We start from the raw sequence: 56297 nt of genomic DNA, 5'->3' as shown, positions 1-56297 counted from the left end.
CTCGCGCGAATAAACGGTGATCTGGCCGCGACCGCGGCGCTTGGAACGGTACAGGGCGGTTTCGGCGCTCTTCAGCAGTTCCTCGCAATCCTCTCCGGCGAACGGATATATGGAGAAGCCGAGGGAAGCGGAGAGACGGACGTTGCGGTCACCGAGGTCATAGGGGGCCGATAGCACCTCGCGGATCATCTGGCCGAATTTCTCGGCACTCGCCCGCTCGAAAATCAATGGCAGCACGAAGGCGAATTCGTCACCATCGTGGCGGGTAACAAGCGCGCCATCAGGAATACAGGCCCTGAGACGATGAGCGACCTGGCAGAGGATTTCATCGCCGGCTGTCGAGCCGAACAGGTCGTTGATCGGCTTGAAGCTGTCGAGGTTGACGATGCCGATGGTGAAGGGAGCCGGATCGCTGGCGCGCTCGGAAGAGATCTGCAAGACCTTGTCCCGCATACGATTGCGGTTTCCCAATCCGGTCAGCGGATCGGTGTAGGCCATCGCCTGAAGCTCATTCTGACCCACGGTCAAGAAAGCTATCTCCGCCGATTTCATCATGCAAACCCGAGCTTTCCTCCGGAACCAAACAGAAGAATGACCGGCAGGTCTTAACAATTCGATAGGAAATCAGCGGCGTAACCGCTTGAACCTCCCCAAAATCTCTGGAGTTGACGGGTATTTTGGCGCCTGCACACTTTTGTGCGACATGCTTCAGTTTCGGGCTCGCATGGCCTCACTCATTAGATATTTCTGAAATACAGTTTCCAGCATGTCAGGGCTGACGGGTTTCATGATGACGTCGTCCATGCCTGATTTGACGCATTCGGCGCGGTCGCGCTCGAAGGCCTGGGTGAGCACGCCGATGATCGGGGTGCGGGTTCCGTCTCCGGTTTCTTCCATCTGCCGGATGAGGCGGGCGGCCTCGAAACCGTTGAAACCCGGCAGGGAAATATCCATCAGTACGATCTGCGGCCGGTGCTCGGCCCAGAGGCGCACGGCCTCGTCGCCGGTCGCCGCAAGCATATGGCGGTAGCCGAGGCCTTCGAGGATCTGCGAGAAGACGATCTGGTTGATATCGTTGTCTTCGGCGACAAGAATCTGCAGGCCGACCACGTCGTCGGACGTGCTGATTTCCCAATCTGCATCCGAACCGGCGGCGCCGCGGCTGTTGCGATTGAAATGGCGGGCGATCTGGAATGTGAGCTCGTTGGCGATCTGGAAGCCGTCCATGACGAGCGCCGGGATGCCGTATTGCTCGGCAAGCTCGAGGCAGCGCATACCCATCTGGTTGTCGATGATCAAAAGATCGAGCGAGATGCCGGAGGAGGTGGCGATTTCCAGGAACCGCTCCTCTTCGTCCTCGCCGCGGACCGAGCAGGATTCGAAGCCGTATTTCGTCAGTGTCCGCAGCGCGGCTGTCTCGGCCGCAAGGTCGGCGGTAACGACGAGGACCTTGCGGCCGGAGAAATTCTCCGGAACAATCGCTTCCATCGCCGCTGGTTCGCGCCGCTCGACGCCGGTTGGTACCGGCACATAGGCCCGGCGATAGCTTTGATTGCTGGAGGCGGTGATCGCGGACGCTTGGCCGAACTCGTCGAGATCGGCGCCGTCGCGCGGCAGGTCCTGCATGGTCGACACCAGGAAATAGCGGCCGGGCTTGCCGATGCGGTGCTTGCGGCTGACGATGTCGCGCTCGATGCCGTCGCGGGAGATCTGACGCTGGCGGGAGACGGACATCTCGCCGGTCTCCAGCACGTGGCGATCGCTCTCCTCGAAGCGCTTGGCGATCTCCTCTGAAAAAAGATCTCCGCTCTTGCGGCCGAGTACCTCGTCGGCGCTCGTCTGATATTTCTCGCAGAAGGCGAGATTTACCGCGACATAGGTAAGGTTGCGATCCTTGACGAAAAGCGGAAACGGCAGATTGTCGAGAATGTCCTCGGTGAGCTGCACGCGCTCCAGATCGGAGCGCCATTGCTCTTCGCGCTTCTTGTTCTCGGAAATGTCGGAGATGATGGTGACGCCGTAGCCGCCCGGCAGCCTGCGCTTGACGAAGCGGACCCAGCTGTCGGTGCCATGGCGCTCGACGGCGTCGAAGCGTTCGCGCCAATGCGAGGCGATTTTCTCCGACAGCCAGTCTTCGCGGCTGAGCGAGCCGCCCCGCCTGATATCATACTGCTGGCGAATGCCGGTGTCGTACATTGCGCCGAGGAAATCGCGAAGCCGCGTGCCCGGCTTCAGCATTTCGGCGGACAGCGGAAAGTATTCGAGGGTCTGGCGGCTTGCGAAGATGAGATGATCGTTCTTGTCGTAGATGATGAAAGCTGCGGAAAGGCTGTCGCACACCACATCGAAAAGCGCCGTCTGCAGATCGGCCTCGGCGGGAGCCCCATCGATTTCTGATGATGTGTCCGCCTTTTCGAAGCCGGCACTCATTCTATTCCGTCCCACATCTGTTCGATTTCGCAGCTTCCGGAGGTATGTGAATAGAAATGCCATTTTTATGTTAAAACCGGCTTAACGTTACCTACCCCCCACATTTGGGGAAGCCCCCGGATCACGGTTCTGGAAAGCGCATCGAAACCCCTTCCCTCCGGCCCGCGAATCCCCGAAAATAGCCCATGGCCATCAGACAGCTCTCCGAAACGCTCATCAACCAGATCGCCGCCGGTGAAGTCATCGAACGGCCGGCGAGCGCTGCCAAGGAACTGATCGAAAACGCGCTCGACGCGGGCGCGACGCGCATCGAGATCGCCACATCAGGCGGCGGCAAGGCGCTGCTGCGCGTCAGCGACAATGGCTCGGGCATGGACGCGGCCGATCTGGAACTGGCGGTCAGGCGCCACTGCACTTCGAAGATCTCCGAGACGCTCGAGGATATCCGCACGCTCGGCTTCCGCGGCGAGGCGCTGCCCTCGATCGGCTCTGTTGCAAGGCTCAGCATCGCAAGCCGCAGGCGCGACAGCGCCGGCGGCCACGAGATCGCCGTTGCCGGCGGCAAGATCGCGCATATCAGGCCGGCTGCCGCCAATCCCGGGACGATCGTCGAAGTGCGCGACCTGTTTTTTGCTACACCGGCCCGCCTCAAATTCCTGAAGACGGAGAAAGCCGAGGCTGGCGCCATCACCGAGATCGTCAAGCGCATGGCGATCGCCTTTCCGGCCGTGCGCTTCGTGCTGTCGGGCTCGGACCGCACGACACTCGAATTTCCGGCGACCGGCGACGACCATCTGGCGCGCATGGCGCAGGTGCTCGGCAAGGAATTCCGTGACAACGCCATTGCGCTCGACGCCGTGCGCGAAGAAATCTCGCTCACCGGCTTTGCCGGCGTTCCGACCTTCAACCGCGGCAACTCCGCCCATCAATACGCCTTCGTCAACGGCCGGCCGGTGCAGGACAAGCTGATCCTCTCGGCGATCCGCGGCGCCTATGCCGAGACGATCCCATCCGGACGCCATCCGGTGGCGGTGCTGTCGATCACGCTCGATCCCGCTCTCGTCGACGTCAACGTACATCCGGCAAAATCCGACGTGCGGTTTCGCGACCCGGGCCTGGTGCGCGGCCTGATCGTCGGCGCCATCCGCGAGGCCTTGGCGCGCGACGGCAGCCGGGCGGCGACGACCGGGGCGAGCGACATGCTGCGCTCCTTCCGCCCCGGCTTCCAGCCGAATAGCCAGCGGCAGCAAACGGCATGGTCGGCCGAAACGTCGCCCTCCCGGCCCTATCAGCCGACAACGGGTTTCGGCGAGCGGCACCAGGCGTCCTTCGACGGACTTTCAATGCCGACGGCGCGAGCCGAGCCGCAGTTTTCGCCGCAGCCGGCAGCGCCCGAACCAAATGCACGGTATCCGCTCGGCGCGGCGCGGGCGCAGATCCACGCAAACTACATCGTCGCCCAGACGGAAGACGGGCTCGTCATCGTCGACCAGCATGCCGCGCATGAGCGGCTGGTCTTCGAAGCGATGCGCAAGGCGCTGCATTCGAAGCGGCTGGCCTCGCAGGTGCTGCTCATCCCCGAGATCATCGATATTCCGGAAGAGGATTGCGACCGGCTGATGCAGCATGCCGCGGAGCTTTCCAACCTCGGTCTGGCGATCGAGCGTTTCGGCCCCGGCGCGATCGCCGTGCGCGAGACGCCTGCCATGCTCGGCGAGGTCGATGCGCATGGCCTGATCCGCCAGCTCGCCGACGAGATTGCCGAATGGGACACGGCGTCCGGCCTGTCGGCCAAGCTCGAATATGTGGCGGCAACCATGGCCTGCCACGGGTCGGTGCGCTCCGGACGGCGATTGCGGCCCGAGGAAATGAACGCGCTGCTCCGGGAGATGGAAGTGACGCCCGGCTTCGGCCAGTGCAATCACGGCCGGCCGACCTATATCGAATTGAAGCTCAGCGATATCGAGCGGCTTTTCGGCAGAAGCTAAAAAAGCTGGAAAAGCAATCCTTGCGGGAGTATGGCAGACTGAAGCGTGTCGCGATCTTTCAGATTCGCTTGCCACGCTTTAGGTTTTTGATGTTCCGCATGTCGTGATCGCAAAACCGCGGCACACTTTTGCGCGACATGCTCTAATGACAGACGGCAGGGAACGGAGCGCATGAATTTGTTCGAAGGGCACGGAAACCGCGAGGCGAAGATCCGATATCTCGATGGCGATTTCCAGATTCTCTCGCCCGGCTCCTATGTCGTCTGCGCGATGACGGGAAAACAGATCCCGCTCGACGAGTTGCGCTACTGGAGCGTCGCCCGGCAGGAACCCTATGCCGACGTGATCTCGGCAATCGAAGCCGACAAACGCGCCGGCGTGCTGCCGAACCAGCGGCGCTAGAACAGGATGATTCTAGGCCAGGCCGGCCGTCCTGATAGAAGACTGAAATCTGGGCACAACGAGCGGTCACACCTCCGACCCGCCCCACGAAGGACGGGCCGTTTGCGTGATCCGATGCCCACAGGGGCAACGGTTCACTCGAATTTCGCCATATTCTCTGGCGTCACGAGCGCAGCGCCGGAATCGATCAAAGACTCAACCTTCTCTCCGCGAATCGATTTTACCAGCGCATCCACACCAAGTTCAGCCATCTTGGTAGGGAACTGCGCCACCGATGCATCCTCGACTCCACTCTTCAGCGCTTCCTCTTCGCCGCAGCAGAAGTCGAAACCGACCAGCACAATCTTGTCATTGGCAGTGCCAGCGTTCTTGATTGCGCGCGCCGCGCCAGCAGCGGGCGGGCCGCAAGCGGCATAAATGGCCTTGAGATCCGGGTTTTTCGTGAGCAGATCCTCAGCGACACTGATCCCGAGCTCTTCGGTGCAGTTTGTTGCGCCTTTCCCGACGATCTTGACGTCAAGGCCGTTCAGCCCTTCAAGCATACCGTTCACGCGGTCATCAAGCGCCGGCACACCGGGCACGCCCTCGAGAATCCCGAGCGTGTCGCCGGCTTTAAGAACAGTTTTGAGATATTCGCCGGCGATTTTGCCCGCAGCGAAATTATTGGTCGTGGCAAGCGCCGTCCTGCCTTTCCAATCCGGAATGTTGTTGTCCATCAGCACGACCTTGACACCGGCCGCCACCGCCTTGTCCAGCGCAGTGGACACGGTAGGATCGACGGGCGTGAGGGCAATGCCCTGCACGCCTCGTGTCACCATGGATTCGATCTGTGCAATCTGGCCCTCGATGTCGGTTGCTGAGGTACCCTGCCCGTAGATGATCTCGACGCCGGGATTTCTCTTCGCATAATCTTTGGCGGCGTTCTCCATTGTTGCGAAGAACGGTACAGGGAATTTGGTTATAAAGCCGAGTTTGACCGGCTCCTGCGCCAAGACCGGCACAGCAGCGACGGCCAGGAGCGCAAGAGCTCCCAGCAGGGATTGCGGTTTCATGATAGACCTCCCATGTTTCGACCGCCCTCCTCTAGAGCGATCTCGTTGTCCGCTGCCCCAACGAAGCAGCGATCTCCCTTAAGCCTCGGCGCCGACAATCATCGCGACAACGTCCTGCTTGTTCGCTTCAGTCGGCTTCAGTTCACCCACCTTGCGACCCTGCCGCAGCACAACCGCCCGATCGGCGATTTCGACGACATGCTCCATATTGTGCGTGATGATGATCACGGCATTGCCGTCGGCCTTGAGCTGATGGATAAGGTCAAGAACCTGGCGAGACTCGCGAAGACCGAGGGCGGCCGTTGGTTCGTCAAGGACCACCAGCTTGCGCGCAAAAACAATGGCGCGCGCCACCGCGATAGCCTGTCGCTGCCCCCCGGACATCAGCGCGACCGGCGCGTCGAATCTCGGCAGTTTAACCTTCAGGCGATCGATGACACTTGCTGCCTCCCGCTTCATCGCGCCCGTGTTGAGGAAGCGGAGCGGACGCGGCAGCCAGGAGGGGAAAGAGATTTCTCGTCCGCAATAGAAATTCTGTACCGGGGTCAGGTTGTCGAAAAGCGCCAGATCCTGATAGACGGTTTCAATACCGGCGCGGCGGGCGGCCGCCGTTGAATGGAGCGATACGGGCGCACCATCCACGAGGATCTCTCCTTCGTCGAGACTATGAAGCCCACTGATGCATTTGACGAGCGTCGACTTGCCGGCGCCGTTGTCACCCAAGAGAGCGGTTACCTCACCTGCATAGGCATCGAAGCTTACATTATTCAGGGCATGGATGGCGCCGAAGCGCTTCTGGGCGTTTCGAACCGAAAGTGCCGGTGTGGTAGATGCAGGGTTCATTGCACTCTCGCCGATTGAAGCACACGCGCGCGCGCCTCGAGATGGTTACGAAGCACGTCGGCCTCTACGGCGATGACGATGACCAGCCCGATCGCGATCATTTGGAAGAACACGTCGACCCCGAGAAGGTTAAGGGCGTTGCGGATGACGCCGATCAGCACGGCGCCGATCAGCGCGTGGCCGAGATGGCCTCGTCCGCCAAGGAAGCTGGCGCCGCCGATAATCACCGCAGCAATCGTGTCGAGCTCCAAAAGATTGCCGTAGATTGGCGAGGCGGCGGCGGTCCGTCCTGCGAGCAGCACCGCGCCGACACCTGCACAAAAGCCGCAAATTATGTAGGTTGCGAGCAGAACGCCCTTTACCGGTATGCCCATGCTTCTGGCGGCATTCGGCGCGCCGCCGACGGCATAGATCCATCGGCCAAAGACCATCGACTTCGTCAGGATCAGAAAAAGAAGCCCGAACATCGCAACGGCAAAGAAGGAATTGGGCACACCAAGCGTCGTACCGCCGCCGATTGCAGTCACTGCATCGGGCATCCCGCGCATGGTGGTGTGACCGGGCGCCAATGCAAGTGCCAGGCCGCGGCAGATACTCAAGGTCGCAAGTGTAATGATAAAGGGGTGTGGCAGACGGCCATAGACAAAGACCAGGCCGTTGACCGCACCGACTGCAGCTCCGGCAAGCAGCATCGCCATAATGACGACGATCGAGGAATCAACCTGCTGGTAGACAAGTCCGCCGATGACTGTTGCTAGCGCAAGATTCGAGCCTACAGACAGGTCGATGCCGCGCGTCAGGATAACGAGCTGCTGCCCCATTGCCACAACAGCAATCACTGCTGTCTGCGCCAGGATGTTCCCGAGGTTAACGGGCTTTAGAAAAGCCGGCGTGATCAAACTGACGACGGCGATGAGCATAATCAGGATCAATAGAGGGCCCAGGCTCAATAGCCTCAGCCCCAACGTGATGCCGGATTGTCTCGGATGGAAGGCTGCATCCTGCGAACCACCAGGCCGCGACGAATTCTGAGGCAGAATCCCGGAGTCTTCCAAATTCCCCTAGCCTCCCCCGTTTTTTATACATAAGAAACATATGATACACGTGCGTCAACTTGTTTTTTATGGATAACTAACCATACTAGGAGTTGTGCCATGCGAACGGATACGACCTTCAAGCGGGCATTCAATGATATGATCGATATCATTCGGACGCTCGATCTTGGGGAGGAATTGCCGTCCGAAAATGCACTGCGCGCCCAGCTTGGCGTGAGCAGAACAACGGTGCGGAAGGTGCTGGCCGGGATGTCCGCACGTGGGATCATCATATCTGAAGCGCACAGGCGGATCATAGGTGAACAACCGCAGCAGATAGAGCGCTATCCGAAGGAAGAGACCTTAGCCATTTCGGAACAGGTCGAGACGAGCTTCATGGAATGGATGCTGCGCGGCGACGCCTGTCCGGGTACAGAAATCAATGAGACGGAATTAGCTCGGAAATTCGGCGTCGCGACAACGATTGTCCGTGAGTTTCTCAATCGATTTCAGAAATATGGGCTGATCGAGAAGCGTCAGAATGCTGGCTGGGTTTTTAAAGGGTTCACAGCCAGTTTCGCACTCGAACTGTTCGAGATCAGAGAGATGTTCGAAATGCGCTCCGCACGGCTTTTCGCTGCCCTGCCCGACGGGTCGCCCCTCTGGAAACAGATCCAATCCATGCGGGCGGCACATTTGGAACTGCTCGCGGATATCGACGCTCGGTTTCAGGATTTCTCGGAGCTGGACAGCCGCTTCCACCGGCTGATTACGGCAGTCGCGCCAAACCGCTTTATCGAAAGCTTCCAAGACGTGATAGCCATGGTGTTTCACTATCACTATCAGTGGAACAAGCGTGATGAACGCGCGCGGAATGAGGTCGCCATTGGCGAACATCTCGCGCTGATCGAAGCCATCGAAAGCCGCAATATCGCGTTGATCGATCGCGCATACCGGTTGCATCTGACTTCCGCCCGCGAGACTTTGCTTCACTCGATCGCGTGATCGCATTGCAGATACAGATGTGCGCAGGACGAGATGTTTCGCAGCAGCCTGTTAGAGCGCTTCAGTCTTTCCTGGAATCGCTTTAACCCCGGCCTTCATCTCCCGCAGCCGCCGCTCGCGGCAGGCGGCGATCGCCCGGTCGATGATGAGGCTGGGGGCGAGGTGGTCCTCGAATACCATGTCGACCTCGATCACCCGGCTCCTTTCGGCGAGTCGCGCCGCCTTGCCGTGGTGGCCGCAGAGGCGGACGAAATCCTTGGAGGTGGTGACGATCAGAAGGCCCTGCCGTTCGGCGGTCGTCAGGATGTCGTCGATCTCCTCCTCGGTCAGGTGCTCGTGATCTCCGAAGGACTTGGTGACGACAATTTCGGCGCCGCGGGATTCGACCGTGCGGAAGAATTTGGGGGGATCGGCGATGCCGGCGAAGGCAAGCACCTTCGTGCCGGCCAGCGTATTGTCGCCGCGCACTTTCAGCGATGCGGTGAAATACGGCTTTGCCGCGCGCGCAGCCATGCGGACGATCCTGTCGGCGGCATTGCCGCCGCCGACCTTCAGCAGCGCCGTCGCAGAGCGCAGCTGCTGGCGGACCGGAGCACGGACCGGACCACCCGGCACGGTATGGCCGTTGCCGAGGCCGCGGGTCGCGTCGATGACGAGCAGGGCATAGTCGATCGCCAGCCGGGCACTCTGGAACCCGTCATCCATGATGATGAGATCGGCGCCCTCCGCCACCAGGCGCTGAGCCCCTTCAACGCGCCGGCGGGAAATCACCGTCAGGGCCTCCTGGGCAAGCAGCAACGGCTCATCGCCGACGGCAATCGCCCGGTGATGATCGGGATCGACCACGGTAGTCACATCGAGCGAGCCGCCGTAGCCCCTGCTGAGAAAGCCGGGCTTCAGCCCCTTCGCCTTGGCGGCGCGAGCGATCGTCAGCGCCGTCGGCGTCTTGCCGGCGCCGCCGACGGTGAAATTGCCGACGCAGATGACCGGAATGGGAACGGAGGCGCGGCGCGCATGGGCCATACGGTGGCCGGCGATACGGCCATAGAGAAAAGAAAGCGGCAGCAGCAGCCAGGCCCGCCAATCGGCTTTCCTCCACCAGAACGGCGGCGCTTCGGATATCATCTTGCCGTCCCGCTCCCCTGGCCGCCTCTGTTTACGGCCAGCCCCCTGCTTCTCGACGCAGGGATTGAGAAGCCAAAACCTGAAAAAATGCAAGCCCTTACCTGTCAGGCCGGCTGCAGGTCCGGCAGCAGGGTCTCGATGGCAGTGATATCATCGAGCACATGATCGGCCGCGGCGGCCAGCGTCTCCCGCGAACCGGTGCCGGTCAGCACCGCGATCCGCAGCCCCGTCCCGGCATTCAGACCCATGTGCAGATCGTGATTGTTGTCGCCGACCATGGCGACCTCGGCCGGCGAAAGACCGGTCGCAGCGCAGAAGCCGAGCACCATGCCCGGCTCCGGCTTGACGCCGAAACCGCTGTCGTACCCGGCGATATAATCGACATAGCGGGCGAAGCCGAAGCGTTCGGCCGTCTGGCGGATCGACCGTTCATTGTCGCTGGAGGCGACACCGAGCTTGAAGCCGCGCCGATGCAGCCGGGCGAAGAAGCCGGCAAGGTCGGTCACCGGCACGGAAAATTCGGCGGCGCTGGAAAAGAGTGCGTCGAGGCGGACCGTCAACTCGTCGACATCGACCATCGAGCCCGCCGCAACGAGGCCCGAAGCGATCTGGCGGGTATTGCCGGCTGCAAGCAGGCTGTCGGGAATGATGTGGCCGGTCACCGGATCCATGCCGCAGGCGGAAAGCAGATGGTTGGCGAGAAGCTCATCCCCCTGAGCTGCGATGCGAGCAAGCTCGCGGTTGACCGGCAGCCAGCTCTCGTCATAGTCGAGCAGCGTGCCGTCCTTGTCGAAGAGAATGCCTTTGATAGGGGACGCTGCCGACATCATATCTCCTCAGACCTGGGCCACGGCCTTGGGCAGCAGCCGAGCCTTCACCGTCAGCGGATTGATATAGGGTTCCAGCCCCTTGACTGTCGCTGTCAGCGCACCGCGCATTTCGTGCACGGCGGTGATGCCAGCTTCGATCATAGTGCGGCGGGCGTCGTCATTGGTCAGCAGATAATGCACGCCCTTGGCCAGCATCTCGGTATCGCGCACCATGCGGGCGCTGCCGCTGCGGGCAAGCTTCTGATAGGCATCGCGGAAATTCTGCACATGGCCGCCGGAGAGAATGGCGCAGCCGAGCATGGCGGGCTCCAGCGGGTTCTGGCCACCTTCGGCAAAGAGCGAGCGGCCGACGAAGGCGATTTCCGTCAGTCTCAAATAGAGGCCCATTTCGCCGATCGTGTCGCCGAGGAAGATATCGACATCGGCGGACAAGACATCGTCGCGGGTGCGGCGGGCGACCTTCAGCCCCTGCTTTACCAGGGCCGCCTCGATCTCGTCGCTGCGTTCGGGATGGCGCGGCACGATGATCGTCAATTGACGGTCGCGCTCCCTCAACGCCCGGTGAACGATGGCGGCGGCGTTCTCCTCGCCGTCGAAGGTCGAGATCGCCGCCCAGGTCTTTCTCTCGCCGATCTGTTTCTTATAGCGGGCGAAGACAGCGCTGTCATAAGGTGGTGCGTCGGTATCGACCTTCAGATTGCCCGAGGTGATGACGGGGACAGCACCGAGATCGCGGAAACGTTCGGCATCGACATCCGACTGGGCGATGACCAGGGCGAGATTCTCGAACAAAGCTTCGGCAATCGACGGACGGCGGCGCCAGCGGGCGAAGGAGCGGTCCGACATACGGGCATTGATCAGGATCTGCGGAATGCGGCGGCGGCCAAGCTCCAGCACCGTTGCCGGCCAGATCTCGGATTCGGCGATGATGGCGCAATCGGGCTGCCAATAGTCGAGGAAACGGCTGACGGAGGGCTTCAGGTCGAGCGGCACATATTGATGGATCGCTTCCTCGCCGAGGCGCTCGGCGGCGAGCTTGGCGGATGTAATGGTGCCGGTCGTCAGGACGACATGGATGTCGCGGCGGCGGATTTCGCGGATCAGCGGGATGACGGCATTGGTTTCACCGACGCTTGCGGCGTGAAACCAGATGAGCGGGCCCTGTGGCCGGTTGGCGCTCGGATAGCCGAAGCGTTCCAGGCGGCGGGCCCGGTCTTCCTTGCCCTTGGCCGTGCGGTAGGTGATATAGAGACCGACGACAGGAGAGGCCACGGTTCCCGCCAGACGGTATGCGCTCAAACCGAAGCGCGCCATCCGGGAGCTCATTGCGCCAGCCTCCGATCAAAACCGATCGACATCAAACCCATTCCCTCATTATCGTTGCGGCCGCAATGACCGATTAATTTGTTCAGAATGCGTCAAACAATCCGGATCGACGGCGCGCCCGATGCCCAAGCCCCGGTCGCCGAGCGGTCGGCCGGCAGCACTTGTCGAGGGTCAGTTGCCCTTGGCCTTTTCCTGCGGATCAAGGAGACGATGCATGTGGACGATGAAGTAGCGCATATGCGCATTGTCGACCGTCTGCTGCGCCTTCGCCTTCCAGGCTGTCAGCGCCGTGGCATAATCCGGGAAAATGCCGACGATATCGAGACCCTGCAGATCACGGAACTGGACGTCATCGAGGCTCTCCAGTTCGCCGCCAAAAACGAGATGCAAAAGCTGCTTCTTGTCACCGGATTCAGTCATTTTTTGTTCTCTTTCTGCCTATTCTCCTCCGCCACCCCATCTGCGGGATTTTGACGGAAACGTCAACTGTCTCGTCGTCCCGCAAAGGCCGCGAGGAATTCGCCAAGGCGGGGCGTTGGGGCCGCGCAGAGGACTTTGTGGGTGACTTCGGCGCGGTTGTAGACGATCGGCCTGCCTTCGAGGTCGACGAGACTGCCGCCGGCGCAAACGAGGATCAGATCGGCGGCGGCAAGGTCCCAATCATGTGAATTGCCCTTGACGAAGGTGCCTTCCAGACGACCGTCCGCCACCATGGCGATGCGATAGGCGAGCGAGGGAATGTATTTCTCGCGCGTGACCCGGTCACGAAACTCCGACGGGAAGGCCTTCAGCAGGTCTTCGCCGATCGCAAGGCGGCTCATCTCTTCCGGTCCGGCGGCCGAGACGGTGAAGGGGGCACCGTTCTTCAGCGCCACGCCGCCCTCGACCGCCTCATAAAACTCCTCGAGCGCCGGGGCATAGAGCACGCCGGCGATCGGCCGGCCGCGATGAACCACCGCGACGCTGACGCACCAGACCTTCTGGCCGCCAAGGAAGGCGCGCGTGCCGTCGATCGGATCGATGATGAACAGCGTCTCGCGTGAGAGACGGTCGGCATCGTCCTCGGTTTCTTCCGACAGCCAGCCATAATCCGGCCGGGCTTTGCGCAGAATGGTCTCCAGCGTCTTGTTGGCGGCGAAATCGGCGGCGCTGACGGGAGAACGGTCCCCGTTCTTCCACCAGACCTCGGGCGACTGGTTGAAGAAGCCGAAAGCGACGGCGCCCGCCTCCTTTGCAGCATCGGCGATCAGCGTGAGATCGCTCTGCCACCGGGCTTTCTCCATGTCGCTCATCAGATCAATCCATTTCTCACTTCAATAGTCAGAGCATGATCTCGCCCGAAAACCGCTCACACTTTTCGGCATCATGCTCTAGCGCCCGGCGAGCGTCATGCCTTCGATGGCGAAGGTGGGGGCCGCGACGCCGAACTTGCGGTCGATGTCGTTTGCCGGCGTCAGGCGCATGAACATCTCCTTGAGGTTCGAGGCGATCGTCACCTCGGAGACAGGGAAGGTGAGTTCGCCGTTCTCGATCCAGAAGCCGGTGGCACCGCGGCTGTATTCGCCGGTGATCATGTTGACGCCGTGGCCGATCAATTCGGTGACATAGAAACCGTCACCGACGCTGCGGATCAGATCCTCCGCCGCGATGTCGCCGGGTTCCAGGGCAAGATTGGTGGAGGAGGGCGAGACGGCAGTGCCGCCGCGCACGCCGCGGCCGTTGGTCTCCAGACCCAATTCGCGCGCGGCCGAGGTCGAGAGGAACCAGTGCTTCAAGACGCCGTCCTCGATCATCACCAGCCGCTCGCCCGACACGCCCTCGCCGTCGAAGGGCCGCGAGGAAGGCCCCCGCACGATCAGCGGATCGTCGGTGATCGACAGGCCGGATTTCAGCACCTGCTGACCCATTTTGTCGCGCAGGAAGCTGGACTTGCGGGCAACGGCAGCGCCGTTGATCGCTCCGGCGATATGGCCGACGAAGCCGCGGGCGACACGCGGGTCGAATATCACCGTGACGTCCTTGCCAGTCGGCACCTGGCGCGGATTGATGCGCTTGATCACCCGTTCGCCGGCGCGACGGCCGATTTCAGCGGGATCGTCGAGCTCGGCATAATAGAGGCGGCTGTCGAAATCATAGTCGCGTTCCATGCCGGTGCCTTCGCCAGCGATGACGCTGACGGAATGGCCGAAACGCGAGGCCATGTAACTGCCCTCGAAACCGTGCGAGGTGACAAGAACGAGGCCGCCCATGCCGGCCGACGCACCGGCGCCGGAGGAATTGGTGACGCCCTTGACCGCAAGGGCGGCTGCTTCTGCGGCAAGGCTCGCCTCGCGCAGCATCTCGGAGGAGACCACGGTGGTGTCGAGCAATTGCAGATCGGGATAGGATTTCGAGAGGATCGCCTCATCCGCAAGGCAGGCGAACGGGTCTTCCGGGGAAACCTTGGCCATGGCGACGGCGCGTTCGGCCAGCGCCTGGAGATCGAAGCCCGGATTGGCCGAAACGCTGGCGACACGCTTGCCGATGAAGACGCGCAGGGAAAAATCGTCGCTTTCGGAGGACTCCGTGCCCTCGACCTTGCCGAGGCGGACGCTGACCGATTGCGAGCGCGACCGGACGACGACGGCGTCGGCGGCATCGGCCCCTGCCTTCCTTGCCAGATCGATCAATTGACTTGCGCGGGAAAGAAGTGTCGAGGAATCAATTTCAGAGGACATGATTTGGCCTTTCCTTCGGCTTCCATTTATTGTGCACTCTCCAAAGCATCAAGGCCGCCGCCGCCGATTCTTTGTCGAGGCTGCTTGCTTGCTCCCCGCCATTGAAAGAAATTGCCAGCATGTCAGCGCCCAATGCCCTTTTTTCCGAAACGATCCTGCTGCTTGGCGGTGCGGTGGTCGCCGCGCCGATCTTCAAGAAACTCGGGCTCGGCACGGTGCTCGGCTACCTCGCCGCCGGCATCGTCATCGGCCCGGTCTCCCACGGCATTACCGATGGCGAACAGATCCTCGCCGTCGCCGAACTCGGCGTCGTCTTCCTGCTCTTCATCATCGGGCTGGAGTTGAAACCCACCCGCCTCTGGCAGATGCGGCGCGACATCTTCGGTCTCGGCACGGCGCAGGTGGTGGTGACGGGGCTGGCGCTGACCGCACTTGCCTGGTTTTCCCAGGTTCTCGACTGGCGCGGCAGCATCACTGCCGGCTTCGGCCTGGCGCTGTCTTCGACGGCCTTTGCCATGCAGATCCTCGAGGGCGACGGCGACGTCAATACGAGATACGGGCAGCGCTCCTTTTCGATGCTGCTGTTCCAGGACCTGGCGATCGTGCCGCTGCTGGCGCTGATCACCATCCTCGACGGCGGCGACAAGGGCAACAACGCGCCGCTGTTCGATTTCGCCGTCGCCGTCGGCGCGGTTGCGGCGATGATCGTCATGGGACGCTATCTGCTGACGCCGCTTTTCCAGATCATCGCCCGGACCGGCGCGCGCGAGGCGATGATCGCCGCGGCCCTCTTCGTCGTCATGGGATCGGCGAGCCTGATGCAGCTTGCCGGGCTTTCGATGGCGATGGGCGCCTTCCTATCCGGCGTGATGCTTGCCGAATCCTCCTACCGGCACGAGTTGGAGGCAGATATCGAGCCGTTCCGCGGCGTGTTGCTCGCCATCTTCTTCATCGCCGTCGGCCTGTCGCTGGAACTCGACGTCCTCGCTGACAACGCGCTCTTCGTCATCGTCGCCGTGCCGATCATCATGGCCATCAAGGCGATCGTCATCTATGGGCTCTGCCGGATCTCGGGCTCCCCGCACAACGATGCGATCCGCATCGCCTTCCTGCTGCCGCAGGGCGGCGAATTCGGCTTCGTGCTGTTCACTGCAGCAGGTACGACCGGGCTGATGTCTACGAGCACCGCCTCGCTGCTGATCGCAATCGTCACGCTGTCGATGGCGCTGACGCCGATCGGGGCGGCCCTTTCGAAGCGGCTGCTCAACGGCGACGAACAGGAGGAACTGGACGAGGATTTCGAGGGTGCAGGCGCCGACGTGCTGATGGTCGGCTTCTCGCGTTTCGGTCAGATCGCCGCCCAGATCCTGCTTGCCGGCGGCCGCAGCGTCACCGTCATCGATTTTTCCGCCGACCGCATCCGCCAGGCCTCCTCCTTCGGCTTCCGCATCTATTTCGGCGATGGCGCCCGCAAGGACGTGTTGCGCTCGGCCGGCATCGACCGTGCAAAGATCGTGCTTGTCTGCACGCAGAAGAAGGAAATCACCGACAAGGTGGTGGAGCTGGTGCAGGCAGATTATCCGCACACGCGGCTCTACGTGCGCTCCTACGACCGCATCCACTCAATCGAACTGCGCAACAAGGGCGTCGACTACGAGCTGCGTGAAACGCTGGAATCGGGCCTGCTCTTCGGACGGCGAACACTGGAGGCGCTCGGCGTTTCCGAGGTCGACGCCTACGAAATCGGCGAGGATATCCGCAAGCGCGATGAGGCGCGCCTGGTGCTGCAGGTGTCCGAGGGGCTACAGGCCGGGCGCGACATGCTGTTTTCCCACCCCGTCCGCCCCGAACCGCTGGTCAAGCCGAAGCGCGCTGCCGATCCCTTCGAGGACGATCCGCTGGCCGGGACCGCGGATGCGACGGCGGACGCGTAGATCAACTTCAGAACATGCGAAGCTTGAACATGGCGAACGCACCGCCGAGGGAATGCTACTGCCAGAATCTGTCAGCATGTCTCTGTAGAGATCCTGCTGACCGATAAACAGGAGCTTACCGTGATCGACAGCAACAGCATTCTACTCTTCGTAACCGACGCGCCAAAGAGCACCAGCTTCTATACCCGACTGCTCGGGCAGGACCCCGTTGAGGCCAGCTCGACCTTCGCCATGTTCATCCTGCCTTCGGGTCTGGCACTTGGACTCTGGGGCAAGACGGGCGTTGAGCCCGCGCCAGCTGCCATGGGCGGCGGCTGCGACCTCGGTTTCAAGGTGGCGACAGCAGACATGGTCGATACGCTTCACGCCGAATGGCAAGGCAAGGGCGCGACCATCCTCTTGCCGCCGACCAACCTCTATTTCGGCCGCACCTTCGTCGCAGCGGATCCCGACCGGCATCGCCTGCGCGTCTATAACGTGGCGGAAAGTTGAAACATGTCCCGCAACTGGATCGCAGTGGCATCGGCAAACCATGTACGCATCGGGCGGGAGGCCGGCTTCATGCAGGTCTGCCACGGAAAGGCCGCTCCGCTTAGGCGGAGCGCGCCCGGTGACCGCGTGATCTACTATTCGCCGACCGAAACATTTGGCGGCAGGGATCGGCTGCAAGCGTTCACGGCAATTGGCATGGTCAAGGAAAGCGAGGCATATCAGGTGGAAGTTCACCCCGACTTCCGCCCCTGGAGGCGGGATGTCGCCTGGCGACAGGCCATGGAAACTCCTATCCGGCCGCTGCTCGACCGACTATCTTTCACAAGCGGTCGGGCAAGCTGGGGCTACCAACTCCGCCTTGGTCTCTTCGAGATCGACAAAAACGATGCCGAGTTGATAGCCGAAGCGATGCTCAGTACGCCCGAGCAATTTGAGCTGCCCGACCCGCTCCGAAGCTCCCGAAAAATCGCACGGGCTCCAGCCTCCGCTTCCTTGACCCGTCCATCTTCGCGCGGGTCTGCACCGGCTATCGAACCGAATTTCGGCTGACCAAGCCTTGATCCGTGGACCAACGGCCAATCCAAGCGACAGAGCGGTTCAACTTTTCATGGAAGCGCTTTAACTTTTTGTTTTTACGGGCGGAAAACCGCTTTGCACTTTTCCTGGAAGTACTCTAGCGCTTCAGCCGAGCCTCGATCTCGCGGTCGAGCGCGAATTTCAGGTCGTCCTTGACGCCGACGGACATGGCAAGGACTTCTCGGGCCTTGAGGAAATCCATGACGCCGGTGCGGCCGACCGTCGGGCGCAGGAAGATATGCGGCGGGCGAAGCTTCAGCTTCAGCGAGATCGCCGTCTGCATCATCAGCTGGCCGGAACCGAAGATGCTCTCCATGCGGTTCGGAATATGGGTGCCGTCACCTTCCGGCGCGCCGACGACATCGATGCCGATGACGATGTCGGCTAGATCCATCAGGCATTCATAGGGCACCGGATTGCTGATACCGCCGTCGATCATCACGCGGTCGCGCAGGCGCACCGGCATGAAGACGGCGGGGATGGCGGAAGAGGCCGCGAGTGCGGGAAACAGCTCACCCTGTTCGATGATGACTTCGCACTGCCCGTAATAATCCGTGGTGATGACCTTCATCGGGACCAGCAGATCCTCGAAGCGGGCCGGCAGCTCGGACGGCAGGAAGGCTTTCAGGATCCGCTCCAGGTTGAACTGGCCAATGCGGATACCCTTGGCCACCGCATCGCGCACCGTCGCCGGCCTCAGTCCCCAGATGCGAGCGACGACCGCCGTCTTGTTGCCGACGGTCGTCAGCGCATGTTCGCGGATTTCGGCGCCCGACATGCCAGCGGCCATGCCGGCCGCCATGATCGCGCCGATCGACGAGCCTGATACCGCCACCGGGCGGATGCCGAGTTCGTCGAGCGTCTCGATGACATGGATATGAGAAAGCCCACGCGCACCGCCGCCGCCAAAAGCGACTGCGACCGTCGGCACATCGCTGATCGCAGGCAATTTCGGGCTGATGATCTCTGCCTGCTGCACGCCCGCCCCCGCTTATTGCGGCTGATATCGGAAGAAATGCACCCTCGTATCGCCAAAGATGCGGCTTTCGAGGAAAACATAGGAAGGATGCACGGAAACGACAACATCGGCGCGTTCTTCGAGCACCGCAATGGCGCCTGGCCCCAGCCAGCCGCCTTCGGCCGCCGCCGCCATCGCCTTTTCGCCGAGACCCTTGCCATAGGGCGGGTCGGCAAAGAGCACGTCGAAGGGTTCGAGATTGCCGACGCTGCCGAGATCGGTCGCATCCCGGCGGAGGATGCGCGTGCGGCCATGCAGGCCGAGCGCATCGATGTTCTCCCAGAGCAGCGCCCTGCCCTCGACGCTGTTTTCGACGAAGAGCGCATGGCGACAGCCGCGTGAAACGGCTTCGAGCCCGACGGCGCCGGTGCCGGCAAAAAGGTCGAGAATCCGGGTGCCATCGACGCATTCCGGATAGGCATGGCTCAATATATTGAACAGGCTCTCGCGCGTCCGGTCGGCAGTCGGCCGGATCTCGTTGGATTTTGGCACGGCGAGAGGCCGTCCGCGAAACTCACCGCCGACGATCCGCACCGCGCGTCATTCCTTTTCCTTTAGCACCACCTCTGGACGGCCCGCCCGCAGGCCTGTCGCCGCCCGGCCTGTCACCGCCCGGCTTGGCGCCTTTCGGCTTGCCGGAAAAATTCTTAGGCCCGCGGGGCTTGTCACCCGCAGGCTTGTCGCCGAACGATCTTTCGCCGCGCGGACGCTCGGAGCGGCCCTCACTGGCAAAACTTCTGGCTGCCCGCGGACGTTCGTCGCCTTCCTCGCGCGGCCTGCGATCACCACGCGGCTTGTCGCCGAAGGGCCGATCCCCACGCGGGGGACGATCGCCGAACGGCCGGTCGCCGCGCGGACGCTCCGAACGGCCCTCACCGGCAGAGCCTCTGGCGGCCCGAGGCCGCTTGTCGCCATCACCACGCGGCTTGCGATCACCACGCGGCTTGTCGCCGAAGGGCCGGTCTCCACGCGAGGGACGATCGCCGAACGGACGGTCGCCGCGCGGACGCTCCGAACGGCCCTCACCGGCGGAGCTTCTGGCGGCACGAGGCCGCTCGTCACCATCCGCACGCGGCTTGCGATCACCGCGCGGCTTGTCGCCGAAAGGGCGATCTCCACGCGAAGGACGATCACCGAACGGCCGTTCGCCGCGCGCCGGGCGGTCGCCATAACCGCGGTCTTCGCGGGCGGGGCGATCGCTAAAGCCGCGCTTGCGGCCGAAGCCCTCGCCCTCATCCTTGCGGCGGGGCTCTTCGCTCGAGCGGATCCATTCGCCATCCTCTTCGCGCACACGGTTCACCTGGGTGCGCGGGCGATCTTCGATGCGATCGAAACCAGTGCCTTTTGCCGGCGACTGCTCGCCGCGCTTGCGTGCGGTCTGCGCATTCTTGGCAGCTTTCGCCGCGGCCTTTTCGCCGAGCGGCCGGGCGCCCGGCGCCATCCAGACATTGGCGCTGCGGCGCTGACCGAGCGGCTGGGGACGCTTCGGCTTCTCGTCGTCCCTGCGGCCGCCGTCACGGCGATCGTCGTCTCTGCGCGCGCCGCCGTGGCGGTCGTCGCGCTTCGTATCGAGGCGGCTCAGCGCCCGTTCGCGCTTGTCCTCGTCGCGGCGCGGCCGTTCGCGCTTTTCCGGTGCTGCCGTCTCTGCCTCTTCCTCGGCGGCGACCGCCGTCGCATTGTAGATGGGCGCGTCGAAATTCGCCTTGGCTTCCTCGATGAGGCGCGGGCCGAGCTGGTCGCGCAGCGTGCGGCCGCGCACCTCGACGACATGACCTTCCGGCAGGTCGCCGAGCTGGAACGGGCCATAGGAAATGCGGATCAGGCGATTGACGTCGAGGCCGAGCGCGCCAAGCACGTTCTTGATTTCACGGTTCTTGCCTTCGCGAAGACCCATGGTAATCCAGACGTTCGAGCCTTGCGTGCGGTCGAGCGTCGCCTCGATCGAGCCGTAGAGCACACCGTCGACGGCGATGCCGTCCTTCAGCTTGTCGAGCGCGTCCTGATCGATCTCGCCATGGGCGCGGACCCGGTAACGCCGCAGCCAGCCGGTCGCCGGCAGCTCGAGCGCCCGGGCGAGACCGCCGTCATTGGTCAGGAGCAGCAGGCCTTCGGTGTTGATGTCGAGGCGGCCGATCGACATGACGCGCGGCAGTTCTTCCGGTAGGTTGTCGAAGACAGTCGGCCGGCCTTCCGGATCGGCATTGGTGGTCACCAGCCCGGTGGGCTTATGATAAAGCCACAGTCTGGTGCGTTCGATGCCGCGGATCGGCACGCCGTCGACTTCGATGCGGTCGGCGAGCGTGACGTTGACGACGGGGGTTTCGAGAACCCTGCCGTTCAGCGTCACACGGCCTTCCATGATCATGCGTTCGATGTCGCGGCGGGAGGCGACTCCGGCGCGTGCCATCACCTTGGAAATGCGTTCGGCCTTGGCCTCGCCATCGGTCTCGGCCGCGATTGGACGTGCGGCTGCAGCCTTTGCCGGCTTCGCATCGCCCGGCTTCGGCCCGGTGCCCCGTGAAAAGGGCTTTGCGCCCGGGCGTTTTGGCTTGTCTTTGGGTGTCATTTGTTGTTTGCCTGCCTTTTGGGCCTGTCTATCAGGTCACGCATCTGCGGTTAAGTGGAAATTCTTGCGATCGTGAAGACAAATCGTTTCATGGAGATGGCCCTCGAAGAGGCGCGTGCCGCCGGAGAACGCGGCGAGGTGCCGATCGGCGCCGTCGTCGTTATCGACGATATTGCCGTTTCACGCTCCGGAAACCGCACGCGCGAGCTCAAAGACGTGACCGCGCATGCCGAAATCGCCGCGATCCGGCTCGCCTGCGAAGCGCTAGGGCAGGAACGTCTTGTCGGCGCCGATCTCTACGTGACACTCGAGCCTTGCACCATGTGCGCAGCAGCCATCTCGTTTGCGCGTATCCGCAGGCTCTATTACGGCGCCGAGGACCCGAAGGGCGGCGCCGTCGACAATGGCGTGCGATTCTATGCGCAACCGACCTGTCACCACGCTCCGGAGGTCTATTCCGGTTTCAACGAGGTCCAATCGGCCGATCTGCTGCGAAGGTTCTTTTCGCAAAGGAGAGAGGCGCCGTAGTCCCAGTGCCGGTGCGCGGCGCCGTCATCCTTGCCGGCGCGCCGAACATGCTATTGCAGGAGGTTCCACCACTGCTTGCCGGTGTTGGCGACCGCTGCATCCTTCTTGCGCTTTTTCTGCTTCTTGAGCTCGGGCTCACCGACATCGTCGAGCTTTGCCGGATCGTCGACAGTGCGGTAGCCGGGCGGCGGATCCGATATATAGCGGCGCTGATCGATATAGGAGCCCTTCTGCAAGGCGCGGGCTTCGCGATAGGCCTTGGTCTGTTCTTCCGTCGTGCGCCGGCCGCCTTCGATCGCAGAGCTGGCGAGCGGCGAGCGGTAATTCGGATTGTCCGAATTCGCGTCGGCTTCCGAAACGAGACGGGCGCGGGTCTCCTCCGGCGATTCAAGCCATTGCGGATTGTCCTTGTTGGCGACCGTCTGCTGCGGCGCAATAAGGGTCTCCTTCTGCGCCTGCGCCGGCAGCACCAGCGTCGGGCGCGGCGTGTACTTGACGCCCTTGTTCTTCGGGTCCGGACCGGTCAACGACACGGACTGGCCAAGATCGTCGGTCAACTGTTCCATGGCGGTCTTGTCGGTGCCGTAGGTTGGACTGCTGGCGCAACCGGACACCAGGGAACATCCCGCCACGACAACAGACAGGCAGGCGCCCATACGGAACCAATGCGTTGCTAACATGAAAACCCTTCCAGCCCTGCCGGTGCAATCGTCGCCCAACCGGACAACCGTCCCCCTGACGCAAAAATCCGGCCATTTTCAGGCAGCTTTTACCGGATGAACCGCGAAAGCGCAATTCACCCGGCAATATTCTTCACTTGAGCGCGGCAAGCTCGCGAAGGGCAGCAGCGTCGCGGGCCGAAACATCGGGATATTCCGGATCGGAACCGACATCCCTGGTGATGCGCCAGGAGCGGGCGCATTTTTCACCCTCTGCAAGCTTCGGCACGACGCTGACCTCAGGCACCTCAGCCAGGCGGAAGGCATCCACTGGTCCTTCGCCGGCCTTGATCTCGATTGCCGAGGTGATGCAGACTTCGGTGAAGTCCTGGCCTTCCAGCGCCTTCAACAATTCCGGATCGGCGATGTGGACGACCGGAGCCGCTTCCAGCGAGGAGCCGATGCGCTTGTCCTTGCGCTCGATTTCCAGGGCGCCGGTCACGACCGAACGCACGGCGCGGATCTTCTTCCACTTCTCGGCGAGCGCATCGTTGCGCCATTCCTTTGCGACCGGGGCAAACTGCTCCAGATGCACGGAAATGGCGGACGGGTTGCGCGACAGCCAAGCCTCCTCGGTGGTGAAGGGCAGCATCGGGGCAAGCCATGTCACCATGCAATCGAAGATCTGGCGGATGACGTGCAGGCTGGCGCGCCGGCGGAGACTCGACGGCGCGTCGCAATAGAGCGCATCCTTGCGGACATCGAAATAGAAGGCCGACAGCTCGACATTGGCGAAGTCGATCAGCGCGCGAGCGATCTTCTTGAAGTCGAAGGCATCGTAGTTCTCGCGCACCAGCTCGTCGAGTTCGGCAAGCCGGTGCAGCATCAGCTGCTCCAGCTCCGGCAGGTCGGAAAGCGCGATCTCCTCGCCCTTGTCGTGGGCGAGCGTGCCGAGCATCCAGCGGATGGTGTTGCGCAGCTTGCGATAGGCGTCGACATTGGTCTGGATGATCGTCTTGCCGACGCGCAGGTCGTCGGCATAATCAGAGGTCATCACCCAGAGGCGCAGGATATCGGCGCCGGCATCCTTCATCACTTCCTGAGGTGCTGTGACGTTGCCCTTCGACTTCGACATCTTCTCGCCCTTCTCGTCCATGGTGAAACCATGGGTGAGGACGGCGTTGTAAGGCGCACGGCCGCGGGTGGCCGCCGATTCCAGCAGCGACGAATGAAACCAGCCGCGATGCTGGTCGGAACCTTCGAGATAAAGGTCGGCCGGCCACTTCAAATCCGGGCGGTCTTCGAGCGTGAAGGTGTGCGTCGAGCCAGAGTCGAACCAGACGTCGAGGATATCCATGACCTGGGTCCAGCGGGAATGGTCATGATCATTGCCGAGGAAACGCTCCTTGGCGCCCTCCGCAAACCAGGCGTCGGCGCCCTCATGTTCGAAGGCTTCGAGGATGCGGGCGTTGACGGCTTCATCGACCAGAACCTCGCCCTCATCGTCGGCAAAGACGGCGATCGGCACGCCCCAGGCGCGCTGGCGCGAGAGCACCCAGTCCGGGCGGCCCTCGATCATGGCGCGCAGGCGGTTCTGGCCGGCAGCCGGCACGAAGCGCGTATCGTCGATTGCACCGAGCGCGCGCGAACGCAGCGTCGTGCCGTCGGCAAGGGTCTTGTCCATATGGACGAACCATTGCGGCGTGTTGCGGAAGATGACCGGCTTCTTCGAGCGCCAGGAATGCGGATACTGATGCTTCAGCCGGCCGCGGGCAAAGAGCGCGCCGCGGGCGATCAGTTCCCTGATGACACGGTCGTTGGCATCGCCCTTCTTGCCGTTATCGTCGATGACGCGGGCGCCCTCGAAGCCGGGCGCGTCTGATGTGTAGAAGCCGCCGTCGTCGACCGGGAACGGGATCCTGGTCTCGATGCCGCGGGCCTCAAGCGTGCGGACAGCCGACATCCAGGCATCGAAGTCTTCGCGGCCGTGGCTGGGTGCGGTGTGGACGAAGCCGGTGCCGGCGTCATCAGTGACGTGGTCGCCGTCGAGCAGCGGCACGAGGAATTCATAGCCGCCGTCGAGACCCTTGAAGGGATGCGCGCAGGTCATCGCTGCGAAGTCGGCCGCAGAGACATCGCTCAAGCGCTTGTACTGCAGCTTGGCCTTGGCGAAGGATTCCTCGGCCAGCTTATCGGCAAAGATCAGCTTTTCGCCGGGACGCGGACCAAAATCGTTCTCGACCGCTGTCACCTCGTAGAGACCGTAGGAGACACGCGCGGAAAAGGAGACCGCGCGGTTGCCGGGGATCGTCCAGGGCGTGGTCGTCCAGATGACCACGAACGCATCCTTGAGCGCGGCCGGACCTTCAACCACCGGGAATTTCACCCAGATCGTATCGCTCTCATAATCCTGGTATTCGACCTCGGCCTCGGCCAACGCCGTGCGCTCGACGACCGACCACATGATCGGCTTGGAGCCGCGATAAAGCTGACCGCTTGCCGCGATCTTCAAGAGTTCGCCGGCGATGCGCGATTCCGCGTGGAAGTTCATCGTCGTATAGGGATTGTCGAAGTCACCCTCGATGCCAAGGCGCTTGAACTCTTCCGCCTGGACCTTGATCCAGCCAGTGGCGAATTCACGGCATTCCCGGCGGAATTCGTTGACCGGGACCTCGTCCTTGTTCTTGCCCTTTTCGCGGTATTTCTCTTCGATCTTCCATTCGATCGGCAGGCCGTGGCAATCCCATCCGGGCACGTAATTGGCGTCGTAGCCGCGCATCTGGAACGAACGGTTGATGACGTCCTTGAGGATCTTGTTCAGCGCGTGGCCGATATGGATGTTGCCGTTGGCATAGGGCGGACCGTCGTGAAGGACGAATTTCTCGCGGCCGGCGGCGGAAGCGCGCAGTTTCTTGTAGAGACCCATCTCCTGCCAGCGCTTGACGAGTTCCGGCTCCTTCTGGGGCAGGCCGGCGCGCATGGGAAAATCGGTCTCGGGCAAATAGAGGGTCTTCGAATAGTCGATCTTTTCGGCTGTGTCGGTCATGTCTGACAATCGTTTTCTGGCGGCCCAGGAAGGGGCGCAACGGGCGTGAAATAGCTGGTGACGGAAGCGCTCGTATCCAAGCGCCAAAAACCCGGACCTTCCGGCCGCTTAGCGCGCGCGGAAGGCCGGGCCGATAATTCGCATCATCATTGCCAGCCGATATTTCGTCATCGCGCCGGTTCATAGGCGTTTTTGCCGGGAAAAGGAAGAGAAGAATTCGCGGTTGTCAATCGGCTTCAGCGGCTGGAATCGCCGGTGCTCCAGCGACAGCCGCACTCAATGCCACTCAGGAAAAGCACAATTTCCGGTCAAGCGCGCCGAGCGGCTTAACACCCGCAAGCAGTGTCCTCGCCTCCTCCTCGTCGCGCTTGATCTGGGCGACCAGCGGATCGAGGCCGTCGAATTTCAGTTCGGGTCTAATATAGCCGAAGAAGGAGACAGAGCAGAGCTGGCCGTAGAGATCGCCGTTGAAATCGAAAAGATAGGTTTCGAGCAGCGGCGCGCCGTTTTCCGTCACCGTCGGGCGGCGGCCGTAGCTTGCGACGGCATCGTGGAGCGTGCCGTCCTGGCCGCGGAAGCGGACGGCGTAGATGCCGGCGGCAAGATCGACCTCCGGCGGCAGGCGCATGTTGGCCGTCGGGAAACCCAGCTGCCGGCCGAGCTTTTCGCCATCGATCACCTCGGCTTCCACCGTATAGCGGTAACCCAGCATGCCGGCGACTTCGCTGACATTGCCCTCCTTGAGGAGCGCGCGGATATGGCTCGAAGAGACGACATCGGCGTTTTCGTCGCGGAAGGCATCGATCAGGGTGACGCCGAAGCCGTAGGTCTGGCCGGCATTCATCAAGAAGGCCGGACCGCCCTCGCGGCCGCGGCCAAAATGGAAATCGAAGCCGGTGACGACTTCGGAGGCGCCGAGCCAATCCTTCAGGATCGAATGGATGAAATCGTCGGCCGAGCGCTGTGAAAATTCATAGTCGAACGGATATTCGATGACCGCGTTGAAACCAAGCGTTTCCAGGATGCGGGCCTTGAGCGGCGCGGGCGTCAGCCGGAAGACCGGCGTCTGCGGCCGGAAGACCGTTCGAGGATGCGGCTCGAAGGTCAGCACCAAGCCGGGAATGCTGCGCGCCTTCGAGATCTCCAGCGCCCGGCTCAGCACCGATTGATGGCCGCGGTGCACGCCATCGAAATTGCCGATGGCAATGACGCCGCCCTTCAGATGGGCGGGTAGGGGTTCCCGGGTTTCATTGCGGTGGAAGACGGTCATCGGCTGGCTTCTCTTCATGCAAGGCGTGTCTTCATGCAAGGCGGGGCATCCACCACTTCGGCGCGGCGTTTTCCCGTTCGAGATAGGCGTTGAGGAGCGCCTCGTCGGTCTCGCCGTTGAGAGTATATTCCTTAGCGTGGATACCACCGCTGATGTAGAGGAGGTCGAGGCCGTAATTCAAGGCGCCCCGCACATCGGTCGGCATGCCGTCGCCGATCGCCAGCACGCGCTCGACCGGGAAATCACCGCGAAGCTCGCGGGCAGCCGCAAGCGTCGCCTCGTAGATCGGCCGATGCGGCTTGCCGGCGATGCGGGTTTTTCCGCCGAGCTGCTCGTAATAGGCGGCCATGGCGCCGGCGCAGGGGATGATGCGATGGCCGCGCTCGACTATGAGGTCGGGATTGGCGCAGATCATCGGCACCTCGCGGGTTTTGAAATCGAGAAGCATCTCGGTGTAATCCTCCGGCTTCTCAGTCTCGTCGTCGAAAAAGCCGGTGCAGACCAGCGATTGCGCTTCGCCCGCCGGCCGGCGCTCGACGCCAATGCCTTCGAGCAGCGCCTTGTCGCGCTCGGGGCCGAGCAGAAAGACCGTCTTCGGCCCTTCGGCGATCAACCCGCGCGTGACGTCGCCGGAGGTGACGATCCTGTCATAGGCGCTGTCGGGAACGCCGATCTGGCGCAACTGCTCGACCACCTGCCAGGAAAGGCGCGGAGAATTGGTGATGAGGACGACGGCGAGGCCGCTTTCGCGTGCCGCTTCAAGGGCTGCGGCCGCCTTTGGGAACGGATCGACGCCGTTGTGAACGACGCCCCAGACATCGCAGAGCACCACATCATAGTGACCTGATATCTCCGAGAAGTTTTCTATCCGCTTGGCCATTCCGATTTCCCGATTTGCTTCAGTCACCGGTGACATTGCAAAGGCGCAAGACGATGGCAAGGCATTTTCTTCGCCGCCGGGCCAATGCGTAGAGCTCGAACGGCGATCCGGAGGAGCAGAAGAGCAAAGGGTTTTGACGATTATCGCGAAGCGGCAGATCGCCGAGCGCGGACGCGTTCGGCAAAGTTCAGCTGCGCCGAGGTTTTGGCCGCAATCTCCGACTATTCTCCGGCATCTTCACAATTCCGGCACAAAAATTCGTGATTGCTCTCATTGACTCCTCTCGGAGCCATCCCTAAATGCTCGTCGCTAGCACTCACCGCAAGGGAGTGCTAACATCTATCCATGTGGGCCAATCCGGTCCGCGAATGTCATTCGATCGAGGGATTAGACAATGGCAAGCACCAACTTCCGCCCCCTTCACGACCGCGTCGTTGTTCGCCGCGTTGAGTCCGAAGCCAAGACCAAGGGCGGCATCATCATTCCCGATACCGCTAAGGAAAAGCCGCAGGAAGGCGAAATCGTCGCCGTCGGCTCCGGCGCACGCGATGAGTCCGGCAAGGTCGTCGCACTCGACGTCAAGGCTGGCGACCGCATCCTGTTCGGCAAGTGGTCCGGCACCGAAGTCAAGATCGACGGCGAAGACCTTCTGATCATGAAGGAAGCCGACATCATGGGCATCATCGGCTGATCGGCCGACCTGCTTTCCCGAAATGGCTGACGGGCGTTTTGCCCGAACAACTCGAATTCAGGAGTTACTAATATGGCATCTAAAGAAATCAAGTTTGGCCGCACCGCGCGCGAAAAGATGCTGCGCGGCGTCGACATTCTCGCCGATGCAGTGAAGGTCACGCTCGGCCCGAAGGGTCGTAACGTCATCATCGACAAGTCCTTCGGCGCGCCGCGCATCACCAAGGACGGCGTTTCCGTCGCCAAGGAAATCGAACTCGAAGACAAGTTCGAAAACATGGGCGCCCAGATGGTCCGCGAAGTTGCTTCGAAGACCAACGACATCGCCGGCGACGGCACCACGACTGCAACCGTTCTTGCCCAGGCGATCGTTCGCGAAGGCAACAAGGCCGTTGCAGCCGGTATGAACCCGATGGACCTGAAGCGCGGCATCGATCTTGCTGTTGCTGACGTCGTGAAGGATCTCCAGGCCAAGGCCAAGAAGATCTCCACCTCGGAAGAAGTTGCACAGGTCGGCACGATTTCGGCAAATGGCGACAAGCAGGTCGGTCTCGACATTGCTGAAGCCATGCAGAAGGTCGGCAACGAAGGCGTCATCACGGTTGAAGAAGCCAAGACCGCCGAAACCGAACTCGAAGTCGTCGAAGGCATGCAGTTCGACCGCGGCTACCTCAGCCCCTACTTCGTCACCAACCCGGAAAAGATGATCGCCGACCTCGAAGACGTCTTCATTCTCCTCCACGAGAAGAAGCTGTCGAACCTGCAGTCGATGCTGCCGGTTCTCGAAGCCGTCGTCCAGACCGGCAAGCCGCTCCTCATCGTCGCTGAAGATGTCGAAGGCGAAGCGCTTGCTACGCTCGTCGTCAACAAGCTGCGCGGCGGCCTGAAGATCGCTGCCGTCAAGGCTCCCGGCTTCGGCGACCGCCGCAAGGCCATGCTCGAAGACATCGCGATCCTGACCGGCGGTACGGTCATCTCCGAAGATCTCGGCATCAAGCTCGAATCCGTCACGCTCGACATGCTCGGCCGTGCCAAGAAGGTTTCGATCTCCAAGGAAAACACCACGATCGTCGACGGTTCGGGCGCCAAGACCGACATCGAAGGCCGTGTTGCCCAGATTAAGGCCCAGATCGAAGAAACCACCTCCGACTACGACCGCGAGAAGCTGCAGGAACGTCTTGCCAAGCTCGCCGGCGGCGTTGCCGTCATCCGCGTCGGCGGCTCGACGGAAGTCGAAGTGAAGGAAAAGAAGGACCGCATCGACGACGCGCTCAACGCGACCCGCGCTGCCGTTCAGGAAGGCATCGTCCCCGGCGGCGGTATCGCTCTGCTCCGCTCCTCCACGAAGATCACTGTCAAGGGTGTAAACGACGACCAGGAAGCCGGCATCAACATCGTTCGCCGCGCCCTGCAGTCGCTCGTTCGTCAGATCGCTGAAAATGCAGGCGACGAAGCCTCGATTGTTGTCGGCAAGGTCCTCGACAAGAACGAAGACAACTTCGGCTACAACGCCCAGACATCCGAATATGGCGACATGATCGCCATGGGTATCGTCGACCCGCTCAAGGTCGTTCGCACGGCGCTGCAGAACGCTGCTTCTGTCGCATCGCTGCTGATCACCACCGAAGCCATGATTGCCGAACTGCCGAAGAAAGAATCGGCTGGCGGCGGCATGCCGGGTGGAATGGGCGGCATGGGCGGAATGGACATGATGTGATAGGCCAACGGCCTTTCACAGCATCGTTCATGAATCCGCCCATATCTAAAGATGGTTCAGCGCGTCAAGCGCGCTGAATTGGCGGAATGGACATGATGTGATCGGCGAAAGCCATCACTGACCACCATTCCGGCATCCCGGAACAGGAAGGGCGGCCCTCGGGTCGCCCTTTTCTTTTGCCCAAAGCGATTCGACGCGCGGCACAGTGATTTGCATAGCCGACGAACGCCTGCGCAGTTCTCTCTTGCAGGCCCCGGGAACGAAGCTTGCGCCAAACTTGCGCTGCCTGCGTATTTATCAGCCTGCCGACATGCGAGAGATCAAAGTGCTGCTGCAACATTTCCGGCCTGACGTGGAGTGAAAACGTTTGCAAAGCTTTCAAAGATGATCCTCCCATGCCAATTCTCGCGAAATAGGCCGAAGATGCAGACATCCTAAGAAATGAGGCCGATCCGAATACCCCTTAAAAAGCCGTTGCCGTTTGTCCAAAAGCCCCTATAAATCCGCGCTGCACTTCAACCGCGCCCGGCGATAATTCTCGCCAATGGACGAGGCCGGAGCACGGAGAGCATACGTGAACGTTCGGCTTTGAGGGGCTCCGGTTACGGAGGCCAGATGGCCGTGGCAATCATCGCCGGAGGTAAGCGCGGGCATCATGCCCGCTGCTGCGTGATCCTGTTTCTTTGTGTTTGCCGAGCGTGCGGCCGAGGAGCCGCATCCGAACGGGGGAACGCCTTGTTTAACATCGCCAGAGCCAATGCAGCCGTACCTTTGACACCCGGCTCGCTTGATGACGCCAATCAAAATCATAAGATATTGGCGCAGTTTTCCGTCTCCGAAGCCTGGACCGGAGATTTATCGAGCGGCATGCTCCGTCTCGGCGAATGGAGCGCGATGCTGCACGGCCTTGCCGTACAGGAATGCGGACTCTTAAGCCTGATCCGCTGCTACGACGCCAAGGATCGCAGCCACATATTGGAGTTGTTCGAGCAAGCGGCGACCCTCTGCTCATCCTTTTGTTTTTCAACGACGATCATCATGCCGAACGGCTTTCGCCAGCCGCTCTTCTGCATGGGCGAGTCCAACGGTCTGGAAGAAAAATTCAGCGGCAGCATGGTCGGCGTCTTCGTCTTTCCGCGCTTCAAGCTGGAAGGCGCAAAGCAGATATCAAGCCGGCGATAGGCCGGACATCAAGATAAAAGGCCGCCTCGAGGGCGGCCTTTCTACTTTCCAGCGATCCGTCCGTTACTCCGGCTTGACCGGTATGTTGAGGCCCCTGGCACTTGCCGGACGAGCGATGCAGCGCTCAAGCCAATCCGAGACGGCGGGGAATTTCGGGTATTCGAGAACCTCGCGGCCGCCATAGAAGATGTCGGCGCCACGAACCCAGGTGAAGGTGGTGATGTCGGCGATCGTATAGAGATCGCCCATGATCCACTGGCGACCTTTCAGCCGGTCTTCGAGCACGCCGAGCAGGCGCTTGGATTCATCGCGATAACGCTCCACCGGATAGGAATTGTTGGCGACCTTGTCGGCGGCGAATTTGTAGAAATGTCCGAACTGGCCGAACATCGGGCCGATGCCCGCCATCTGGAAAAACACCCACTGGATGGTTTCGTATCGGCCGGCGGCATCGGCAGGGATGAGCTTGCCGGTTTTTTCCGAGAGATAAAGCAGGATCGCGCCGGATTCGAAAAGACCGATCGGCTTCCCGTCGGGACCGTTCGGATCGATGATCGCCGGGATGCGACCGTTCGGGTTGAGAGATTCGAATTCCGGCGACTTCTGCTCGTTGGCGGCGAAGGAAATATAATGCGGTTCATAGGCGAGGCCGAGCTCTTCGAGGGCGACGGAGACCTTCACCCCATTCGGCGTCTGCAGGGAATAGAGCTGGATGATGTCGGGATTTTTCGCCGGCCAGCGCGTCGTGATCGGAAATGCGGAAAGATCTGCCATCGGATTCTCCATGTTATCAGCCGACCATAAAAACCGGGCTTGGCAAAGGCAAGCGGGGTAGCCAATGCATGTCGCCCAAAAGTGCGCAGCGGTTTTGGGACAACGACCGCATGACAACAAAGAACTAAGCGCGTCGCATGAATTCAGTCGAACGCGATGCGCTTTGGAGATCGTTCCATATTAGTGAACGAAGTGTCCCCTTTCGTTTATCTTTCCACAACGCAAGAAAAGAGCGACATAGAGGCATCCGAGGTCGAAGCGGTGCCGGGGCACCGAGATCTCCAGAGTCCTTCCAACGGAGACAACGTCCATGTCGAACAACGTCATCATCCTGATTGCCCGTATCCTGCTTTCCTTCATGTTCATCCTTTCCGGCTTCATGAAGCTAACCGATCCTGCCGGTACTGCGGGCATGATCGCCGGTGCCGGCCTGCCGGCGGCAACCCTGTTGGCCTACGTCGCAGGCCTTTTTGAATTGCTAGCCGGCCTTGCGGTTCTCACAGGCTTCCAGGTCCGCGTTGCCGGCTGGTTGCTCGCCGCCTTCTGCGTCTTCACGGGCGTTGCCTTCCACCTGCCCTACGCAAGCGGCACGGAACTCGTCAACATTCTCAACCAGATCATGGTCATGAAGAACATCACGCTGGCCGGCGCGTACATCCTGCTCGCCACCGCCGGCGCAGGCGCCTACTCGCTCGACGCCCGCCGCGGCGCCTACGCGACGGCCTGATACCAGCAGACATCCTCCCATAAATGCGAACCCGCTGTCACCCGACGGCGGGTTTTCTTGTGCCTTGATTGGCAGGGATCAGAGGGCCGCGCGCACTGCCTCAATGATTGCCTGCACAGCGGGTTCGCCGGCGTGGCTTTCCTTGCGGGCGCGCACGAGGCAGGCCTGCGAATGCAGGATGATACCGTCCTGGAGCACCTTCAGGTGGTTGGCGCGCAGCGTCGAGCCGGTGGAGGTGATATCGACGATGATATCTGCCGAGCCGGAGGCGGGAGCGCCCTCGGTGGCGCCCAGGCTTTCGACGATGCGATAAAGCTGGATGCCGTGCTGGCTCGAAAAGAACTGCTGGGTCAGCCGCCAGTATTTGGTGGCGATGGCAAGGCGCCTGGAGTGGCGGGCGCGGAAGTCGGCGGCAACATCGACGAGATCGGCCATGGTGTCGACATCGAGCCAGATCTCCGGCACGGCAACGACGACATCAGCATGGCCGAAGCCGAGGCGGGCGCAGAATTCGACGCGCTTGTCCACCTCGGCAAAACCTTCCCGCATCAGATCCTCGCCCGTGACGCCGAAATCGACGGTGCCATTGCCGATTTCACGGGAGATTTCGGAAGCCGAGAGGAAGGCGATTTCCACATCGTCCCAGCCTTCGACGCGACCGCGATAGGAGCGGTCGTTACCAACAGCCGAGATCGTCATGCCGGCACGTTCGAAGATCGCCGAAGCGTCCTCCTTCATCCGGCCTTTGGAGGGAAGCGCGATGGTGATGGTCATGCGGCTGCCCTTTCGGTTTCGATGCGGTCGAGCCAGAAGGAGAAGCCGACGGCCGGAATACGGTCCGTCGCACCGAGGAAGGTCAGGAGCCGGTCGAAACGGCCGCCGCCGGCGAGCACCGCGCTTGAGCCCTCCACCGTCACCTCGAAGACGAGGCCGGTGTAATAATCGAGCGGCCGTCCGAAGGCGGCGCGATAGTCGAGGCAGGAAAGATCGACGCCGGCATTGGAAAGCGCTGCGACGCGACCGTTGAAGCGCGAAAGCGCATTGCCGAGTTTCAAGCCGGCAGCATCGGCAAAACCGGAAAGGGCTGCGGAAGCATTGACCAGCGGCACGTCGAGCGACAGGAACTCTTCCAAAACACGGAAGGCCGCGTCGTCGAGGCGCGTTTCGGACAGGATGAGCTTTTCCTTGAGCCGTCGGGCGATCTCCAGGGCCGAGCGGCCGGCATTCGTCGAATAGCCGGTCTTCTGCATCTCCCGCTCGAGATGGGCGACCAGCGCCTGCTCGTCGCCCGATGCGACAAGCCTGGCGATATCGTCGTCCAGCCCGGTGACGAATTGCGGGCTGACGAGGCTGGCAAGCAGCGCTTCCAGCTGCGTCATATTGCCGAAGGCGTGGATTAGGCGCTTCTGCCAGCCGAGCGGCAGGCCGAGCGCCTGGACGACAGCCTCGAACACTGCCTGGTCGCCTAATGTCACGGCTAAGCGCCGGCCCGGCAGCAGGCGGGCGAGAATGCCGGTGGCATCGCCAATGGCGCGGGCGTCGGCGTTTGACAGGTCGATATCGCCAAGATCCTCGATGCCGGCCTGATAGAATTCATTGGCGCCGTCGCGACGCTGGCGGAAAACCTCGCCGAGATAGGCATAACGCTTCGGCGTGCCGGTCGCCGTCTCGATGTGGCGCAGACAGACAGGGATGGTGAATTCGGGACGCAGGCAGAGGCTGGCGCCGGTTTCGCTCTCCGTCATGAAGATGCGGCGGCGCAGATCTTCGCCGGCGATATCAAGGAAAGGTTCGGCCGGCTGAATGACAGGCGTGTCGATGCGCTCGGCGTTGCGCGCGTCGAATTCGGCGATGAGGTCGTTCGCGAATTCGGGGAGATTGATCAGGGGCATTGTGTCGCTCCTGGGAAAAGTCCCCTCCCCAACCCCTCCCCACAGGGGGGAGGGACTAACTCGCGGCGATCGCCGAAAAAAATTGAGAGCGCCCTCGATGAAGCAAACGTCGAGTTGGGCACAGCGGCGCCACTTGAAGCCCCTCCCCCTTGTGGGGAGGGGTTGGGCAGGGGTCTATTACGCATCCGCCGCCCTCTTCCGATCCTCGGCCTGCGCAGCAAGGATCTCCCTGACCTTGGCGACGAGGTCGGCTTCCGGCGCCGTCTCCTGCGCCACGCGCGCTTCGCGCCAGCTGGCATTGTCCTCGATCTCGCCGGAGAGCCGCTTGCCTTCGATCAGATCCTTGATCTGCACGACGCTTGTCGCGCGCTCGTCGCCGCCCTGGATGATGGCGACGGGGCAGCCGCGGCGATCGGCATATTTCAGCTGGTTGCCGAACTTCTTCCAGTTGCCCTGGTACATCTCGGCGCGGATGCCGGCGGCGCGCAGTTCCTGCGTCATTCTCTGATAGCGGCCCATCGCCTCGACATCGCCGTCCATGACGGTCACCAGCACCGGCTCGATGACCTCGCTGGCGCCGAGCTTGCCGAGGTTCTTCAGCGCCGTCATCAACCTGGAGACGCCGATCGAAAAGCCCGTCGCCGGAACCGGCTGGCCCATGAAGCGGGAGACGAGACCGTCATAACGACCGCCGCCGCCCACCGAACCGAAGACGACCTTTTCGCCCTTTTCATTGGTGACGTCGAAGGTCAGTTCGGCCTCATAGACCGGGCCTGTATAATATTCGAGGCCGCGCACGACGGAGGGGTCGATCTTGATGCGGTCAGGGCCATAGCCGGCGGCTTCAACCAGCTGCCAAATTTCGCGCAGCTCAGCGATGCCTTTCAGGCCGATAGGAGTGTCGCTAAAATCATTTTCTAGCATGTCGAAGATCAGACCACGAGCTGGTGTATCACCCTCTATGTGGATGTCTCGAAAATATGCGCCAGAAATTTTCGGAGTTCCGAGAGCTTGTTCTGCCATCTGCAGTGTATTGAGAAAATTTAAAACCCTGTCGATCTGCTCCGGGCCAAGTCCAACACCCTTGGTGAAGTCGCCGGATTCATCCTTGCGGCCGGAACCGAGCAGCAATGCCACGCCTTCCGGACCGAACTTGTCGAGCTTGTCGATGGCGCGCAGCACGTTGAGCCGCTGGCCGGCCTTGTCGTCGCCGCCGAGACCGATCGCCTCGAGCACACCGTCCAAAACCTTGCGGTTGTTGACGCGGATGACATAATCGCCGCGCTTGATGCCGAGGGCTTCCAGCGTATCGGCCATCATCATGCACATTTCGGCATCGGCCTGAACACCCGGCGCGCCGACGGTATCGGCATCGAACTGCATGAACTGGCGGAAACGGCCCGGGCCCGGCTTCTCGTTGCGGAAGACGTAGCCGGCGCGATAAGTGCGGTAAGGCAGCTGGATCTCGTTGAAATTCTCGGCGACGTGACGGGCGAGCGGCGCCGTCAGGTCGTAACGCAGCGACATCCATTGCTCGTCATCGTCCTGCAGCGAGAAGACGCCTTCGTTCGGCCGGTCGCTATCGGGCAGAAACTTGCCAAGCGCATCGGTATATTCAAACAGCGGCGTTTCGAGCGGATCGAAACCATAATGCTCATAGACTTCCCGGATCTTTGCCGTCATCTCGTTGACGGCGCGGATATCGCCGGCCGTTCGGTCGACGAAGCCGCGCGGCAGGCGGGCCTTGAGCTTTTGCGGTTTCTTCTGCTTGTCGTTCATTTCCGGGAATTCCACTGACTGTGACAGTGGCGGTTTCCTAGCGGATTGGGCGGGGAGCGGCAAGGGCGAAGGGTCTTGATGTGGCTGCGAGAACCGATTGAACGAAGGAGTTCCCTCAGAAATGCGGATATGCTCATGATCACCGAGGCGCTTCTCTATGCCGCGACCTTGCCGCTGACCGGCAAGCCGCATCGAAAGTTCATCCGCTATTCCGTCAATCTCTCGTCGCGGGCCGGGCGCTGCGCCGGGGATTGGGCCGAACATGAGGAGATGAGCCGGAAGGCGATCCTGGCCGCGGCGGCCGACCTCAGGCAGAAGCGGACCGCCGTCGTCCTCGGCTCCGGCCTGTTGCGCGACGTGCCGATCGAGGTGCTGGCGCGCGATTTCGACACCGTCGTCCTGGTCGATCTCGTTCATCTCGCCTCGCTGCGCCTGTGGCTGTCGGCCAAATTCTATCGCAATGTCCGGCTGATCGAGCGCGATCTCTCCGGCTATGATGAGCTTGCTGCCGGCCGCGAACCCGAACCGCTCGGCTTCCTGCGCCGCGTGCCCTATCTCGATTTCGTGGTTTCCGCCAACCTCTTGTCGCAGATCGGTCGCGGCGTGAAACGGCGCCATGAGGCCGAGGCCGGACGAATGCCTGAAGACACGGTGGAAAGGCTGATCGCGGCACATCTGACCGGGCTTGCGGGACTTCCCTGCCGCACCTGCCTGGTGACCGACATCGCCTATGCCGTCATCGACCGCAACGACAGGACCCATGAAGAGGCCGACCTGCTGCATGGCGTTTTGCCGCCGCCAGCAAAAGCCGCCTGGACATGGCCGGTTGCGCCGCTCGGCGAAGAGAGCAAGGATTATAAGATCGAGCACAAGGTCATCGCTGCTTGGTGACCAGGATGTGACCGCCGATCGGCTTGGCTTGTATCCGGCATTCGCCTATAAAACGGCATGCGCATGCTCGTCCTCATCACGATGTTTCTCGGCTGGCTGATCTACAGCGCCATGTCCGCATGGGCGGGCTGTCCGACATGCGCGTCGGTGAATGCACCGGTTGCCGTCGAAACCGGCATGCATCACGAAATGCACGGCATGGCTGTGTCCGAGGCGGTGGGCAAGACTGAGCCCTCGAAAGGCCCGTGCGCCAGCGGCAATCCCGCACATATGCCGCTTTGCGCCGCCTGCCTGCTGCTGCCACCGGCGGTGACGGTCATGGCCAGTGGAAAGTCCCTCTTCGGCTATCCCGCCCCGGCGCTTGCCCGTGCCCTCGATGACGACAAACCGACACCGCAGCCGCCCCCTCCCCGACTGTCCTGACACCACTGCAATCCATGCCAATCGGGTGGCCCAGCCGCCCGGCAAACCTATTGCCAGACAGAGGAAGGAATAACTCTCATGTCTCTGAAAATCATCGCTCTCACCGCAATGCTCGCGATCGTTGCCGCTCCCGTCCTTGCCGAAGACAAACCGATGGATATGAGCAAGCCGATGGGCAACCACGATGCGGCAAGCCACGCCTTCAGCGAGGCCAACGCCAAGATGCACAAGGATATGATGATCGACTATAGCGGCGATGCCGATGCGGATTTCGTCCGCGGCATGATCCCGCACCATCAGGGCGCGATCGATATGGCCAAGATCGAGCTGCAATACGGAAAAGATCCCGATATCCGCAAGCTCGCCGAAGCCGTCATCAAGGCGCAGGAAGCCGAGATCGCCGAGATGAACGCCTGGCTCAAGACCCAGGGCAAGTAATCGATCACTCGTGAAAAGGGGAACGCCGGGAGAAATCCGGCGTTCCCCAAGACTTATGTTAGCGAGGTCAGTCCTTCGGCTCGAAATCGGCCGGGCGGCGGCCGGCGCCTTGTCGAGACAGCATCCAGCCCGGATATTCGGGGGCAAGGGCGCTCACCTCGTCGAGCCTCTTCAAATCATCTTCATCGAGCTTCAGCTTGACGGCGGCAAGGTTCTGGTCGAGCTGGTCGACCCGCTTGGCGCCGATGATGACTGTGGAGACGAAGGGCTTGGCGAGGATATAGGCGAGTGCCACGGTGGCGACGCTGACGCCGTGCTTTTCGGCGACTTCACGCATGACGGCGACGCAGGCCCAGGCCTTGTCCTTGTCGACGGGCGGGAAATCGAAACTGGTGCGGCGGCCCTCGCCGTTGCCGGGCGCGCCGGGACCGTACTTGCCGGAGAGCAGACCACCGGCGAGCGGCGACCAGGCCATCAGGCCAAGCTTTTCCTCCTGCATCATCGGCACGATGTCGCGTTCGAGATCGCGGCCGGCGATGGAATAATAGGCCTGCACGGTCTCGAAACGGGCAAAGCCGCGGCGCTCCGACAGGCCGAGCGCCTTGGAAATGCGCCAGGCCTGCCAGTTGGAGACGCCGATATAGCGCACGAGACCACGGGACACGAGATCGTCGAAAGCGCGCAACGTCTCCTCGATCGGCGTCACCGTATCGGTCGCATGGATCTGATAGAGATCGATATGATCGGTCTGCAGCCACTCGAGGCTCGCCTCGACCGAGTCCATGATGTGACCGCGCGAGGCGCCGCGGTCGTTCGGCTTGTCGCCCATGACGCCGTAGACCTTGGTGGCGATGACGACGTCCTTGCGCGGGATGTCGAGGTTCTTCAGCGCCTGGCCGAGCAGCCTTTCGGACTCGCCGGATGAATAGACGTCGGCCGTGTCGATGAAATTGACGCCTGATGCAAGCGAGCGCTCGACGATCCGGTCGGCGGCATTCTGGTCGACGTCGGCGATGGCGCCCCAGGCGCTGCCTTGCTTGGCTTCGCCGAAGGTCATCGTGCCCAGGCAGATTTCCGAGACGAAAAGTCCCGTATTTCCGAGTTGATTGTAACGCATCATGGAAAAATTCCTTTGTGTCTGCCGCAAGAGGGGCTTGCGAACTCAAGAACTTCATTTTTTGATTATTGGCCTGCATATGACAGGCACAGCCGTGGCTGGCTGCAAGGTGAGGCGATTTTCATGTAGTGCGGCGGCGGCGCTTTTCAACGCCGTAGCTTGGCTCTGCGGAGGCTATGCCCTTGTCTCGACACAGGCCGCCGATAGATTGCCGGCCATATTTTAAGAGGTGCGCATATGACGACGCGAGCACTGACCACGATCGGCTTCGATGCCGATGATACACTTTGGCAGAACGAACAATATTACCGGCTGACGGAAGCGCATTTCACCGGGCTTCTTGCCGATTTCGCCGAGGGACCGAAGATTGCCGAACGGCTGCTGGAGGCCGAGAAACGCAACCTTCGCCACTATGGCTTTGGCATCAAGGGCTTTACGCTGTCGATGATCGAAACGGCGATTGAGATTACCGAGGGTAAGGTGCCGGCCAGCGTGATCGCCAAGATCCTCGATACCGGCCGCGACCTCCTCAACCATCCTGTCGAGACCCTGCCGCATGCGCGCGACACGCTGGAAGTGCTGGCCGGCAAATATCTGCTTGTCATGATCACCAAGGGCGATCTCTTCGACCAAGAGCGCAAGCTTGCCCAATCCGGGCTCGGCGACTTCTTCGATGCCGTCGAGATCGTCTCCGACAAGACGGCCGTCACCTATCGCCGCATCTTCGCCAAGGTCGGCGACGGGCCGGAACGGGCGATGATGGTCGGCAATTCGCTGAAATCGGACATCGTGCCGGCGATCGCCGCCGGCAGCTACGGCGTCTTCGTGCCGCACGAACTGACCTGGGTGCTGGAACATGTCGACGAACCGACGGAAGCGCCACGTTTCCGCAAGATCGGCCATCTCGGCGAATTGCGCGAGCTGATCGACCAGATCGGCTAAGCCGGGCGCACCCTCAGCCTCATTGCGGCTTCGGCGGGGCCTTCGGGAACAGCGAGGGGCGCTCCGGCTCGGCCGGCGGTTTCGGCTGCTGCGGGGCAGCCGCCAACGGCTCGATCAGGATGCTGAAGGGAGCGCCGAGACCGCGGCGCGGCGAGACCTTGGAATAATAGGGACGCAGCAGCCAGGTCGCGTTTTCCTTGACCGTCGTCTCGAAGCTCATGCCGTCCTCGTCGGTACCGAAGAAGGCCTCGTCATCCGGTTTCGACAGGTCGAAGATCGCCAGGAAGGCAAATTTGCTCTTGCTGGAAAAACTGATCTTCATGTGCTGGCCGGCGCGCACCGGCAGCGTATAGACATGGCCATTGCCGAACTTCGTCCAGCCCTTCAACTGCATGGTGACGGCCGGAAATTGCAGCTTCTCCAGCTTCTCGCCGGGATCGAGCTGCGGCGTCTGCGCCATGGCGGACACCGTCAGGAGGAAAAGGGCGGCGGCGATCAATGTTCTCACGGAGTGATCTTTCATGGGCGAACCAGGGCGGTGCGCATCGCCTCGACCTCGGGCCGGCAGAAGCAGCCTTCCAGATGATCGTTGACGAGACCCATCGCCTGCATGAAAGCATAAACTGTGGTCGGGCCGACAAAGGTCCAGCCGCGTTTCTTCAGATCCTTCGAAATGACCACGGATGTTGGCGTCGTCGGATTGGCGACGATGTGATCACGATCGACGACTGCCGGCCGCTCATTATGGCCGGGTTCGTAGCGCCAGAAATAATGGGCGAGCGAGCCGAATTCGTCCCTGAGCTCTATTGCACGCTTGGCATTGTTGATGGTCGAGACGATCTTGCCGCGATGACGGATGATGCCGGCATCGGCAAGGCAACGAGCGACATCGCCTTCGCCGAAGAGGGCGACCTTCTCGAAATCGAAACCTGAAAAGGCGGCGCGAAAATTCTCGCGCTTGCGCAGGATGGTCAGCCAGGAAAGGCCGGACTGGAAACCTTCGAGGCAGATTTTCTCGAAGAGACGGACGTCATCGGTGACGGGGCGGCCCCATTCCTCGTCATGATACCTGAGATAGTCGGGCAGATTGGCGTGCCAGTGGCAGCGGCTCCTGCCGTCCTCGCCGATGATGATGCCTGTCGCGCTCATGATCCTTCATTCTGCGGGGGTCCGCTTCGTTCTCCGTCTTGATTCCGGCTTTACCATTTGCAAACCGTCTTTCCAAACCGAACGGTAACCCTGACGAAAAGTTTATCCGATCGGTCGGCTTTTGATGAATCGATCTTTACCATTCGCTGGCGGATTGGGTGGCAGCGTCTTCCCGGGCGGAATATCTCCGCCCGGGCGGACATGTCCCGTCAGCGCATTTTCGGTCATTTGTAGAGAGTTCGTCCGATGATGAAACAGCTTGTTCTTGCCGCAGCCCTCTTCGGCCTTTTCTCCACGGCCGCCCTTGCAGACGACCGCTACGCCACCCGCCCGCCGGTCGTGCTCAGCCCCGATCTGACCGCGCCCTGGATCAACCAGCTGGGCGGCGGCACGGTTCGTCCCGTCGTCTATCAGCGGCCGGTCGTCCGCCAGCAGCAGCGCGGCCTTTTCCAGCGCCGCATGCTGCGCCAGGTGCCGCAGGTGTCACCGCAGACCGTTTCGGCGATCAATCCCGGCATCCCGTCGATCCGCCATCCGATCGAACCGCAATACCTGCCACAGATGGTTGATTACGACACCACGGAAAAGCCCGGCACGATCGTCATCGATACCAACAACCGCTTCCTCTATCTGGTGATGCAAGGCGGCAAGGCGCGCCGCTACGGCGTCGGCGTCGGCAAGCCGGGCTTCGAATGGGCAGGCGCCCACAAGATCACCCGCAAGACCGAATGGCCGGACTGGACGCCGCCTTCCGAGATGATCAGCCGCGAGGCCGCCAAGGGTCATTACCTGCCGGCGCGCATGGACGGCGGCGCGGAAAACCCGCTCGGCGCGCGCGCCATGTATCTTGGCTCGACGCTTTACCGCATCCACGGCACCAACGCGCCCTGGTCGATCGGCAGCGCCGTCTCCTCCGGATGCATTCGCCTGCGCAACGAAGACGTCGTCGACCTCTACGACCGCGTCAGTGTGGGAACCCGCGTCATCGTCATGTAAAGGTGGGCCAATACTTACAGCGACGCATGTCATGTCAGATGCGCAAAGGACGCTGTAACCTTTAAATTGCTGCATAACTTTTCCTAAAGTCGATTCCGATTTGAGGATGAATTATGCAGTAGGAGCCGCAAGAACAGCCGGCTTCCTTCTCCAAATTGCTGTATCCGGCCACGCCGATCTTGAATCAGGCAGAAGTTCATGTAGCTTCGAGCGGATTTGCTTGAGGGGAATCGATCATGATCAAACTAATGCCGGGTCTGGCTGCTGCCGGACTTGTCCTGTCCTTGATGTCTACATCCGCCTTTGCAGCGCCTGCCGGCTCCGCGCCCGACAATGCACGGGCCCCGGCACAGATCGTGCGCGTGGCGCAGATGCCGAAATACGTGAAGCCGCAGTTCAAGCGCAAGAAAGTGCGCCTGATGACGACGGAAGCGGCCGGCACCGTCATCATCGATACCAACAACAAGTATCTCTACCTCGTCGAAGGCAACAATCGCGCCACCCGTTACGGTATCGGCGTCGGCCGCGATGGCTTCGGCTGGTCGGGGATTGTCAAGATCGGCCGCAAGGCCGAATGGCCAGCCTGGACGCCGCCGGCCGAGATGCGCCGCCGCGAAGCCGCCAAGGGACACATGATCCCCGCTTTCCAGGAAGGCGGCGAGGACAATCCGCTCGGCGCCCGCGCCATGTATCTTTACCAGGGTGGCCGCGACACGATCTTCCGTATTCACGGCACCAATCAGCCCTGGACGATCGGCCTCAACATGTCTTCGGGCTGCATCCGGATGATGAACGAGGATGTGACGCATCTCTACGAGCGCGCGCCTGTCGGCACGAAGGTGATCGTCATCGGCCCCGGCAATAGGCAGGGCAAGGTGGCGTTCGAGGACCGGGGTATCGACGTGCTGCGCACGATGTTTGGCGGCTGAGCAACACCTACGAAAAAAATGAAAGGCGCATTTTGACGCGCCTTTTGTTTTGCTTAGACTTTGCGGCCGAAAGCTGGCAAACCTGCCTAAGAGTCGACACATTTATATCGGGGCTATTCAATGATATATGCGCTGCGTTCCTCCGCTTCCCTGCTTGCGGGCATCGCGTTTTTGACAATCTGTTCGGCAGCCTCCGCCTCGGCGGAAGACCTGCAATTCTCCATCTACGGCGGCTATCAGACCGCACCGCATAGCGGCGTCGATCTCTCCGACGGCACGCATTTTACCGCCGGCTGGGAAGGCAAGTCCTTCGGCGCCCCGCCCTATTACGGCGGCCGCGTCACCTGGTGGCTCGAGAACTTCAACAAACCGAATTGGGGTATCTCGCTCGATTATACCCATGACAAGGTTTATGCCGACGACGATACGCTGGCCAAGACCGGCTGGTCGCATTTCGAATTCACCGACGGCCTGAACCTGATCACGGTGAATGGTCTCTACCGTTTCCAGGATCCGACCCGCCGCTGGACGCCCTATCTCGGCGCCGGTATCGGCGTGAACATTCCGCATGTCGAAGTAATTCGCCCTGAGGGCAAGACCTGGGCCTATGAATTCGGCGGCGTGACACTGCAGGCCCAGGCCGGTGTCGACTTCAAGGTGACCGAGCGCTGGTCGACCTTCGTCGAATACAAGGGCACCTATTCGCGCATCGACGTTCCGATCGACAGCGGCGTGGACCTGAAGACCAACATCTTCACGAATGCCGTCAACGTCGGCGTTTCATTCCACTGGTAAGAATAAATTTCGGCTGCGGCGCTATTTGGTGCCGCAGCTGACCTTGCCCTCGACGGCATAGGGTTTGTCGGCGCCTTCGATTGTCAGGGAATAGGTGCCGCTGAAATTTGCCGCCGGCTTGCCGCGCTCACCGGCGACGACCACCAGATCCAGCGTTGCTCCGTCGGTATCGTCACTGCCGCCGTCAAAGACCTCCATAAGCAGTTCGCCGTCGTGCGACCAGTGATTGGTCAGGTGCTGCGATTCGAAAACACGCTTTCCGAATACGGTCGATTGAGCGTCATCCTTGACGATCAACGCGCCGCGGAAATGGTTGAGCTTGTGGCCGGCATCGCTTTCGAAACCACTTTCGAGCGTGAATCGCGCTTCCTTGTCATCGGCGGAACAGAAATAGCGGCTATTTGCATGGGCGGTGCCTGCCGCACCGAGCAGTCCCGCAAGCACAATCATTCCCCGCCACATCGTCTAAACTCCCGAGACCGGCCCGATGGGCCTTCGCAAGCTTCAGCCTAACGGCAAACCTGTTAATTTTTCCGGCACAGCGCCGCCATAGGCCCAATCGAGCAGTTCGACCGTATGCAGGATTGGAATGCCGGTGCCGGTGGCGATCTGGGTGATGCAGCCGATATTGCCTGTGGCAATGACATCGGCCTTGGCGGCCTCGATGTTCTTGACCTTGCGCGCCTTCAGCGCCGCCGAGATCTCCGGCTGCATGATGTTGTAGGTGCCGGCAGAGCCGCAGCAAAGATGGCCTTCGGCCGGATCGCGCACCGCAAAGCCCGCCGCTTTCAGCAATTGCTTCGGCGCTTGGGTGATCCGCTGGCCGTGCTGCATAGAACAGGCGGAATGATAGGCGACCGTGATGCCCTTCGGCACGTGCGCCGGCAGATCGAGGGTCGCAAGATATTCGGTGACGTCCTTGGCGAGTGCCGAGACCCTCGCCGCCTTTGCAGCATAGGCGGGGTCGAGGCGCAGCATGTGGCCGTAATCCTTGATCGTCGTGCCGCAGCCCGAAGCGGTGATGATGATCGCGTCGAGGCCCTGCCCGTCGATCTCGCGCGTCCAGATATCGACATTGGCGCGGGCACTTTCGAGCGCCTGTTCGGCGCGGCCCATGTGATGCACCAGCGAGCCGCAGCAGACCTCCCCTTCCGGCAGCACGACCTCGACGCCGAGCCGCGTCAACAGCCGGATCGCCGCCGCGTTGATGCCGGGATCGAGCACCGGCTGGGCGCAACCGGAAAGGATCGCCACCCGGCCGCGCCGTTCCGTCTCGGGCAGGTAGCTGCCGGGTTTTGCGAAGGGCGAAGCAGCGGGGATGCGGCGCGGCGCAAGGGCCAGCATAGCAGCGAAGGGTTTCAGCGCGCCACCGCGCATCAGACCGGCGAAGGGCCGGCCGAGACGGGCGAGATTGAGCGCCAGGCGGAAGCGGGCGGGATAGGGCAGCACGGCGGCAAGAATGGCGCGCGTCAGCCGGTTCATGAACGGGCGTTTGTAGGTCTTTTCGATATGGGCGCGGGCATGATCGACCAAATGCATGTAATCGACGCCGGAGGGACAGGTGGTGACGCAGGCAAGGCAGGAGAGGCAGCGATCGATATGAGTGACGACCTCGGCGTCGGCGGGCCGGCCGTTTTCCAGCATGTCCTTGATCAGGTAGATGCGGCCGCGCGGGCTGTCGAGCTCGTTGCCGAGCATCACATAGGTGGGACAGGTGGCGGTGCAGAAACCGCAATGGACACATTTGCGCAGAATCTGCTCGGATTCGGCGACATCGGGGTCGAGCAGCTGGGTCGGGGTGAAGTTGGTTTGCATTTAGCGGGATCTCCGCTTTTGGATGTCGGGCGTTGTGCCTGGAATACCCCCCTCTGTCCTGCCGGACATCTCCCCCACAAGGGGGGAGATCGACAAGAGGTTGGACCATCGCTTCCTATCTGCCGTGTCGCAGTCGCAGTGCCCGAATTGTTTGGGGAAGTCATAGCCCCCAGCCAATCTCCCCCCTTGTGGGGGAGATGTCCGGCAGGACAGAGGGGGGTAACCCGTGCACAGACTCATCTTCTCCCTCACCCCATCTTCCCCGGATTGAATATGCCAGCCGGATCGAATTTCTCCTTCACCCGCCGGGACAGCATCGCCACCGCCTCGGACTCTGGATGGAAGGCTGATGTAACCGCCCTCGCCTGCTCCGATGCACGGATCAGCGTCGCGTGGCCGCCGCCGAGCGCCTTGATGTAGCGACGGACCAGCTGGGCTTCCGGGCCTTCCTCCATGCGCATCCAGACGAGGCCGCCCTGCCAGTCGTAAAAGGCGTCGATGCCGGCCTCGAGGCGGAGGGCTGCAACCAGCTGATGGCCGGTGCCAGGGGCGACCGAGACGCGCCAGACCGGCCGCGCCGTGCCGTCGGCATAGGGCAGGACGTCGCGGATTTCCTGCCAGAGCCTGGCGCTTTCCGGCTGTTCCAGCCGCGTGACCGTGGCGAAGCCCGACATTGCCGCCGCAAGCTTTTCGATGCGCACGTCGACCGAGCCCGGCAGGCCTTCGATACGCAGAACCGTCGCTTCGCCCTCGGGCAATTTGCCGGCGAGGAATTTCCACTTCACTGTCAAGGGCAGATGCGCTGTACCCGAGACTTCGACCGGCAAGGCCATCGCCGCCGCCATGGCGTTTGCCGCCTCGGCGTCGTTGAGGCCCGATAGCACCACCGTCCGCTCCGTCTTCGGGCGCGGCGGCACACGGAAGGTGACCTCGGTGAGAAAACCTAGCGTGCCGTGCGAGCCGGCGATCAGCTTGACGAGATCGAGGCCGGTGACATTCTTCATCACCCGGCCGCCGGCCTTGATGATCTCGCCCCTGCCGTTGACGAAGCGCGCACCGAGCAGGCTGTCGCGGGCGGCACCCGCGATCAGGCGGCGCGGACCGGAGACATTGGCGGCAAAGACGCCGCCGATGGTCGGCTCGCCCGATGTGCCCATCACCGTGCGATGATCCATCGGCTCGAAGGCGAGCATCTGGCCGTTCTCCGAAAGGGCCGCCTCGACCTCGGCCAGCGGCGTGCCCGATCGGACGGTCATGACCATTTCGCCGGGATTATAGGCGACGATGCCGATAAGCCCGGTCGAGCGCAGCCGATCCTCAGCGATAACGGCATTGCCGAAGCCCGAGCGGGTATTGCCGCCGCAGATCGCCAACGGCCGGCCGCTCTCCGCATGGGCGCGGACGATCGCTGCTGCCTCTTCTTCGCTCGTCGGCATCAGATCGATCATGCCGCGGGGCGCCCTTCGAGCGGGAAGACCTTCGACGGATTGAGGAGCCAGCCGGGATCGAAGGCGGCGCGCGCTGCCATCTGCTGGGCGAGATCGGCCTCGGAATATTGGTGGCGCATCAGGTCGCGCTTCTCGATGCCGACGCCATGTTCGCCGGTGAGGCAGCCGCCGGCATCGACGCACAGCCGAAGAATATCGTTGCCGGCCGCCTCGGCACGTGCGGCATCCTCGGGATCATTGGCGTTGAAGAGGATGAGCGGATGCATATTGCCGTCGCCGGCATGGAAGACGTTGGCGACGCGCAGGCCGTAATGATCGACGATCTCGGCGGTTCTTTTCAGCACGTGGGAGAGCTGGCTGAGCGGCACGGTGCCGTCCATACAGATATAGTCGGCGATGCGGCCGGTGGCGCCGAAGGCGGATTTGCGACCCTTCCAGATCAGAGCCGCCTCGGTCGCCGACTGGCATTCGCGTACGATCTTGACAGCGTGCCGGCGGGCGATCTCGACGATGTCCTTCAGCGCGGCGTCCATCTCCGCTTCCGACCCCTCGACCTCGACGATCAAAAGCGCACCGACATCGAGTGGATATCCGGCATGAGCGAAGGCCTCGCAGATCTCGATTGCCGGCTTGTCCATGAATTCGATTGCAACCGGGATGATGCCGGCGGCAATGACATCGGCAACGCAGGCGCCAGCCTCCTCCGAGCTCTCGAAGCCGAAGAGCACCGGGCGCGCACCTTCCGGCTTGGCGATCAACCGCACCGTCGCCTCGGTGACGATGCCGAGCTGGCCTTCATGGCCGCAGACGAGGCCGAGCAGGTCGTAGCCCGCCGCATCCAGCGCCTTGCCGCCAAGCTCGATCACCGTGCCGTCGACCAGCACCATCCTGACGCCGAGCAGATTATTGGTGGTGACGCCATATTTCAGGCAGTGGGCGCCGCCGGAATTCATGCCGATATTGCCGCCGATGGTGCAGGCAAGCTGCGAGCTCGGATCGGGCGCATAGAAAAAGCCGTCCGCGGAGACGGATTCGGAGATATTGAGATTGGTGACGCCGGCCTGGACCACGGCGACGCGGTTCGGCAGATCGATTTCGAGGATGCTGTTCATCTTCGACAGGCCGAGCACGACCGCATCCTCCTGCGGAATGGCGCCGCCGGAGAGCGAAGTGCCGGCGCCGCGCGGCACGACGGGAATGCCGTAGCGGTTGCAATATCGCATGACGGCAGAAACCTCAGCCGTGGTGCGCGGCAGGGCGACGGCGAGCGGCAGGCGGCGGTAGGACACGAAGGCGTCGGTTTCGAACGGCACCAGCTCGCGCGCCTCATGCACCAGGCATTCCGGCGGCAGAAGATCGGTCAGATCGGCGACGATCTGGGCGCGGCGTGCCAGCACGTCGGCGCGCGGCTCGAGAAACGAAATGGCGTCGGACATGGCGTTCTCCCTGGCCCCGACGACGGGGAATGACAGCGGGAAGATGACAACGGAAACCGGCCGCGAACCTCCCTGCCGCCGATAAACCGGCTTAGCACTTTCCCGAAAGTGGCGCAAATGCTAAGCACTTATGCCAAAAGGGGAAAAAGTCACAAAACCGTATGACCAATCTGGGTGATCTCGAAATCTTTGCCAAGGTCGTTTCGACCGGAAGCATGTCGCTCGCCGGGCGGGCGCTCGGCTTTTCGCCGGCCGTCGTCTCCAAACGGATCAAGCGGCTGGAGGACCGGCTCGGCACCCGGCTTCTGCAACGCACGACACGGCAGATCTCGCTGACGGAGGCCGGACAGGGCTTCTACGACCGCGTTCTCGGCATTCTCGCCGGGCTCGAAGAGGCAGAATTCTATATTTCCGGCCGCTCGGCGCAGATGCACGGCACGCTGAAGATCTCGGCCCCGACCTCCTTCGGGCGCATGCATATCGCGCCGCATCTGAAGGATTTCATGGAGGCGCATCCGGAGCTTGCGATCAACCTGGTGCTGACCGACGAATTCAGCGACATCGTCGGCGGCGGCTTCGATCTGGCGATCCGCATCGCCGAACTCACCGATTCGAGCCTCGTTGCCCGAAGGCTGGCGCCGGTGCGCCGGCTGCTCTGCGCTTCACCGGGCTACCTTGCAGCGCATGGCGATCCGAAGCACATCGACGAGCTGAAACACCACCGCTGCCTGCCGGCCCACAATAACGACACCTGGCGACTGAACGGGCCGGACGGGGCGCTGAGTCTCAGGCCGGAAGGCATGCTGATCACCAATTCCAGCGAGGTGATCCGCGAGGCAGTGATCGCCGGCCTTGGGATCGCGCTGCGCTCCACCTGGGATATCGGCGAAGAGCTCAAAGCCGGCCGCCTGGTGCAGGTGCTGTCGGCTTATGAGGGCTCGCACAATGTCGCGCTGTCGGCCGTCTATCCCAGCCGGCAGTTTCTGCCGGCCAAGGTGCGGCTGTTCATCGACTATTTGGCAGAGCTTTACGGCCCCGTCCCCTATTGGGAGCGCTGATGGCAGCGGCGGTTCAGCGCGCCAGCCTCTCGATGACGAGGTCCAGCAGGGCGCGCAGCCGCGCCAAGCGCTTCATGTCGCGGTGATAGCCAACCCAGGTGTCGCGGCCGGGTGGCGGTTCACCGAGATCGACGAGTTCGATGGTCGCAAGGGAATCGCCGAGCGGCCGTGGCAGGACGGCGAGCCCGGCGCCATTGACACAGAGCGACGCCTGCACATCGCGGCTGTTGCTGCGCATGACGATGTCGGCCCGCGGCAACAGGCGCTGCAGCCAACCGACATCCGGCATGTCGCCGAAAGCCTCGTCCATGGTGACGAGACGGGTGCCCGCGCCGTCGCCGGCTTCGGGGTGCAGCGCGCCGCGGCTGATGTAAAGGCCGTATTCGATATGGATGAGCTTGCGCGATATGACCTCCGCTTCCGCGAAGGGCTGGATGCGGAAGACGAGGTCGGCTTCGCGTCGCGATAGGCTGAGAAGCCGGCTGTCGGTCAACAATTCGACCACCACCTTCGGATGGACTTGCGAGAATTCCGCCAGCACCGGCGAAAGCAGATGCGCGCCGAACCAGTCGGATGAGGACAGCCTGAGAAACCCATCGAGCTGTCGGCTGCCGCCGGCAAGGACGCGCTCCACGGCGAGCGCCTCCTCCTCGATCCGTTCGGCGCCGGCGAACACGGCCGCGCCTTCATCCGTCAGGACGAAGCCATCAGTCGTGCGCTGAAAGAGCGTCTGGCCGAGAGAGGTTTCAAGGGCACGCAGCCGCCTGCCCATCGTCGGCTGCGTCAATCCGAGGCTGCGGGCTGCTGCCCCCAACGTGCCGAACCGCGCGATCGCCAGGAACAGTTTGAGGTCGCTCCATTCCATCGTTCGCATCCGCCAAACAAAAATGCATGGACTTCAGTCGTTATCTTTCATTTTCATTCGCGTTTCAATGAACCATGTTCTTCCAGAACAAACTCATTGCGGAGGTCTCTACAGACACCGCACGAACGAAGGAGAGTTCCATGTCTGCACCATCAACAATGAAAGCGCTGCTGGCGGAAGCGCCGAATTCACCATTGCGCATCGCCGATATTGCAAAACCGGTGCCCGGCGCAGGCCAGGTTCTGGTGCGCATCATGGCAAGCGGCGTCAATCCGCTCGACCTCAAGATCCGGGCCGACAATGCGGCCCATGCGCGCCATCCGCTTCCTGCCATTGTCGGTATCGATATGGCCGGTGTTGTCGAAGAGATCGGAACTGGCGTCGGCGGTTTCCGCCGCGGCGATGCGGTCTACGGCATGACCGGCGGGGTCGGCGGCATTCAGGGATCGCTTGCCGAATTTGCAGCTGTCGACGCCGCGCTCTTGGCGACAAAGCCGCAGAATCTGTCGATGCGCGAGGCAGCCGCCCTGCCGTTGATCTCGATCACCGCCTGGGAAGGGCTGGTCGACCGCGCCGGGGTCAGGGCCGGCCAGAAGGTTCTCGTGGTTGGCGGCGGCGGTGTCGGCCATATCGTCGCGCAGATCGCCAAGGCTGTGGGAGCCGAGGTCTATGTCGTCGACAGCGCTTCGAAAGCGGACTATCTCGCCGGCCTTGGCGCAACCCCGATCGATCGTGGCGCGGAAACGGTAGAAGGCTACGTCGCAAGACACACCGGCGGCAAGGGTTTCGATCTGGTCTACGATACGGTCGGCGGCCAGGGGCTCGATACGGCATTCCAAGCCGTCAGCCGGTTCGGCCATGTCGTGAGCTGCCTCGGCTGGGGAAGCCACGCGCTGGCGCCGCTCTCCTTCAAGGCGGCCACCTATTCCGGCGTCTTCACGCTGCTGCCGCTTCTGACCGGCGAGGGACGCGCCCATCACGGTGAGATCATGCGGGAGATGACGAAGCTCGTCGAAGCCGGCAAGGTGATGCCGAAGCTCGACCCGCGCCGCTTCAGCCTTGCCGATACAGCTGAGGCGCATCGGCTGCTCGAAGACCGGCAGGCAGACGGGAAGCTCGTCGTCGAGATCCACTGATCTCGACGACGAGGGAATCAACGCGCGAGATCGAGGTAGGCGTTCGCCACCATCGCATCGATATCAGTGGGCACAGGCACGATGCAGGATTGGGGATCGGCCTCACCCCTGGCGATGCGTTCCAGGCAGCGGGCCTGAAGGGTGAAGCCGAGATCCATCGATTCGACCGTATTGCCGAGCGGCCGCGGTCCGGCGAGATTGGCCATGTGGCCGCCGCCGAGCACATGGAAGGAGCGGCCGTCGCTTAGATGGAAGGTCTCGATATGATCGGCCTCATAGCGGTCGATGCCGATGACATCGGGGTGGCGTCGGAAGGCTTCGACATCGATCTCGTGCGGGAAATGGCCACCATTCATCAGGATCGCGCCGTCCTTGACGAGCGGCAGGTCGGCCGCCGTCACGATACCGGCAAAACCCGTGACGGTGACGATGATATCGGCCGAGCGGATCGCTGCGTCGCGCAGCGGCGTGACGAAACCATCGAGATGAGCTTCGAGCGTCGTCACCGGATCGATATCGACGACGCTGACGGTGGAAAAGGCATTGCGGAAACAGGCAGCCGTGCCCTTGCCGCAGGCGCCATAGCCAAAGACGGTCACGCGTTTGCCGTTGGTTGAGCGGTTGGTGAAGCGCAGGTAGCTTTCGAACAGGCTCTGGCCGACGGCATGCCTGTTTTCGGCGAACTGCTTGATCGGGCTGTCGTTGATGACGAGGATCGGCATGTTCAGCCGCTCGCGCAGCGGCAGCAGGCGGGTGCGGCCAGAGGTGGTTTCCTCGGTGCCGCCGCGGAGATTGGCGTAGGGCTTTTCCGCCGCAATGGCGAAGAGATCGCCGCCATTATCGAGGAGCAGATCCGGCTTTTCGGCAATGACCGCTTCAAGGCTCCGATGATGCGCGGCGGGATCGGTCGTTTGCGTCGCGAAGACTGTGGCGCCCTGGGAGCGCAGGAACTCGACGGTCGAAGGCTGGGTGCTGTTGAGATTGCCGGTGCAGACGAGACGTGCGCCGCCGGCGCGAAGCGTCATCAGCAGCGCCACGGTCTTCGGCTCGAGATGGATGCCGGTGCCGATCGACAGGCCCTCGAAGGGGCGCGTTCGCTCGAATTCAGCCGCCGTCGCCTTAAGCAGCCGGCAGCTTTTGCCGATCCAGTCGATGCGGGTTGCGCTCTTTTCCATCAACTCTTTCCTATTTGCGTGTTGGTGCTGTTTCTAGCGGAGCAACAGGGCTGCGAATATGGAAGTAATTCTGGCGAAGGGGCAGAAAATCTGCCCTTTCAGGCCGGTGTCCCGCAACGGAGCAACCAGCTGGCCAAGGCGGCAAAGGCCGGCCGTTTCGCGTCCAGCGTGCGGCAGCAGAGGCTATAGCCCGATGGCCGGGAGATGAAGCCATAGGGCGCGACCAGATGCCCGCGCTGGAGATCGTCCTCGATCGAAGCGCGTGGCGCAAGCGCGATGCCGAGCCCGGAGCGGGCAGCAGCGAGCGCCAGCAGCAGATCCTCGAATTCTTGGGCGCGGGAAAAGACGACCGGCGGCGTGCAGCTTTCGGCAAACCATTCGTCCCAGAGCTTCGGAACGCTGCGGCTGACAAGCATCGTCAGCGCGCCCATCGTCGCCGGGTCGCGCGATAGCATCGAGGCAAGCGAAGGCGTCGCGACCGGGCCGAACTCGTCCGCCATGAATCGCAGGGCGGTGATGCCTGCGGCCGGCCGATATTCGCCGCCCATGATCACAGCGTCCAATTCGGGGTGCATCTGCAGCGGTTCGACCACGGTCATCGGCACGATGTCGACGGTATCGCCGAGGCTCGCCTGCATGCCTGCCACGCGCGGCATCAGCCACCAAACCGCGAAGGCGGAGGGCACGCCAAGCCGGATGCGGCCCGGCACGGCGCCCTCAAGTTCCGAAGCGGCGCGCTGTAGAATGTCGAAAGCCGCACTCGAAGCCTCCGCAAAAGCCCTTGCCTGCAAGGTCGGGACCAACCTGCGGCCGTCGCGCAGGAAGAGCTTGCGGCCGAAGTGATTCTCCAGCGTGTCGATCTGCTGGCGCACGGCGCCGCGCACTACATTCAGCTCTTCGGCAGCCTTCAGAATGCTGCCGTGACGACAGACGGCTTCGAAGGCGCGGATAGCATTGAGCGGTGGAAGACGCATGAGGACGACATTCACAAAATCATGGTGGACCACTAGATCTCGCCATTGAACGAAAGGCAAGATCACGCCATATTGTACAGCTGTGCAATGTGACGCATTCGAGACAGGGCGTGACGGATTTTCCGAACCTGTCCGGCCTCGATTTCCCTATGAACGGCGATCAATCGCGTTTCAAATCGTCCTGCGGCCTTTTGGATTGCGTAAGCTTTCCGTGATATACGTATATGAGTGATTCCTAACGACGACTGCGAAGGTGACCCGACCATTGACTCTTTTCGCCCGACTGGCTTCCGATGTGCAACTGATGTTCCGGCGTCCGCCGCGACAGCAATATGGTGCACTCTGCTATCGGGTGAAGAAGAAGAGCGGTGAGGTCGAGGTGCTGTTGATGACGAGCCGCGACACCGGCCGCTGGGTCATTCCCAAGGGCTGGCCGATGACGCGCAAATGCGCCCATGAGGTCGCGATGCAGGAAGCCTTCGAGGAAGCCGGCGTCCGCGGCGTGGTCGAAACGGAAACGCTTGGCGCCTACACCTATTCGAAGGTGCTGCGCGACGGGGTGCAAGTGATCTGCAAAGTGCAGGTCTATGCGCTCGAAGTCACCGACATGGCGAAGAACTTCAAGGAAAAAGGCGAGCGCCGGATCGAATGGGTCTCGTTCGACGAAGCGGCCGGGCGCGTGCGTGAACCGGAGCTCCGCCACCTTTTCCTCGCCTTCAAGCAAAAGATGGCCGACAGGCTTTCGGCCAAGGTGGCGAAGCAAATTCCAGACGTGAAACAAATTCCGGCGGAATGAATCCTGCCATCTTGCACTGCTAGGAAAGCAGCGTAGAAGCAGATTCATTCTCAGGAACAAGAATGCCGCCACGCCCCGCAGTCCTCACAAAACGTACGCTCGACAAGGACCTCGACAAGATCACCCATGCCGAGGACGTGGCGAAGCATGTTTTGCGGCGGCTGGTGACGCCTGGACTCGGGCTGATCTTCGTCGGTCTGGCCATGCTCTTTGCCGGTGTCTATGTGTTCGACCGGCCGGGAGCCGTGCTCGTTGTGGCGGCGGCAGCCCTTGCCGGTTATATGTCGCTGAACATCGGTGCCAATGACGTGACCAACAATGTCGGTGCCGCCGTCGGTGCGCGCGCCATGACGATGGGCCAGGCACTCATCATCGCTGCGATTTTCGAAGTTCTTGGCGCCACGGTCGGCGGCGGCGAGGTCGTCAAGACGATTTCCGCAAACATCGTCGACGCCATCCAGGTGCCGCAAGCGATGCTCGGCTGGATCATGATGGCGGCGCTGATGGCGGCGGCTCTCTGGATCAACCTCGCAACCTGGATGAACGCGCCGGTTTCCACCACCCATGCAATCGTCGGCGCGGTGATCGGCGCCGGCATCTCAGCCGTCGGACCGGAGCCGGTGAACTGGCGGGTGATGCTGGAGATCACCTCGAGCTGGATCACCTCGCCGCTGATCGGCGGGCTGATCGCCGCAGGGCTGCTTTATCTCGTCAAGACCCTGATCATCTACCGCGAGGACAAGGTCGCGGCGGCCCAACGCTGGGTACCGGTGCTGGTGGCGGTGATGGCCGGCGGCTTCATGGCCTATATGGTGCTGCAGCTCTCGCCCCCGGGCAGGTTCCTGCCGCTGACCGTCCTCCTCATCGGGATCGGCATCGGGCTGGTAAGCTGGCTTGCCGCCCGGCCGCTCGTTGTTGCCCAAGCGCGGGCTCTCGAAAACCGCAACAGCTCGCTGCGGACGCTGTTCCGGCTGCCGCTGATCGGCTCTGCGGCGCTGCTGTCCTTCGCGCATGGCGCAAACGACGTTTCGAACGCGGTCGGGCCGCTGTCGGCGATCGTCCATTCGGTCGGCATCGGTGGCGGCGGCGGCGTCGGGCATCCGCCGCTCTGGGTGATGCTGATCGGCGCATTCGGTATCTCCGTCGGCCTGCTGCTCTTCGGCCCGCGCCTGATCCGCCTGGTCGGCGAGGAAATTACCAAGCTCAATCCGATGCGGGCCTATTGCGTCGCGCTGTCGACCGCCTTCACCGTCATCGTCGCCTCCTGGCTCGGCCTGCCGGTCAGCACCACACATATCGCCGTCGGCGCCGTCTTCGGCGTCGGGTTCTTCCGTGAATGGTACACGCGCCATTCGAAGCGCCGCATCGCCTATATAAGGCGCAAGGCCGAGAGCTTTGATATCGACGAGCCGGAAGACCCGAATATCCACGA

General features: G+C 62.1%; 54 protein-coding genes (2 of these 54 running past the window's edge). 22 read left to right on the top strand and 32 right to left on the bottom strand.

Annotation, left to right across the window (positions count from 1 at the left end):
• A protein-coding gene (locus HFO99_RS19775) for a putative bifunctional diguanylate cyclase/phosphodiesterase (protein ID WP_222363073.1) crosses the window boundary here: on the bottom strand, positions 1-555 show its 5' portion. The gene continues 810 nt to the left of window position 1, outside the view; only the first 555 of its 1365 coding nucleotides appear in the window; the start codon lies at positions 553-555; the stop codon falls past the left edge of the window.
• 153 nt (positions 556-708) lie between these two features.
• A complete protein-coding gene (locus HFO99_RS19770; protein WP_222363071.1) occupies positions 709-2430 on the bottom strand; it encodes a response regulator in 1722 nt (573 codons plus the stop codon).
• 185 nt (positions 2431-2615) lie between these two features.
• Here HFO99_RS19770 and mutL point away from each other — a divergent pair, with 185 nt between their 5' ends.
• A complete protein-coding gene (gene mutL, locus HFO99_RS19765) occupies positions 2616-4418 on the top strand; it encodes a DNA mismatch repair endonuclease MutL (protein ID WP_222363069.1) in 1803 nt (600 codons plus the stop codon).
• Positions 4419-4589: 171 nt separating this feature from the next.
• Positions 4590-4820, top strand: coding sequence for a DUF2093 domain-containing protein (locus HFO99_RS19760; protein ID WP_003588271.1), 231 nt, complete (start codon positions 4590-4592; stop codon positions 4818-4820).
• A gap of 134 nt (positions 4821-4954) precedes the next feature.
• On the opposite strand, the gene HFO99_RS19755 is transcribed toward HFO99_RS19760, so the two are convergent.
• From HFO99_RS19755 to HFO99_RS19745, 3 genes are all read right to left on the bottom strand, one after another.
• Complete coding sequence (locus HFO99_RS19755; RefSeq protein ID WP_222363067.1) at positions 4955-5872, bottom strand: sugar ABC transporter substrate-binding protein; 918 nt, start codon at positions 5870-5872, stop codon at positions 4955-4957.
• 78 nt (positions 5873-5950) lie between these two features.
• Positions 5951-6715, bottom strand: coding sequence for an ATP-binding cassette domain-containing protein (locus HFO99_RS19750; RefSeq protein ID WP_222310384.1), 765 nt, complete (start codon positions 6713-6715; stop codon positions 5951-5953).
• Complete coding sequence (locus tag HFO99_RS19745) at positions 6712-7770, bottom strand: ABC transporter permease (protein WP_222363065.1); 1059 nt, start codon at positions 7768-7770, stop codon at positions 6712-6714. The genes HFO99_RS19750 and HFO99_RS19745 overlap by 4 nt, the downstream gene beginning before the upstream one ends.
• Positions 7771-7869: 99 nt before the next feature.
• Between HFO99_RS19745 and HFO99_RS19740 the strand changes: the two genes are divergently transcribed.
• On the top strand, positions 7870-8754 hold the full coding sequence (locus HFO99_RS19740) for a GntR family transcriptional regulator (protein WP_222363056.1): 885 nt from the start codon (positions 7870-7872) through the stop codon (positions 8752-8754).
• A gap of 51 nt (positions 8755-8805) precedes the next feature.
• Here the strand turns inward: HFO99_RS19740 and lpxK are convergent, their stop codons facing one another.
• The 6 genes from lpxK to HFO99_RS19710 form a co-directional block, all read right to left on the bottom strand.
• Positions 8806-9879 (bottom strand): tetraacyldisaccharide 4'-kinase, encoded by a 1074-nt coding sequence (gene lpxK / locus HFO99_RS19735; protein ID WP_222363054.1) that lies wholly within the window; start codon positions 9877-9879, stop codon positions 8806-8808.
• Positions 9880-9983: 104 nt separating this feature from the next.
• Positions 9984-10706, bottom strand: coding sequence for an HAD family hydrolase (locus tag HFO99_RS19730; protein WP_222363052.1), 723 nt, complete (start codon positions 10704-10706; stop codon positions 9984-9986).
• Between the two features lie 9 nt (positions 10707-10715).
• Complete coding sequence (gene waaA / locus HFO99_RS19725) at positions 10716-12035, bottom strand: lipid IV(A) 3-deoxy-D-manno-octulosonic acid transferase (protein ID WP_222363050.1); 1320 nt, start codon at positions 12033-12035, stop codon at positions 10716-10718.
• Between the two features lie 171 nt (positions 12036-12206).
• Positions 12207-12455 (bottom strand): DUF4170 domain-containing protein, encoded by a 249-nt coding sequence (locus tag HFO99_RS19720; protein WP_017962996.1) that lies wholly within the window; start codon positions 12453-12455, stop codon positions 12207-12209.
• A gap of 62 nt (positions 12456-12517) precedes the next feature.
• Complete coding sequence (locus HFO99_RS19715; protein ID WP_222363048.1) at positions 12518-13327, bottom strand: 3'(2'),5'-bisphosphate nucleotidase CysQ; 810 nt, start codon at positions 13325-13327, stop codon at positions 12518-12520.
• Positions 13328-13405: 78 nt separating this feature from the next.
• Positions 13406-14752: a TldD/PmbA family protein gene (locus HFO99_RS19710; protein WP_222363046.1), complete on the bottom strand. Its 1347-nt coding sequence runs from the start codon at positions 14750-14752 to the stop codon at positions 13406-13408.
• A 119-nt stretch (positions 14753-14871) separates the two neighbouring features.
• Between HFO99_RS19710 and HFO99_RS19705 the strand changes: the two genes are divergently transcribed.
• From HFO99_RS19705 to HFO99_RS19695, 3 genes are all read left to right on the top strand, one after another.
• Positions 14872-16686, top strand: coding sequence for a monovalent cation:proton antiporter-2 (CPA2) family protein (locus tag HFO99_RS19705; protein ID WP_222363043.1), 1815 nt, complete (start codon positions 14872-14874; stop codon positions 16684-16686).
• Positions 16687-16806: 120 nt separating this feature from the next.
• Positions 16807-17178 carry a VOC family protein gene (locus HFO99_RS19700; RefSeq protein ID WP_222363041.1) on the top strand — a complete coding sequence of 124 codons (372 nt, stop codon included), beginning with the start codon at positions 16807-16809 and terminating at the stop codon, positions 17176-17178.
• Positions 17179-17181: 3 nt separating this feature from the next.
• Positions 17182-17727, top strand: coding sequence for an EVE domain-containing protein (locus tag HFO99_RS19695; protein ID WP_222363039.1), 546 nt, complete (start codon positions 17182-17184; stop codon positions 17725-17727).
• Positions 17728-17851: 124 nt separating this feature from the next.
• Here the strand turns inward: HFO99_RS19695 and HFO99_RS19690 are convergent, their stop codons facing one another.
• Genes HFO99_RS19690 through HFO99_RS19680 form a run of 3 tightly spaced genes read right to left on the bottom strand, consistent with a single transcriptional unit; the run spans position 17852 to position 21338 of the window.
• Positions 17852-18733: a patatin-like phospholipase family protein gene (locus HFO99_RS19690; RefSeq protein ID WP_027685828.1), complete on the bottom strand. Its 882-nt coding sequence runs from the start codon at positions 18731-18733 to the stop codon at positions 17852-17854.
• Positions 18734-18745: 12 nt separating this feature from the next.
• Complete coding sequence (rsmD, locus tag HFO99_RS19685) at positions 18746-19306, bottom strand: 16S rRNA (guanine(966)-N(2))-methyltransferase RsmD (RefSeq protein WP_222363037.1); 561 nt, start codon at positions 19304-19306, stop codon at positions 18746-18748.
• Entirely contained in the window at positions 19287-21338 is a 2052-nt protein-coding gene (locus tag HFO99_RS19680) for a pseudouridine synthase (protein WP_222363036.1), read from the bottom strand. Before HFO99_RS19680 ends, rsmD begins: the two co-directional genes overlap by 20 nt.
• Positions 21339-21428: 90 nt before the next feature.
• Here HFO99_RS19680 and HFO99_RS19675 point away from each other — a divergent pair, with 90 nt between their 5' ends.
• Entirely contained in the window at positions 21429-21866 is a 438-nt protein-coding gene (locus HFO99_RS19675) for a nucleoside deaminase (RefSeq protein ID WP_025393333.1), read from the top strand.
• 50 nt (positions 21867-21916) lie between these two features.
• On the opposite strand, the gene HFO99_RS19670 is transcribed toward HFO99_RS19675, so the two are convergent.
• From HFO99_RS19670 to HFO99_RS19655, 4 genes are all read right to left on the bottom strand, one after another.
• A complete protein-coding gene (locus HFO99_RS19670; protein WP_222310412.1) occupies positions 21917-22546 on the bottom strand; it encodes a hypothetical protein in 630 nt (209 codons plus the stop codon).
• Positions 22547-22679: 133 nt separating this feature from the next.
• Positions 22680-25571: an isoleucine--tRNA ligase gene (gene ileS / locus HFO99_RS19665; RefSeq protein ID WP_222363035.1), complete on the bottom strand. Its 2892-nt coding sequence runs from the start codon at positions 25569-25571 to the stop codon at positions 22680-22682.
• Positions 25572-25857: 286 nt separating this feature from the next.
• Complete coding sequence (locus HFO99_RS19660; RefSeq protein ID WP_222363113.1) at positions 25858-26841, bottom strand: bifunctional riboflavin kinase/FAD synthetase; 984 nt, start codon at positions 26839-26841, stop codon at positions 25858-25860.
• Positions 26842-26872: 31 nt separating this feature from the next.
• Positions 26873-27721: a TIGR01459 family HAD-type hydrolase gene (locus tag HFO99_RS19655; protein ID WP_222363034.1), complete on the bottom strand. Its 849-nt coding sequence runs from the start codon at positions 27719-27721 to the stop codon at positions 26873-26875.
• Between the two features lie 394 nt (positions 27722-28115).
• Here HFO99_RS19655 and groES point away from each other — a divergent pair, with 394 nt between their 5' ends.
• The 3 genes from groES to HFO99_RS19640 all read left to right on the top strand — a co-directional run bounded on the left by groES (position 28116) and on the right by HFO99_RS19640 (position 31310).
• Positions 28116-28412: a co-chaperone GroES gene (gene groES, locus HFO99_RS19650; protein ID WP_003545797.1), complete on the top strand. Its 297-nt coding sequence runs from the start codon at positions 28116-28118 to the stop codon at positions 28410-28412.
• Positions 28413-28484: 72 nt separating this feature from the next.
• Positions 28485-30128, top strand: coding sequence for a chaperonin GroEL (gene groL, locus HFO99_RS19645; protein ID WP_222254069.1), 1644 nt, complete (start codon positions 28485-28487; stop codon positions 30126-30128).
• Between the two features lie 735 nt (positions 30129-30863).
• A complete protein-coding gene (locus tag HFO99_RS19640; protein ID WP_222333576.1) occupies positions 30864-31310 on the top strand; it encodes a hypothetical protein in 447 nt (148 codons plus the stop codon).
• 63 nt (positions 31311-31373) lie between these two features.
• Here HFO99_RS19640 and HFO99_RS19635 read toward each other — a convergent pair whose 3' ends face one another.
• Positions 31374-32084 carry a glutathione binding-like protein gene (locus tag HFO99_RS19635; RefSeq protein ID WP_222363032.1) on the bottom strand — a complete coding sequence of 237 codons (711 nt, stop codon included), beginning with the start codon at positions 32082-32084 and terminating at the stop codon, positions 31374-31376.
• 310 nt (positions 32085-32394) lie between these two features.
• Between HFO99_RS19635 and HFO99_RS19630 the strand changes: the two genes are divergently transcribed.
• Positions 32395-32811, top strand: coding sequence for a DoxX family protein (locus HFO99_RS19630; protein WP_222363030.1), 417 nt, complete (start codon positions 32395-32397; stop codon positions 32809-32811).
• Between the two features lie 78 nt (positions 32812-32889).
• On the opposite strand, the gene hisG is transcribed toward HFO99_RS19630, so the two are convergent.
• The 3 genes from hisG to hisS all read right to left on the bottom strand — a co-directional run bounded on the left by hisG (position 32890) and on the right by hisS (position 36482).
• Positions 32890-33585, bottom strand: coding sequence for an ATP phosphoribosyltransferase (gene hisG, locus HFO99_RS19625; RefSeq protein ID WP_222363028.1), 696 nt, complete (start codon positions 33583-33585; stop codon positions 32890-32892).
• Positions 33582-34703 carry an ATP phosphoribosyltransferase regulatory subunit gene (locus HFO99_RS19620; protein ID WP_222363026.1) on the bottom strand — a complete coding sequence of 374 codons (1122 nt, stop codon included), beginning with the start codon at positions 34701-34703 and terminating at the stop codon, positions 33582-33584. Before HFO99_RS19620 ends, hisG begins: the two co-directional genes overlap by 4 nt.
• A 177-nt stretch (positions 34704-34880) precedes the next feature.
• The gene (gene hisS, locus HFO99_RS19615; RefSeq protein ID WP_222363024.1) at positions 34881-36482 is read right to left on the bottom strand and encodes a histidine--tRNA ligase; all 1602 of its coding nucleotides are present in this window, start codon (positions 36480-36482) and stop codon (positions 34881-34883) included.
• Between the two features lie 129 nt (positions 36483-36611).
• Between hisS and HFO99_RS19610 the strand changes: the two genes are divergently transcribed.
• The 3 genes from HFO99_RS19610 (at position 36612) to HFO99_RS19600 (ending at position 38234) form a co-directional block, all read left to right on the top strand.
• On the top strand, positions 36612-37373 hold the full coding sequence (locus HFO99_RS19610; protein WP_222363022.1) for a hypothetical protein: 762 nt from the start codon (positions 36612-36614) through the stop codon (positions 37371-37373).
• Between the two features lie 57 nt (positions 37374-37430).
• Positions 37431-37796, top strand: coding sequence for a hypothetical protein (locus HFO99_RS19605; RefSeq protein WP_222363020.1), 366 nt, complete (start codon positions 37431-37433; stop codon positions 37794-37796).
• Positions 37797-37874: 78 nt separating this feature from the next.
• Positions 37875-38234, top strand: a complete 360-nt coding sequence (locus tag HFO99_RS19600; RefSeq protein WP_222363018.1) for a DUF305 domain-containing protein — start codon at positions 37875-37877, stop codon at positions 38232-38234.
• A 67-nt stretch (positions 38235-38301) separates the two neighbouring features.
• Here HFO99_RS19600 and HFO99_RS19595 read toward each other — a convergent pair whose 3' ends face one another.
• The gene (locus tag HFO99_RS19595; protein ID WP_222363111.1) at positions 38302-39351 is read right to left on the bottom strand and encodes an aldo/keto reductase; all 1050 of its coding nucleotides are present in this window, start codon (positions 39349-39351) and stop codon (positions 38302-38304) included.
• Between the two features lie 237 nt (positions 39352-39588).
• On the opposite strand from HFO99_RS19595, the gene HFO99_RS19590 reads away from it, so the two are divergent.
• Positions 39589-40293, top strand: coding sequence for an HAD family hydrolase (locus tag HFO99_RS19590; protein ID WP_222363016.1), 705 nt, complete (start codon positions 39589-39591; stop codon positions 40291-40293).
• A gap of 19 nt (positions 40294-40312) precedes the next feature.
• Here the strand turns inward: HFO99_RS19590 and HFO99_RS19585 are convergent, their stop codons facing one another.
• Positions 40313-40816: a hypothetical protein gene (locus HFO99_RS19585; RefSeq protein ID WP_222310433.1), complete on the bottom strand. Its 504-nt coding sequence runs from the start codon at positions 40814-40816 to the stop codon at positions 40313-40315.
• Entirely contained in the window at positions 40813-41442 is a 630-nt protein-coding gene (locus HFO99_RS19580) for a DNA-3-methyladenine glycosylase I (RefSeq protein WP_064249242.1), read from the bottom strand. The genes HFO99_RS19585 and HFO99_RS19580 overlap by 4 nt, the downstream gene beginning before the upstream one ends.
• Before the next feature lie 246 nt (positions 41443-41688).
• Here HFO99_RS19580 and HFO99_RS19575 point away from each other — a divergent pair, with 246 nt between their 5' ends.
• The 3 genes from HFO99_RS19575 (at position 41689) to HFO99_RS19565 (ending at position 44162) form a co-directional block, all read left to right on the top strand.
• Complete coding sequence (locus HFO99_RS19575) at positions 41689-42438, top strand: L,D-transpeptidase (RefSeq protein ID WP_222363014.1); 750 nt, start codon at positions 41689-41691, stop codon at positions 42436-42438.
• A 236-nt stretch (positions 42439-42674) separates the two neighbouring features.
• Positions 42675-43367 carry a L,D-transpeptidase gene (locus tag HFO99_RS19570; protein ID WP_222310435.1) on the top strand — a complete coding sequence of 231 codons (693 nt, stop codon included), beginning with the start codon at positions 42675-42677 and terminating at the stop codon, positions 43365-43367.
• Between the two features lie 120 nt (positions 43368-43487).
• The gene (locus HFO99_RS19565) at positions 43488-44162 is read left to right on the top strand and encodes an outer membrane protein (RefSeq protein WP_222333407.1); all 675 of its coding nucleotides are present in this window, start codon (positions 43488-43490) and stop codon (positions 44160-44162) included.
• A 21-nt stretch (positions 44163-44183) separates the two neighbouring features.
• On the opposite strand, the gene HFO99_RS19560 is transcribed toward HFO99_RS19565, so the two are convergent.
• From HFO99_RS19560 to HFO99_RS19545, 4 genes are all read right to left on the bottom strand, one after another.
• Entirely contained in the window at positions 44184-44624 is a 441-nt protein-coding gene (locus HFO99_RS19560) for a hypothetical protein (protein WP_222363012.1), read from the bottom strand.
• Positions 44625-44666: 42 nt separating this feature from the next.
• Positions 44667-45977: a glycolate oxidase subunit GlcF gene (glcF, locus tag HFO99_RS19555; protein ID WP_222363010.1), complete on the bottom strand. Its 1311-nt coding sequence runs from the start codon at positions 45975-45977 to the stop codon at positions 44667-44669.
• A 248-nt stretch (positions 45978-46225) separates the two neighbouring features.
• Positions 46226-47425, bottom strand: coding sequence for a glycolate oxidase subunit GlcE (glcE, locus tag HFO99_RS19550; protein ID WP_222363008.1), 1200 nt, complete (start codon positions 47423-47425; stop codon positions 46226-46228).
• Entirely contained in the window at positions 47422-48861 is a 1440-nt protein-coding gene (locus tag HFO99_RS19545) for an FAD-linked oxidase C-terminal domain-containing protein (protein ID WP_222363005.1), read from the bottom strand. The genes glcE and HFO99_RS19545 overlap by 4 nt, the downstream gene beginning before the upstream one ends.
• Before the next feature lie 161 nt (positions 48862-49022).
• Between HFO99_RS19545 and HFO99_RS19540 the strand changes: the two genes are divergently transcribed.
• Complete coding sequence (locus HFO99_RS19540) at positions 49023-49919, top strand: LysR family transcriptional regulator (protein ID WP_222363003.1); 897 nt, start codon at positions 49023-49025, stop codon at positions 49917-49919.
• Between the two features lie 13 nt (positions 49920-49932).
• Here the strand turns inward: HFO99_RS19540 and HFO99_RS19535 are convergent, their stop codons facing one another.
• Positions 49933-50784 (bottom strand): LysR family transcriptional regulator, encoded by an 852-nt coding sequence (locus tag HFO99_RS19535; RefSeq protein WP_222363001.1) that lies wholly within the window; start codon positions 50782-50784, stop codon positions 49933-49935.
• Positions 50785-50924: 140 nt separating this feature from the next.
• Here HFO99_RS19535 and HFO99_RS19530 point away from each other — a divergent pair, with 140 nt between their 5' ends.
• Positions 50925-51920 carry a zinc-dependent alcohol dehydrogenase family protein gene (locus HFO99_RS19530; protein ID WP_222362999.1) on the top strand — a complete coding sequence of 332 codons (996 nt, stop codon included), beginning with the start codon at positions 50925-50927 and terminating at the stop codon, positions 51918-51920.
• A 17-nt stretch (positions 51921-51937) separates the two neighbouring features.
• On the opposite strand, the gene HFO99_RS19525 is transcribed toward HFO99_RS19530, so the two are convergent.
• Positions 51938-53095: an adenosylhomocysteinase gene (locus tag HFO99_RS19525; protein WP_222362997.1), complete on the bottom strand. Its 1158-nt coding sequence runs from the start codon at positions 53093-53095 to the stop codon at positions 51938-51940.
• Positions 53096-53193: 98 nt separating this feature from the next.
• On the bottom strand, positions 53194-54102 hold the full coding sequence (locus HFO99_RS19520; protein ID WP_222362995.1) for a LysR substrate-binding domain-containing protein: 909 nt from the start codon (positions 54100-54102) through the stop codon (positions 53194-53196).
• 232 nt (positions 54103-54334) lie between these two features.
• Here HFO99_RS19520 and HFO99_RS19515 point away from each other — a divergent pair, with 232 nt between their 5' ends.
• Both HFO99_RS19515 and HFO99_RS19510 read left to right on the top strand, forming a co-directional pair.
• The gene (locus HFO99_RS19515) at positions 54335-54865 is read left to right on the top strand and encodes an NUDIX hydrolase (protein ID WP_222362994.1); all 531 of its coding nucleotides are present in this window, start codon (positions 54335-54337) and stop codon (positions 54863-54865) included.
• A gap of 62 nt (positions 54866-54927) precedes the next feature.
• Positions 54928-56297, top strand: partial view of an inorganic phosphate transporter gene (locus HFO99_RS19510; RefSeq protein ID WP_222362992.1) — the 5' portion only. Its footprint extends 130 nt past the window's final position; the window shows 1370 of its 1500 coding nt (coding positions 1-1370); its start codon is at positions 54928-54930; its stop codon lies off the right edge, out of view.

This window comes from Rhizobium leguminosarum, assembly GCF_019798305.1.
Taxonomy (GTDB): domain Bacteria; phylum Pseudomonadota; class Alphaproteobacteria; order Rhizobiales; family Rhizobiaceae; genus Rhizobium; species Rhizobium leguminosarum_U.
This window is presented reverse-complemented; position numbering and strand designations above follow the sequence as displayed.

Excerpts from the sequence above, each read along its gene's own strand:
- HFO99_RS19570 (WP_222310435.1), top strand. The coding sequence starts at position 42,675 with ATGATCAAACTAATGCCGGGTCTGGCTGCTGCCGGACTTGTCCTGTCC.
- HFO99_RS19595 (WP_222363111.1), bottom strand. The coding sequence starts at position 39,351 with ATGCGTTACAATCAACTCGGAAATACGGGACTTTTCGTCTCGGAAATC.
- groL (WP_222254069.1), top strand. The coding sequence starts at position 28,485 with ATGGCATCTAAAGAAATCAAGTTTGGCCGCACCGCGCGCGAAAAGATG.
- HFO99_RS19540 (WP_222363003.1), top strand. The coding sequence starts at position 49,023 with ATGACCAATCTGGGTGATCTCGAAATCTTTGCCAAGGTCGTTTCGACC.
- HFO99_RS19675 (WP_025393333.1), top strand. The coding sequence starts at position 21,429 with ATGGAGATGGCCCTCGAAGAGGCGCGTGCCGCCGGAGAACGCGGCGAG.
- glcF (WP_222363010.1), bottom strand. The coding sequence starts at position 45,977 with ATGCAAACCAACTTCACCCCGACCCAGCTGCTCGACCCCGATGTCGCC.
- glcE (WP_222363008.1), bottom strand. The coding sequence starts at position 47,425 with ATGATCGATCTGATGCCGACGAGCGAAGAAGAGGCAGCAGCGATCGTC.
- HFO99_RS19620 (WP_222363026.1), bottom strand. The coding sequence starts at position 34,703 with ATGCCCCTGATCAATCTCCCCGAATTCGCGAACGACCTCATCGCCGAA.
- HFO99_RS19705 (WP_222363043.1), top strand. The coding sequence starts at position 14,872 with ATGTCAGCGCCCAATGCCCTTTTTTCCGAAACGATCCTGCTGCTTGGC.
- HFO99_RS19730 (WP_222363052.1), bottom strand. The coding sequence starts at position 10,706 with ATGTCGGCAGCGTCCCCTATCAAAGGCATTCTCTTCGACAAGGACGGC.
- HFO99_RS19750 (WP_222310384.1), bottom strand. The coding sequence starts at position 6,715 with ATGAACCCTGCATCTACCACACCGGCACTTTCGGTTCGAAACGCCCAG.
- ileS (WP_222363035.1), bottom strand. The coding sequence starts at position 25,571 with ATGACCGACACAGCCGAAAAGATCGACTATTCGAAGACCCTCTATTTG.
- HFO99_RS19635 (WP_222363032.1), bottom strand. The coding sequence starts at position 32,084 with ATGGCAGATCTTTCCGCATTTCCGATCACGACGCGCTGGCCGGCGAAA.
- HFO99_RS19755 (WP_222363067.1), bottom strand. The coding sequence starts at position 5,872 with ATGAAACCGCAATCCCTGCTGGGAGCTCTTGCGCTCCTGGCCGTCGCT.
- HFO99_RS19525 (WP_222362997.1), bottom strand. The coding sequence starts at position 53,095 with ATGGAAAAGAGCGCAACCCGCATCGACTGGATCGGCAAAAGCTGCCGG.
- lpxK (WP_222363054.1), bottom strand. The coding sequence starts at position 9,879 with ATGATATCCGAAGCGCCGCCGTTCTGGTGGAGGAAAGCCGATTGGCGG.
- HFO99_RS19610 (WP_222363022.1), top strand. The coding sequence starts at position 36,612 with ATGCTCATGATCACCGAGGCGCTTCTCTATGCCGCGACCTTGCCGCTG.
- HFO99_RS19580 (WP_064249242.1), bottom strand. The coding sequence starts at position 41,442 with ATGAGCGCGACAGGCATCATCATCGGCGAGGACGGCAGGAGCCGCTGC.
- HFO99_RS19695 (WP_222363039.1), top strand. The coding sequence starts at position 17,182 with ATGTCCCGCAACTGGATCGCAGTGGCATCGGCAAACCATGTACGCATC.
- HFO99_RS19535 (WP_222363001.1), bottom strand. The coding sequence starts at position 50,784 with ATGGAATGGAGCGACCTCAAACTGTTCCTGGCGATCGCGCGGTTCGGC.
- HFO99_RS19565 (WP_222333407.1), top strand. The coding sequence starts at position 43,488 with ATGATATATGCGCTGCGTTCCTCCGCTTCCCTGCTTGCGGGCATCGCG.
- hisS (WP_222363024.1), bottom strand. The coding sequence starts at position 36,482 with ATGAACGACAAGCAGAAGAAACCGCAAAAGCTCAAGGCCCGCCTGCCG.
- HFO99_RS19710 (WP_222363046.1), bottom strand. The coding sequence starts at position 14,752 with ATGTCCTCTGAAATTGATTCCTCGACACTTCTTTCCCGCGCAAGTCAA.
- HFO99_RS19680 (WP_222363036.1), bottom strand. The coding sequence starts at position 21,338 with ATGACACCCAAAGACAAGCCAAAACGCCCGGGCGCAAAGCCCTTTTCA.
- HFO99_RS19590 (WP_222363016.1), top strand. The coding sequence starts at position 39,589 with ATGACGACGCGAGCACTGACCACGATCGGCTTCGATGCCGATGATACA.
- HFO99_RS19720 (WP_017962996.1), bottom strand. The coding sequence starts at position 12,455 with ATGACTGAATCCGGTGACAAGAAGCAGCTTTTGCATCTCGTTTTTGGC.
- HFO99_RS19560 (WP_222363012.1), bottom strand. The coding sequence starts at position 44,624 with ATGTGGCGGGGAATGATTGTGCTTGCGGGACTGCTCGGTGCGGCAGGC.
- HFO99_RS19575 (WP_222363014.1), top strand. The coding sequence starts at position 41,689 with ATGATGAAACAGCTTGTTCTTGCCGCAGCCCTCTTCGGCCTTTTCTCC.
- groES (WP_003545797.1), top strand. The coding sequence starts at position 28,116 with ATGGCAAGCACCAACTTCCGCCCCCTTCACGACCGCGTCGTTGTTCGC.
- hisG (WP_222363028.1), bottom strand. The coding sequence starts at position 33,585 with ATGACCATCACCATCGCGCTTCCCTCCAAAGGCCGGATGAAGGAGGAC.
- HFO99_RS19585 (WP_222310433.1), bottom strand. The coding sequence starts at position 40,816 with ATGAAAGATCACTCCGTGAGAACATTGATCGCCGCCGCCCTTTTCCTC.
- HFO99_RS19760 (WP_003588271.1), top strand. The coding sequence starts at position 4,590 with ATGAATTTGTTCGAAGGGCACGGAAACCGCGAGGCGAAGATCCGATAT.
- HFO99_RS19715 (WP_222363048.1), bottom strand. The coding sequence starts at position 13,327 with ATGAGCGACATGGAGAAAGCCCGGTGGCAGAGCGATCTCACGCTGATC.
- waaA (WP_222363050.1), bottom strand. The coding sequence starts at position 12,035 with ATGAGCTCCCGGATGGCGCGCTTCGGTTTGAGCGCATACCGTCTGGCG.
- HFO99_RS19530 (WP_222362999.1), top strand. The coding sequence starts at position 50,925 with ATGTCTGCACCATCAACAATGAAAGCGCTGCTGGCGGAAGCGCCGAAT.
- HFO99_RS19545 (WP_222363005.1), bottom strand. The coding sequence starts at position 48,861 with ATGTCCGACGCCATTTCGTTTCTCGAGCCGCGCGCCGACGTGCTGGCA.
- HFO99_RS19600 (WP_222363018.1), top strand. The coding sequence starts at position 37,875 with ATGTCTCTGAAAATCATCGCTCTCACCGCAATGCTCGCGATCGTTGCC.
- HFO99_RS19740 (WP_222363056.1), top strand. The coding sequence starts at position 7,870 with ATGCGAACGGATACGACCTTCAAGCGGGCATTCAATGATATGATCGAT.
- HFO99_RS19630 (WP_222363030.1), top strand. The coding sequence starts at position 32,395 with ATGTCGAACAACGTCATCATCCTGATTGCCCGTATCCTGCTTTCCTTC.
- HFO99_RS19770 (WP_222363071.1), bottom strand. The coding sequence starts at position 2,430 with ATGAGTGCCGGCTTCGAAAAGGCGGACACATCATCAGAAATCGATGGG.
- HFO99_RS19655 (WP_222363034.1), bottom strand. The coding sequence starts at position 27,721 with ATGGCCAAGCGGATAGAAAACTTCTCGGAGATATCAGGTCACTATGAT.
- HFO99_RS19660 (WP_222363113.1), bottom strand. The coding sequence starts at position 26,841 with ATGACCGTCTTCCACCGCAATGAAACCCGGGAACCCCTACCCGCCCAT.
- mutL (WP_222363069.1), top strand. The coding sequence starts at position 2,616 with ATGGCCATCAGACAGCTCTCCGAAACGCTCATCAACCAGATCGCCGCC.
- HFO99_RS19670 (WP_222310412.1), bottom strand. The coding sequence starts at position 22,546 with ATGTTAGCAACGCATTGGTTCCGTATGGGCGCCTGCCTGTCTGTTGTC.
- HFO99_RS19605 (WP_222363020.1), top strand. The coding sequence starts at position 37,431 with ATGCGCATGCTCGTCCTCATCACGATGTTTCTCGGCTGGCTGATCTAC.